Annotated in this window: 49 protein-coding genes; 19 read left to right on the top strand and 30 right to left on the bottom strand. The window is 64.8% G+C overall.

Translation table 11 applies throughout. The features are described 5' to 3' along the window. Window positions 1-2866, top strand: a 2866-nt coding sequence (locus VKZ87_RS12250; protein WP_324221543.1) for a NahK/ErcS family hybrid sensor histidine kinase/response regulator, incomplete at its 5' end; no start/stop codon positions are given. Between the two features lie 15 nt (window positions 2867-2881). Here the strand turns inward: VKZ87_RS12250 and VKZ87_RS12245 are convergent. Further along, window positions 2882-3547 (bottom strand): response regulator transcription factor, encoded by a 666-nt coding sequence (locus VKZ87_RS12245; protein WP_324221542.1) that lies wholly within the window; start codon window positions 3545-3547, stop codon window positions 2882-2884. 101 nt (window positions 3548-3648) lie between these two features. Between VKZ87_RS12245 and bioB the strand changes: the two genes are divergently transcribed. Beyond that, on the top strand, window positions 3649-4686 hold the full coding sequence (gene bioB / locus VKZ87_RS12240) for a biotin synthase BioB (protein WP_324221541.1): 1038 nt from the start codon (window positions 3649-3651) through the stop codon (window positions 4684-4686). On the opposite strand, the gene VKZ87_RS12235 is transcribed toward bioB, so the two are convergent. The 4 genes from VKZ87_RS12235 to VKZ87_RS12220 all read right to left on the bottom strand — a co-directional run bounded on the left by VKZ87_RS12235 (window position 4666) and on the right by VKZ87_RS12220 (window position 7474). Further along, window positions 4666-5043 carry a hypothetical protein gene (locus VKZ87_RS12235; protein ID WP_324221540.1) on the bottom strand — a complete coding sequence of 126 codons (378 nt, stop codon included), beginning with the start codon at window positions 5041-5043 and terminating at the stop codon, window positions 4666-4668. The two genes, bioB and VKZ87_RS12235, sit on opposite strands and share 21 nt — an antisense overlap. A gap of 4 nt (window positions 5044-5047) precedes the next feature. Continuing rightward, window positions 5048-6268: an MFS transporter gene (locus VKZ87_RS12230; protein WP_324221539.1), complete on the bottom strand. Its 1221-nt coding sequence runs from the start codon at window positions 6266-6268 to the stop codon at window positions 5048-5050. Between the two features lie 88 nt (window positions 6269-6356). Continuing rightward, a complete protein-coding gene (locus VKZ87_RS12225) occupies window positions 6357-6554 on the bottom strand; it encodes a YqaE/Pmp3 family membrane protein (RefSeq protein WP_324221538.1) in 198 nt (65 codons plus the stop codon). A gap of 71 nt (window positions 6555-6625) precedes the next feature. After that, window positions 6626-7474 carry a LysR family transcriptional regulator gene (locus tag VKZ87_RS12220; RefSeq protein ID WP_324221537.1) on the bottom strand — a complete coding sequence of 283 codons (849 nt, stop codon included), beginning with the start codon at window positions 7472-7474 and terminating at the stop codon, window positions 6626-6628. 113 nt (window positions 7475-7587) lie between these two features. On the opposite strand from VKZ87_RS12220, the gene VKZ87_RS12215 reads away from it, so the two are divergent. Continuing rightward, on the top strand, window positions 7588-7983 hold the full coding sequence (locus tag VKZ87_RS12215) for a tautomerase family protein (RefSeq protein WP_324221536.1): 396 nt from the start codon (window positions 7588-7590) through the stop codon (window positions 7981-7983). On the opposite strand, the gene VKZ87_RS12210 is transcribed toward VKZ87_RS12215, so the two are convergent. The 3 genes from VKZ87_RS12210 to VKZ87_RS12200 form a co-directional block, all read right to left on the bottom strand. Beyond that, the gene (locus VKZ87_RS12210; RefSeq protein ID WP_324221535.1) at window positions 7964-8632 is read right to left on the bottom strand and encodes a lysoplasmalogenase; all 669 of its coding nucleotides are present in this window, start codon (window positions 8630-8632) and stop codon (window positions 7964-7966) included. The genes VKZ87_RS12215 and VKZ87_RS12210 overlap by 20 nt on opposite strands. Before the next feature lie 28 nt (window positions 8633-8660). Then, window positions 8661-9629, bottom strand: a complete 969-nt coding sequence (gene mdh, locus VKZ87_RS12205; protein WP_324221534.1) for a malate dehydrogenase — start codon at window positions 9627-9629, stop codon at window positions 8661-8663. Between the two features lie 178 nt (window positions 9630-9807). Then, entirely contained in the window at window positions 9808-10569 is a 762-nt protein-coding gene (locus VKZ87_RS12200) for a 3-hydroxyacyl-CoA dehydrogenase (protein ID WP_324221533.1), read from the bottom strand. Between the two features lie 109 nt (window positions 10570-10678). On the opposite strand from VKZ87_RS12200, the gene VKZ87_RS12195 reads away from it, so the two are divergent. Beyond that, on the top strand, window positions 10679-11077 hold the full coding sequence (locus VKZ87_RS12195; protein WP_324221532.1) for a YkvA family protein: 399 nt from the start codon (window positions 10679-10681) through the stop codon (window positions 11075-11077). Window positions 11078-11108: 31 nt separating this feature from the next. Next, window positions 11109-11525, top strand: a complete 417-nt coding sequence (locus VKZ87_RS12190; RefSeq protein ID WP_324221531.1) for a hypothetical protein — start codon at window positions 11109-11111, stop codon at window positions 11523-11525. A 31-nt stretch (window positions 11526-11556) separates the two neighbouring features. Here the strand turns inward: VKZ87_RS12190 and VKZ87_RS12185 are convergent, their stop codons facing one another. From VKZ87_RS12185 to VKZ87_RS12165, 5 genes are all read right to left on the bottom strand, one after another. Beyond that, the gene (locus tag VKZ87_RS12185) at window positions 11557-12135 is read right to left on the bottom strand and encodes a YbaY family lipoprotein (protein ID WP_324221530.1); all 579 of its coding nucleotides are present in this window, start codon (window positions 12133-12135) and stop codon (window positions 11557-11559) included. Window positions 12136-12359: 224 nt separating this feature from the next. After that, window positions 12360-12857: a hypothetical protein gene (locus VKZ87_RS12180; protein WP_324221529.1), complete on the bottom strand. Its 498-nt coding sequence runs from the start codon at window positions 12855-12857 to the stop codon at window positions 12360-12362. Window positions 12858-12865: 8 nt separating this feature from the next. Then, on the bottom strand, window positions 12866-13225 hold the full coding sequence (locus VKZ87_RS12175) for a DUF6152 family protein (RefSeq protein WP_324221528.1): 360 nt from the start codon (window positions 13223-13225) through the stop codon (window positions 12866-12868). Window positions 13226-13342: 117 nt separating this feature from the next. Beyond that, complete coding sequence (locus tag VKZ87_RS12170; protein ID WP_324221527.1) at window positions 13343-13993, bottom strand: CoA transferase subunit B; 651 nt, start codon at window positions 13991-13993, stop codon at window positions 13343-13345. Window positions 13994-14013: 20 nt separating this feature from the next. Beyond that, window positions 14014-14715: a CoA transferase subunit A gene (locus tag VKZ87_RS12165; RefSeq protein ID WP_324221526.1), complete on the bottom strand. Its 702-nt coding sequence runs from the start codon at window positions 14713-14715 to the stop codon at window positions 14014-14016. Window positions 14716-15137: 422 nt separating this feature from the next. On the opposite strand from VKZ87_RS12165, the gene leuA reads away from it, so the two are divergent. The 5 genes from leuA (at window position 15138) to VKZ87_RS12140 (ending at window position 19970) form a co-directional block, all read left to right on the top strand. Continuing rightward, window positions 15138-16850 (top strand): 2-isopropylmalate synthase, encoded by a 1713-nt coding sequence (gene leuA / locus VKZ87_RS12160; protein WP_324221525.1) that lies wholly within the window; start codon window positions 15138-15140, stop codon window positions 16848-16850. A 108-nt stretch (window positions 16851-16958) separates the two neighbouring features. After that, window positions 16959-17495, top strand: a complete 537-nt coding sequence (ubiT, locus tag VKZ87_RS12155) for a ubiquinone anaerobic biosynthesis accessory factor UbiT (RefSeq protein WP_324221524.1) — start codon at window positions 16959-16961, stop codon at window positions 17493-17495. After that, window positions 17492-18490, top strand: a complete 999-nt coding sequence (gene ubiU / locus VKZ87_RS12150; protein WP_324221523.1) for a ubiquinone anaerobic biosynthesis protein UbiU — start codon at window positions 17492-17494, stop codon at window positions 18488-18490. Before ubiT ends, ubiU begins: the two co-directional genes overlap by 4 nt. Next, window positions 18487-19413, top strand: coding sequence for a ubiquinone anaerobic biosynthesis protein UbiV (gene ubiV, locus VKZ87_RS12145; protein WP_324221522.1), 927 nt, complete (start codon window positions 18487-18489; stop codon window positions 19411-19413). The genes ubiU and ubiV overlap by 4 nt, the downstream gene beginning before the upstream one ends. Before the next feature lie 218 nt (window positions 19414-19631). Continuing rightward, window positions 19632-19970: a P-II family nitrogen regulator gene (locus VKZ87_RS12140; protein ID WP_324221521.1), complete on the top strand. Its 339-nt coding sequence runs from the start codon at window positions 19632-19634 to the stop codon at window positions 19968-19970. A 61-nt stretch (window positions 19971-20031) separates the two neighbouring features. On the opposite strand, the gene VKZ87_RS12135 is transcribed toward VKZ87_RS12140, so the two are convergent. From VKZ87_RS12135 to VKZ87_RS12115, 5 genes are all read right to left on the bottom strand, one after another. Next, window positions 20032-20556 (bottom strand): PAS domain-containing protein, encoded by a 525-nt coding sequence (locus VKZ87_RS12135; protein ID WP_324221520.1) that lies wholly within the window; start codon window positions 20554-20556, stop codon window positions 20032-20034. Window positions 20557-20658: 102 nt separating this feature from the next. After that, window positions 20659-21573, bottom strand: a complete 915-nt coding sequence (locus VKZ87_RS12130) for a metal ABC transporter solute-binding protein, Zn/Mn family (RefSeq protein WP_324221519.1) — start codon at window positions 21571-21573, stop codon at window positions 20659-20661. Between the two features lie 3 nt (window positions 21574-21576). Continuing rightward, on the bottom strand, window positions 21577-22449 hold the full coding sequence (locus VKZ87_RS12125) for a metal ABC transporter permease (RefSeq protein ID WP_324221518.1): 873 nt from the start codon (window positions 22447-22449) through the stop codon (window positions 21577-21579). A gap of 31 nt (window positions 22450-22480) precedes the next feature. Then, window positions 22481-23245, bottom strand: a complete 765-nt coding sequence (locus tag VKZ87_RS12120; protein WP_324221517.1) for an ABC transporter ATP-binding protein — start codon at window positions 23243-23245, stop codon at window positions 22481-22483. Then, the gene (locus tag VKZ87_RS12115; protein ID WP_324221516.1) at window positions 23242-23382 is read right to left on the bottom strand and encodes a hypothetical protein; all 141 of its coding nucleotides are present in this window, start codon (window positions 23380-23382) and stop codon (window positions 23242-23244) included. The genes VKZ87_RS12120 and VKZ87_RS12115 overlap by 4 nt, the downstream gene beginning before the upstream one ends. Before the next feature lie 281 nt (window positions 23383-23663). Here VKZ87_RS12115 and VKZ87_RS12110 point away from each other — a divergent pair, with 281 nt between their 5' ends. Both VKZ87_RS12110 and VKZ87_RS12105 read left to right on the top strand, forming a co-directional pair. Beyond that, window positions 23664-25613 carry a penicillin-binding protein 1A gene (locus VKZ87_RS12110; protein ID WP_324221515.1) on the top strand — a complete coding sequence of 650 codons (1950 nt, stop codon included), beginning with the start codon at window positions 23664-23666 and terminating at the stop codon, window positions 25611-25613. A gap of 20 nt (window positions 25614-25633) precedes the next feature. After that, on the top strand, window positions 25634-26662 hold the full coding sequence (locus VKZ87_RS12105; protein WP_324221514.1) for an alpha/beta hydrolase family protein: 1029 nt from the start codon (window positions 25634-25636) through the stop codon (window positions 26660-26662). On the opposite strand, the gene VKZ87_RS12100 is transcribed toward VKZ87_RS12105, so the two are convergent. Next, the gene (locus VKZ87_RS12100; protein ID WP_324221513.1) at window positions 26659-27384 is read right to left on the bottom strand and encodes a SprT family zinc-dependent metalloprotease; all 726 of its coding nucleotides are present in this window, start codon (window positions 27382-27384) and stop codon (window positions 26659-26661) included. The genes VKZ87_RS12105 and VKZ87_RS12100 overlap by 4 nt on opposite strands. A gap of 113 nt (window positions 27385-27497) precedes the next feature. Between VKZ87_RS12100 and ugpB the strand changes: the two genes are divergently transcribed. The 4 genes from ugpB (at window position 27498) to VKZ87_RS12080 (ending at window position 31737) form a co-directional block, all read left to right on the top strand. Further along, window positions 27498-28838: a sn-glycerol-3-phosphate ABC transporter substrate-binding protein UgpB gene (gene ugpB / locus VKZ87_RS12095; protein ID WP_324221512.1), complete on the top strand. Its 1341-nt coding sequence runs from the start codon at window positions 27498-27500 to the stop codon at window positions 28836-28838. 71 nt (window positions 28839-28909) lie between these two features. Then, a complete protein-coding gene (gene ugpA / locus VKZ87_RS12090) occupies window positions 28910-29791 on the top strand; it encodes a sn-glycerol-3-phosphate ABC transporter permease UgpA (RefSeq protein WP_324221511.1) in 882 nt (293 codons plus the stop codon). Continuing rightward, the gene (gene ugpE, locus VKZ87_RS12085; RefSeq protein WP_324221510.1) at window positions 29791-30648 is read left to right on the top strand and encodes a sn-glycerol-3-phosphate ABC transporter permease UgpE; all 858 of its coding nucleotides are present in this window, start codon (window positions 29791-29793) and stop codon (window positions 30646-30648) included. Before ugpA ends, ugpE begins: the two co-directional genes overlap by 1 nt. A 9-nt stretch (window positions 30649-30657) precedes the next feature. Then, window positions 30658-31737, top strand: coding sequence for a sn-glycerol-3-phosphate import ATP-binding protein UgpC (locus VKZ87_RS12080; RefSeq protein WP_324221509.1), 1080 nt, complete (start codon window positions 30658-30660; stop codon window positions 31735-31737). A gap of 6 nt (window positions 31738-31743) precedes the next feature. Here the strand turns inward: VKZ87_RS12080 and VKZ87_RS12075 are convergent, their stop codons facing one another. After that, entirely contained in the window at window positions 31744-32157 is a 414-nt protein-coding gene (locus VKZ87_RS12075; protein WP_324221508.1) for a hypothetical protein, read from the bottom strand. A 113-nt stretch (window positions 32158-32270) separates the two neighbouring features. Between VKZ87_RS12075 and VKZ87_RS12070 the strand changes: the two genes are divergently transcribed. Both VKZ87_RS12070 and VKZ87_RS12065 read left to right on the top strand, forming a co-directional pair. Beyond that, on the top strand, window positions 32271-33248 hold the full coding sequence (locus VKZ87_RS12070; RefSeq protein ID WP_324221507.1) for an NAD-dependent epimerase/dehydratase family protein: 978 nt from the start codon (window positions 32271-32273) through the stop codon (window positions 33246-33248). A 7-nt stretch (window positions 33249-33255) separates the two neighbouring features. After that, window positions 33256-34377 carry a DegT/DnrJ/EryC1/StrS family aminotransferase gene (locus VKZ87_RS12065; protein ID WP_324221506.1) on the top strand — a complete coding sequence of 374 codons (1122 nt, stop codon included), beginning with the start codon at window positions 33256-33258 and terminating at the stop codon, window positions 34375-34377. Between the two features lie 4 nt (window positions 34378-34381). On the opposite strand, the gene VKZ87_RS12060 is transcribed toward VKZ87_RS12065, so the two are convergent. Genes VKZ87_RS12060 through VKZ87_RS12050 form a run of 3 tightly spaced genes read right to left on the bottom strand, consistent with a single transcriptional unit; the run spans window position 34382 to window position 36434 of the window. Further along, on the bottom strand, window positions 34382-34717 hold the full coding sequence (locus tag VKZ87_RS12060; RefSeq protein ID WP_324221505.1) for a DMT family transporter: 336 nt from the start codon (window positions 34715-34717) through the stop codon (window positions 34382-34384). After that, on the bottom strand, window positions 34714-35718 hold the full coding sequence (locus VKZ87_RS12055) for a glycosyltransferase family 2 protein (RefSeq protein ID WP_324221504.1): 1005 nt from the start codon (window positions 35716-35718) through the stop codon (window positions 34714-34716). The genes VKZ87_RS12060 and VKZ87_RS12055 overlap by 4 nt, the downstream gene beginning before the upstream one ends. Continuing rightward, a complete protein-coding gene (locus tag VKZ87_RS12050; protein ID WP_324221503.1) occupies window positions 35700-36434 on the bottom strand; it encodes a class I SAM-dependent methyltransferase in 735 nt (244 codons plus the stop codon). Before VKZ87_RS12050 ends, VKZ87_RS12055 begins: the two co-directional genes overlap by 19 nt. A 77-nt stretch (window positions 36435-36511) precedes the next feature. Between VKZ87_RS12050 and VKZ87_RS12045 the strand changes: the two genes are divergently transcribed. After that, entirely contained in the window at window positions 36512-38089 is a 1578-nt protein-coding gene (locus tag VKZ87_RS12045; protein ID WP_324221502.1) for a hypothetical protein, read from the top strand. Window positions 38090-38095: 6 nt separating this feature from the next. On the opposite strand, the gene VKZ87_RS12040 is transcribed toward VKZ87_RS12045, so the two are convergent. Genes VKZ87_RS12040 through VKZ87_RS12010 form a run of 7 tightly spaced genes read right to left on the bottom strand, consistent with a single transcriptional unit; the run spans window position 38096 to window position 44093 of the window. Next, complete coding sequence (locus VKZ87_RS12040; protein WP_324221501.1) at window positions 38096-38461, bottom strand: iron-sulfur cluster assembly accessory protein; 366 nt, start codon at window positions 38459-38461, stop codon at window positions 38096-38098. A 13-nt stretch (window positions 38462-38474) separates the two neighbouring features. Beyond that, the gene (locus VKZ87_RS12035) at window positions 38475-38801 is read right to left on the bottom strand and encodes an SUF system Fe-S cluster assembly protein (protein WP_414655650.1); all 327 of its coding nucleotides are present in this window, start codon (window positions 38799-38801) and stop codon (window positions 38475-38477) included. Between the two features lie 20 nt (window positions 38802-38821). After that, entirely contained in the window at window positions 38822-40072 is a 1251-nt protein-coding gene (locus VKZ87_RS12030; RefSeq protein ID WP_324221499.1) for a cysteine desulfurase, read from the bottom strand. Continuing rightward, complete coding sequence (gene sufD / locus VKZ87_RS12025; RefSeq protein WP_324221498.1) at window positions 40069-41367, bottom strand: Fe-S cluster assembly protein SufD; 1299 nt, start codon at window positions 41365-41367, stop codon at window positions 40069-40071. The genes VKZ87_RS12030 and sufD overlap by 4 nt, the downstream gene beginning before the upstream one ends. Window positions 41368-41380: 13 nt before the next feature. Then, window positions 41381-42130: a Fe-S cluster assembly ATPase SufC gene (gene sufC / locus VKZ87_RS12020; RefSeq protein WP_324221497.1), complete on the bottom strand. Its 750-nt coding sequence runs from the start codon at window positions 42128-42130 to the stop codon at window positions 41381-41383. A 21-nt stretch (window positions 42131-42151) separates the two neighbouring features. Next, window positions 42152-43609 (bottom strand): Fe-S cluster assembly protein SufB, encoded by a 1458-nt coding sequence (gene sufB, locus VKZ87_RS12015; RefSeq protein WP_324221496.1) that lies wholly within the window; start codon window positions 43607-43609, stop codon window positions 42152-42154. Between the two features lie 22 nt (window positions 43610-43631). Continuing rightward, the gene (locus tag VKZ87_RS12010) at window positions 43632-44093 is read right to left on the bottom strand and encodes an SUF system Fe-S cluster assembly regulator (RefSeq protein ID WP_324221495.1); all 462 of its coding nucleotides are present in this window, start codon (window positions 44091-44093) and stop codon (window positions 43632-43634) included. Window positions 44094-44216: the final 123 nt, after the last annotated feature.

Below are 44216 nucleotides of genomic sequence, written 5' to 3'. Positions count from 1 at the left end.
CATCACGATCCCTCTCAACTCGGACCGCATCGCGCTGTCGGTCTTCGCCTTCATCGGCGGTCTCTCGGCAGCAACCTCCATGGTGATCGTGGCCTGCATGGCGCTGTCCATCATGGTGTCGAACGAGCTGGTCACGCCGTTTCTGCTGCGCTCGCGTGCCGGCGACTCCCGCGAGGTCGGCCAGATCGTGCTGAACGTGCGCCGCGCCGCCGTGGTGCTCATCCTGATCGCCGCCTATTTCTACCACACCTGGATCGCGGGTTACCTGCCGCTCGCCTCGATCGGCATGATCTCGTTCTGCGCCGTGGCGAATTTCGCGCCGCCGCTGCTGATCGGGCTCTACTGGCGCCGCGCCCATCGCCATGGCGTGATCGCCGGCCTGCTGGCCGGTTTCGGCGTGTGGATTTACGCACTGCTGATGCCGTCGATCGAGGGTGCGGCGGCCGGCAGGCCGATGATGGCACCGCTGGCCGCCCTGCTTCCGGCGCCGTTCGACAGTTTCGACACCGTACTGCAGGGCTTTATCGCCAGTATCGTCGTCAACACGGCCCTGCTGGTCGCCATCTCGCTCTTGGCACGCCCGCGCGCCCGCGACATAGAGCAGGCGGTGATCTTCACCTCGGGCGGCGAGGCGCTGCCGGCGGCCGGCTTCGACGAGGAATTCAACGACCCCCGCATCGACGAGCTGCGCGCGCTGGCCGCCCGCTTCATCGGGCCCGACCGCGCCGACCGCGCCTTCGCCGGCCGCCGCATGAGCGCAACCGAAGCGATGGCCTTCACCGAGCATCTGCTGGGCGGCGCGATCGGCGCGGCCTCGGCGCGCATCGTGATGGCCTCCGCCCAGGGCAAGAACCTGCTCAGCCCGCGCGCGGCCCGCGCCATGCTGGGCGAAGCCTCCGAGGCGATACGCCACAACCTCGATCTGCTGCGGACGACGCTCGACCATATCAGCCAGGGTCTCGGCGTGTTCGACAAGGAGCGGCGGCTTGCCGCCTGGAACGACCGCTTTTTCGACCTGCTGGGCCTGCCGGCCAATCTGGCCGAGAACGGCGTGCCGCTGGAAAAGCTCGCTCGCGATACGGCCCCCGACCTGATCCGTTTTCTGTCTTCCAGCGCCGCCGGCTCGCAAATCCACGAGCAGCGCCGGCCGGACGGGCGCGTCATCGAAATCCGCCTCGATCCCATGCCCGATGGCGGCGTGGTGGCGACCTGCACCGATATCAGCGAACGGGTGCGTGCCGCCGAGGCGCTGCGCGAGTCGGAACGCGCCATGCGCGTCTATACCGACAACGTGCCGGTGCTGATTGCCTATGTCGACAAGGACGAGCGCTACCGGTTCACGAACATGCTGTTCCGCCGCGCCCTGGGGCTGGGGCATCACGACGTCGGCGGCAAGACCCTGAAGGAGGTCCTCTCCCCCGAGCGCTATGCCCGCCTCAAACCCCATATCGATGCCGCGCTGTCAGGACAGCGGCAGAGCTTCGATATGGAGTTCTCGCCCAACGACGCGAAGATCGAGGTGGCGCACGGCACCTACATTCCGCATATCGATGAACAGGGCAACGTGCTCGGCTTTTTCCTGCTGTACCAGGACATCACCGAACGTCGCCGCGCCGATGCCGCTTTGCGCGCCGCTTACGAAGGCCTGGAGCGCCGGGTTGCCGAGCGCACGGCCGAGCTGCAGCTGGCGGTCCAGGAGCTGGAGCAGTCACGGGCAGAGGCGGAAGCCGCCAATCTGGGCAAGACGCGCTTTCTGGCCGCCGCCAGCCATGATCTGCTGCAGCCGCTGCATGCCGCTCGGCTGTTTACCGCTGCGCTGGCCGAACGCGAGCCGGATAACGCGCTGGTTTCCAAGATCGACTACGGCCTCGGCGCCGTCGAAGCCCTGCTGGACGCCCTGCTCGATATCTCCAAGCTGGATGCCGGCGCCGTAAAGCCGGAAATCCGTCCGGTCGCGCTCGGACCGCTGCTGGAATCGCTTGCGATTGCCTTTGCGCCGCTCGCGGCCCAGAAGGGCGTGGTCCTGAAGGTCGTGCACACCTCAGCGACGATCAGCACAGACCCGGCATTGCTGCGCCGCGTGCTGCAGAATTTCGTGGCCAATGCGATCCGGTACGCCAGAACCGACCGGCAGGATCGCCGGGTACTGGTCGGCATTCGCCGGCGGGGCAAGATGGTGCGCATCTGCGTTTCGGATAACGGCCCCGGGATTCCCGACGACAAGCGGGAGGTCATCTTCCAGGAATTTGCCCGGCTGGAGCGCGGTGGCGACGCCGCCGAACGCGGCCTGGGCCTTGGTCTGGCGATCGTCGAACGCATCGCGAAGATGCTGGGCAATCCCATCCATCTGGAAACTGCCATCGGACGCGGCTCCACCTTCGCCATTTCCGTGCCGCGCGCCGTGGTCGAGCCGGTCCAGCCGCCCGCGCCTGTGAGCACCACGATAGCCGAGCCGGGATCGCTGAAGGGCGCCTTCATCCTCTGCATCGACAACGAAGTCGGCGTGCGCGAGGCCATGGCAACGCTGCTCGAGGGATGGTCCTGCGAGGTGGCGGCCGTCGACAGTGTCGAAGCGGCCCGCCAGGCCGTGGCGGCGGCCGGCCGCAGCCCCGATGTCATTCTCGCCGACCTGCATCTGGATGAGGGCATGCCGGACGGGCTTGAAGCCATTGCACAGCTGCGGCGCGACTGGGGCCAGAAGCTGCCCGCCATCCTGATCACCGCCGACCGGAGCCATGACATGCGGCAGCGCGCCGCCGCCATGGGCATCGACGTCCTGCACAAGCCGGTGAAGCCAGCCGCCCTGCGCGCGCTGGTCAGCCAGCGGCGGCGCCCTGCCAGCCCGCTGGCCGCAACGGGCGACTGACGCCGGGCCGGAAACTCAGTTGTGAATCGAGAAATGCCGGGCGGCGATGACCGCCTGGGTGCGGCTGCGCACGCCGAGCTTCTTCAGGATCGCCGTGACATGCGCCTTCACGGTCGCTTCGCCGACCGACAGTTCATGGGCGATCTGCTTGTTCAGCTTGCCCTGGCTGAGCAGCTGCAGCACCCGCAGCTGCTGCGGGGTCAGCTCCGAGACGCGGCGGGCGAAATCGTCCGGCATGGTGGATTCTTCGCTGCCGTCCATATCGGGTGGCAGCCAGACTTCGCCATCGAGCACCGACTGCAGCGCGCTGGCAATGGTGTCCAATGCCGCGGATTTCGGCACGAAGGCGGCCGCACCGAATTCGATCGCCCGGCGCATCACGGCCGGTTCGCGCGTGGAAGACACGATGGCGACCGGCACGGCGGGATGGCTGGCCCGCACCGCAGCGAGCCCGGCGAAGCCATCCATGCCGGGCATATCGAGATCGAGGATCAGGAGATCGACCGAGTCACGCTCATCCAGCGCCGCCCGGGCGCCGTCCAGATCGGATGCCCCGACGATGATCACGCCGCTCATGGCCTGCCGCAGGGCCTGCCCCAGGGCTTCGCGCACCAGTGGGTGATCATCCGCGATGATGATTGTCAGTGCCGGTTCTGCGCCAGCCTTGCCCGCTCCCGTCATACCCGCAAAGGTAGCCCAGCGACCCGCCCACCAGCAAGCGATCTGAGGCTGGACATGGCCGGGTTCGGCGGCTAGGCAGGACTGCCATCCAGGAGGCCGTAATGACACAGTCACTCGCTGTAGATATCGATACCCTCAGGACGGCATGCGCCGCAGGCCAGCCCCGCCACGACTGGACCCGCGCGGAAATCGCTGCCCTTTTTGCCCTTCCCTTCAACGATCTTCTGTTCCTGGCGCAGCAGGTACACCGGACGCATTTCGACCCGAATGAAGTGCAGGTGAGTACGCTGCTGAGCATCAAGACCGGCGGATGCCCCGAAGACTGCGCCTACTGCCCGCAGAGCGCCCATTTCGATACAGGCGTGACGGCGGAGAAGCTGATGGATCTGGAGGCAACACTGGCTGCAGCACGCGCCGCCAGGGCGAACGGCGCGAGCCGTTTCTGCATGGGCGCGGCATGGCGCAGCCCGAAGGACCGGGACCTCGACAGGATCTGCGCCATGATCAGCGGCGTGAAGGCGCTTGGGCTGGAAACCTGCGCGACGCTCGGGATGCTGGATGCCGATCAGGCGCGCCGCCTGAGAGAGGCCGGGCTGGACTACTACAATCACAACCTCGACACTTCACCCGAGTATTATGGCGAGATCATTTCGACCCGCACCTACCGGGACCGACTCGATACCCTGGCGAATGTGCGTGATGCCGGGATGAAAGTCTGCTGCGGCGGTATCGTCGGCCTTGGCGAGCAGACGGAGGATCGCATTGGCCTGCTGCACAGTCTGGCCATTCTGCCTGCCCATCCGGAAAGCGTGCCGATCAACATGCTGGTGCAGGTGGAAGGCACGCCACTGCAGGGCACGGAGAAGCCGGATGGGATTGAATTCGTCCGCACGATTGCGGTTGCCCGCATCATCATGCCGGAATCCATGGTCCGGCTGTCGGCCGGCCGCGAGCAGATGAGCGAGGAGCTGCAAGCCCTCTGCTTCCTTGCCGGCGCCAACTCGATTTTCCTCGGCGACAGACTGCTGACGACGAAGAATCCCGACAGGGATCGGGACGCTGCGCTGTTTGCCAAGCTCGGCCTTGAGCCGATGCCCTATGCGACGGCGGAACAGCGTTCAGCCGAAGCGGCGGAGTGAGCGGGTAACCAGTCCGGGCGGAAGGCCGGTGCAGCCGGCCAGGGTGAACAGGCTGAACGGCTCGGCGCGGTAGACGGCAATGGCTCCGCTATCCTGCAGCCGGCCGGCAAAGCCGGGCTGTTCGGAGATCACTTCGATGGCGTTGGGCAGCCAGGTGTCTCGCACCAGCCGCGCCTCGGTGCGGAAGGCTGCCGCCGCAGCCTTCCTGCTGTCCCAGCCGAAAGGATAGACGGCCACAACCCGCCCGCTTTCCTCGCGCGGCAGTTCGGCCCGCGCCAGGGTCAGCGCGAAAACCGCGCCCCAGACCAGCGCGACGGCGCCGGAGAAGCCCAGTGCGAGCCTGTGGCCGCCGCTCATGGCCTCATGCCGGGACGGGCGCCACGCGCGCCAGAGGCCGCTCATCGATCGGCCAGTGCACGATGGCCGCGAAGACGCCGAGGCCGATGGAGATCCACCACACCATGTCGTAGGAGCCGGTGGCGTCGAACAGCCGCCCGCCGAGCCAGACGCCGAGGAAGCCGCCGACCTGGTGACTGAAGAAGACGATGCCGAACAGTGTGGCCATGTAGCGCGGGCCGAAAATCTGCGCCACGAGGCCCGACGTCAGCGGCACGGTGGACAGCCAGAGCAGGCCCATGGCGAAGGCGAAGATCAGCACGCTGATCTCCGTCATCGGCAGCATAACGAAGATGGCAATCACCGCAGCGCGGGCGCCGTAGATGAAGCTGAGCAGGTATTTCTTGCTGTGCCTGCCGCCCAGCACACCGGCGGTATAGGAGCCGATCACGTTGGCCAGACCGACCAATGCCAGAGCCCAGGCGCCGGTGGCCGGATCGAGGCCGCGATCGACGATATAGGCGGGCAGATGGGTCTGGATGAAGGAGACGTGGAAGCCGCAGACGAAGAAGCCGAAGATCAGCAACCAGTAGCTGCGCTGCACACCGGCTTCTCTCAGCGCCTCGCTGAGCGATTGCTGCACGCCGGTTCCTTCCGGCGCCCTGCCAGCCAGCACGGAGGCCAGCGGCACGATGGCGAGGGCGAACAGGCTGAGCAGGATCAAAGCGAAGGCCCAGCCATAGGCGGCGATGAAGGCCTGGCCCAGCGGCACCATGAGGAACTGTCCCATGGAACCGGCCGCCGTGCCGATGCCCAATGCCCAGGAGCGCTTTTCCGGCGGCACCATGCGGGCGATGGCGGCCAGCGCGACGGTAAAGGATGTGCCCGCGAGCCCCAGGCCGATCAGCACGCCATGGGTGACGTTGAGCATCAGCGGCGTGGAGGAATAGGCCGTGAGGGCCACGCCGGCGGCGTAGAGGATGGCGCCGATTGCCAGCACGCGCCCCGAGCCGTAGCGATCGGCCATGGCCCCGGCGAAAGGCTGGCCGAAACCCCAGAGCACGGTCTGGATCGCGATGGCGAAGGCGAAGACCTCACGCCCCCATCCATTGGCCGCACTGATCGGTTCGAGGAACAGCCCGAAGCCGGACCGGACGCCGAAATTCAGCAGGGCAATGGTGCAGCCGGCGATGATGACCAGCAGCGGCGTGCGCCAAGTGAGTGCGGGGGCGGCAGGGGCAGCCATGGGAAGCTCCAGAACGGTCGTTCGATTTGCTGTCCGTCAACTAAGGAAGTGCCGCCCCCACGGCAAGTCCTAAATTGCTACCCTGCAATCAACCGGCCCGCTGCCCGGTCGCCCGCTCGATCTGCTTCTGGGTGTTGTACTGGCTCAGCGCATAAACCGCCCACAGCGCGGCGGGCAGCCAGCCGATCAGGGTGATCTGCAGGATGAGGCAGATAATGCCGGCGATCGGCCGGCCGATGGTGAAGAACAGCAGGAAGGGCAGAAAGATCGCGATGATGAGGCGCACCGTAGTCTCCGTCGTTAGGAATCACACTATAGCGTCAACCGGAAGACCTCTCACCTTCCCCCGAACGAATATTAACCCATTGCGCGAATGGCTGCGCAGACCGTTCTGAGCGATTGCCGCGCTGCCGGATCGGACAGGCTGGCATAGACAACGAGATCGCGCGGCGGCAGTGGAGGCAGGCCGAGCGCCGGTCCGATATCGGTCGTGTCCGGCGGCGCCACCCGCCGGCTGAGTACGGCGATGGCAAGCCCCGCCGAGGCTGCGGCCGCAACGGTACCGATACCCCCGCCGACAAATACCTCCGTCCAGGCAATGCCCGCCTGATCCAGCGCGGCGACTCCCATGGCGCGCACGCCACAGACATCCGACTGCGCGGCCAGCGGCAATGGCTCTCCCGTACGGTGAACGAAATCCCGCGCCGCCATCCAGCCAAACGACTCGGCGCGCAGCACCTCGCCGCCCCGGCGACCGGCCTCATCCGCCAGCACGATCGCGGCGTCGAGTTCGCCTTCGTCCAGCGCGGCGATAAGATCGCGCGAACTGCCGACCCGCATCTCCAGCACCAGACCCGGCTCTGCACGTTTCACGCGCTGCAGCAGCTGCGGCAGCTCTGCGCCGGCGGCATGATCGGTGATTCCTATGGCCAGCCGCCGCCGCTCCTGCGCGAAGGCCTCCAGTGCGCTCGCATGGGCGGCGACCAGTGATCGTGCCCGCTCAAGGAAGAGCTGCCCCGCAACAGTGAGCCGGACCCGCCTTGGCGTGCGCTCGAAGAGCCGTCGGCCAAGCTCGTCCTCAAGCCGTTTGATCCGCAGGCTCACTGCCGACTGGGTCGACGCCATCGCCTCGGCGGCCCGGGTGAAGCTGGCAAGGTCTGCCACGAGCACGAAAGCCTGCACCGCCTCGATATCGAGCGTCTTCATGATCGTTATTCATTTCATATCTAAATCATTGAAATATTATTTCATATGATTTTCAAATGATTAATGCACCCCCATTCTCCATCCCACAGTCCACAAACCGGAGGATGTCTGCCATGCCGCTCTCCCGTATTTCCCTTCGCCGCGGCAAACCTGCCGCCTACCGTCAGGCCATCCTGAATGGCGTCTACGCGGCGATGCGGGAAACCTTCAACGTGCCCGAGGACGACTATTTCATGCTGGTAACGCAGCATGATGCCGAGGATTTCTGGTACAGCCCGACCTATCTCGGGGTGGCACGCAGCGATGATCTCGTCATCATCCAGCTGGCGGTCAGCAATACCCGGACCCTGGCGCAGAAAAGGGCCCTCTATCGCCGGATCACCGAAAGACTGGTCGCCAGTCCTGGGCTGCGGCCCGAGGATGTCTTCATCAATCTGGTCGAAGTGCTGCCCGAGAACTGGTCGATGGGCCACGGCCTGGCCCAGTATGTCAGGGACGAGGCGGCCTGAGCGGGGCGGCATCCTGCCGCCAGCCCAGCGTGATCAGCAACTGGGCCAGCGCGTAGGTGATCCAGATCGCCGGGCCGGCAAACTCGAGCGGCGCCACGAACTTGTCCAGCGCGATCAGCGAGTCCGACAGGATGAAGCTGAGGGCACCAAGGATGACCAGCGGCCTTCCCCGCAAGGCAATGGCGGCAACGCCCATGAGGGTGATGGCGAGGATATAGAGGCATACCGGCAGGGTGAGCGCGCCAAGCCGCGGCACGAGCACCCAGAGCATGAACGCCACGAAGCCGAGCAGCGCCGACACCAGAAGCTGCCTGCCGAGGTCAAGTCCGAACGGGCGCGGCCGGCAGGCGGCAAAATGCCATAGATAAACGAGATGGGCAGCGAGAAAGCTGGCCAGGCCGTGCACGAAAAGCCCGGTGCGGTCGACCGCGAGGAACACATCGCCTGCCGCGGAAAGCAGCAGGGCAAGGCCAATGCGCCCGGCCGTGCGGTCGCTGCCACGCCACAGCCAGAGTGATACGGCGAGTGCCGGACAGAAGGCTCCCTTGATCAGAACATGGGGCCAGAACAGCTGGGCCGTTGCGAGCAGGACCGCGAGCGACAGAAACAGAAGCGGCGCGCCAGCAGAAGCCGGGCGCGCCGCGTCCATCACCGGATCGGTCCTGGCTCTTACCGGCCTACTTGCCGAGCGACGGATCGATCTGCTTGCAGGCCTCGACCAGACCCTTCACGGCGTTGGCCGAATTCTCGAACATCTTCTTCTCTTCGGCATTCAGCTCGATCTCGACGATCTTCTCCACGCCGTTGGCGCCGATCACCACCGGCACGCCGACATACATGCCGTCCTGACCGTACTTACCGCCATCCAGCCAGGCGGCACAGGGCAGCACGCGGCGCTTGTCCTTGAGGTAGCTCTCGGCCATCTCGATGGCGGACGAGGCCGGCGCGTAGAAGGCCGAGCCGGTCTTCAGCAGGGCAACGATCTCGGCGCCGCCATCGCGGGTGCGCTGCACGATCTTGTCGATCCGCTCCTGGGTCGACCAGCCCATCTTGATCAGATCGGGCACCGGAATGCCGGCGACGGTCGAATAGCGGATCAGCGGCACCATGGTGTCGCCATGGCCGCCGAGCACGAAGGCGGTGACGTCGTTGACGGAAACGTTGAATTCCTCGGCCAGGAAGTGGCGGAAGCGCGCGCTGTCGAGCACGCCGGCCATGCCGACCACGCGGTTATGCGGCAGGCCCGAGATCTCGCGCAGCACCCAGACCATCGCGTCGAGCGGATTGGTGATGCAGATGACGAAGGCATTCGGCGCGTGCTGCTTGATACCGGCGCCAACCGCCTGCATGACCTTGATGTTGATGCCGAGCAGGTCATCACGGCTCATGCCCGGCTTGCGCGCCACACCGGCGGTGACGATCACCACATCGGCGCCGGCGATGTCGGCATAATCCTGCGTGCCCTTGAGCCTGACGTCGTAACCCTCGACGGCACCGGCCTGGGCCATGTCGAGCGCCTTGCCCTGCGGCAAGCCTTCCACCACGTCGAAGATGACGATGTCGCCGAGTTCCTTCAGACCGGCGAGCAGGGCCAGCGTGCCACCGATATTGCCGCCGCCGACAAGGGCGATCTTCTTGCGTGCCATGGGAAAACCTCCGGAGATGGCTGAAAGTCAGGGGTGGAAATCGGCCCAAGGGGTAGCGGGAATCGCCCCGGCCGGCAAGGCTCGCCACCCCCTCCGAAGGCATGTGCGGGCCGGATTCCGGCAAAGAAAAGGCCGCCGGATCGCTCCGGCGGCCCCGTTTTTCGAAACGTTCGACGCTTCAGCGCGGCGCCATACGAAGAGCACCATCGAGGCGGATGGTCTCGCCGTTCAGCATCACGTTCTCGCAGATGTGGCGCGCCAGAGCGGCATATTCCTCGGGGCGGCCGAGCCGCGAGGGATAGGGCACCGACTTGCCAAGGCTCTCCTGCGCTTCCGGCGGCAGGGCGAACATCATCGGCGTGCCGAACAGGCCCGGCGCGATGGTGCAGACGCGGATGCCGAACTGCGCGAATTCACGCGCCAGCGGCAGGGTCATGCCATGCACGCCGGCCTTCGAGGCACCGTAGGCAGGCTGACCGATCTGGCCGTCGAAGGCCGCCACGGAAGCGGTATTGATGATGCAGCCGCGTTCCTTGTCGGCCATTTCCGGCTGCTGCTGCATGTGATGCGCCACCAGCCGGATCATGTTGAAGGTGCCGACCAGATTGATCTGCACGACCTTGACGAACTTCTCCAGCGCGACGGGGCCATCCTTGCCCACCGCCTTCATCGGCGTACCGACGCCGGCGCAGTTGACCAGCACGCGCACGGGACCAACCTTGGCGATGGCCTCCTTCACGGCCGCCTCGCCGCCCGGGCCGTCAGCCACGTCGCACTTCACGAAGACGCCGCCGATTTCCTTGGCAACCAGCTCGCCCTGCTCGGCATTCATGTCGAAGACGGCAACCTTCGCGCCCGCCTTGGCCAGTTCACGCGCGGTGGCGGCGCCGAGACCCGAGGCGCCGCCGGTGACAATCGCGCCTACGCCCTGCAACTGCATGGACTTACCCTCCTGATTGTTTGTCCACAAAACGATCCGCGCGGTTCTAGCAGATAGCTTCCGCCCTGACGAGAGCCGCCGCCTTGCAGGAAATGGCGGGAAAACCCATATGAAGCCGGTGACCCAGAACCCCAATCCGCCTGAATTCCAGTTGCCTGCCGACCCTGCCCGGCTTGCCGTCGAGGAAACGCGGCTGAGCCGCCGTTTCTGGCGCAAGCTGAAGCAGACGGTGACCTATCTCCCCTTCGCCGAGACTTTCCTGGCGGCATTCTATGCCGCCATCGACCCGAAGACTCCGGCCAACGCCAAGGCGGTGCTGCTCGGCGCGCTGGGCTATTTCATCGTACCGCTCGACATCGTCCCCGATCTGCTGGGTGCTTTCGGCTATGGCGACGACCTGGCCGTCATCCTCGCCGCGATCAAGGCGGTGGAGAGCAGCATCCGCGAGGAGCATCACGAGAAAGCCCGCGCCTGGCTGGAGGCGGCCCGCGAGCGGAAGCCGGCCTGAATCCCACCCCGGTGTGTGCTATGCTGCCGCCATGCGCGCTGCCGCCCTGTCAGTCCTGCTGATCCCGTTTTCCGCTCTGGCGGAAACGCCGGCACCATCGCTGACCTTCGAGGCCGGCACCATCCTGGCGGACGGCCATGAACTGGCGGAAACCGTGACCCTGCCGGCCACCAGCGGTCCGGTATCGCTGCGGACCCGAGACGGCGCCGTACTGAAATGGCAGGTTGTTGTCGTAAATGGCGAGACGCGGCTGCTGAAGCCCGATGGCCGATGGGCGGCCAAGGCGGAGTATACAACGATCCAGCGCGGTGGCCGCACGATCTGCCAAATCTATCAGACCTACTGGTCGCCTGAATGGGCCCTGCGCGGCGGCGGTACGGTCACACGGCCGGATTTTCGTCCGGCCGATGACCGCGTTTACGCCTTTCGCGAAGTCCCCTGCCCGTAAGTGAATACCCGCCGGATGACGGTACGACCGCTTAGCGGACGGGCTGCACGATGATGCTGCCTGGCGGGGGGCTCGCCGGCACCACTGTCGTGCCGGCAGGCTGCACGACCGTCGTGCCCGATGTCGGCTGGACCACGGTACCGGTGGTGGCGGGCTGCTGCATGATGACGGTGCTGGACGGCACCACCGTGGCACCGGGCACGGTGGCCACGACCTGCTCGAGCTCGATATTGGCGTAGTTCGGCGCGCCTTTGGTGATCACCTGATAGAGCTTGTTGTTACGGAACAGCACGCGGCCGCCCTGCTCAATCCAGGCATTCATCACGTAGGTGCCGTTCGGATTGATCGCCTGCGGGCTGTAAGGGATCGAGTAGCGCAGGACGCCGCTCGAGTTCGGAATGATGCGCTGTTCGGCAACCGGCACCGGCGCTCCCATGCCGCGCGTGACGTCTTCGAGGCGGACCATGATCACGGAATCCGCCGGCAGGATCAGCCGCTCGCGGTAGGAAACCGTACCGTCCACCGCATAAGGCTGCGAGGCACAGGCCGCGACGGCGGCGGCAGCGAAGACCGCGAAAGCACCACTGAGCAGGCTGCGACGGGGGATCATTCTTCTCTCCTTGTGGCGAATGGACTGTCGGCGTGCGGCGGGCCGCACCCGATCGTTGGAATGCCGGATCAGAAATGCGCGAGAATTGCGCCGGTTCCAGCGCGTCACCGCGCGGCAAACAGCGCCGTCGGCACGAGGGCCGCGCATCCTGCGGCAGTGCGAATCCTTCGGCCCTCCCCGCTTCAGTAAAACTAAGTAGCTGAATTACCGGGAAGTTCAGTGTTTCAGAGGTAGGCGATCAGGCGACCGCCGACGATCGCGCCGGTCCACGCCAGCAGTGAAATCACCGCGCCGACACGGGCCAGGCCCGGCGCGGTCACCGATTGGCCCCAATGGTCGATATCGCGCCACGGACCGAGGTGGAACAGCCCAGCATTCAGGAGGCCGGCTGCGATCAGGGCCAGCTTGATCTGAAACGCGGTATTCACCGCGATGCTGGTCGCCTCGGTGGCGAAGAGCAGGAAGCCCATGGGGGCGGCGATGAAGAACCCGACCATGGCGAGCGGCACGTTGTGCCGCGCGAAGACCAGCGCGGGCAGCCGGCGGTTCACGCCGAGAATGCGCAGGTCGAAGCCGACGATGCTGCCCACCAGAATTGCGAAGCCGAGGATATGCAGGATCTCGACCAGCGGATACAGCCATTCCGACTGCCGCATGGCAGCGCCGAGAGCCGACTGCTCCAGCGCTACCAGCCAGGGATGCTCGGACGGTGCGTGCTCCATCCGTATGGCTAGCGCAGCTCGACGGTCTTGCCGTTATGGGTGATGCGCTCGGCGCGCATTTCGTTCGGATGGTTTTTGCTGGCGTACCCCTCCGCCACCACCTTGTCCCCGGCCTTGATCTCGCCGATCGGCTTGCCGCGATTGGCCATGCGGCTGGGCGGCGAGAGAATCACCTGCCAGGTCTTGTCGGATGTCCTGAGCATCAGCTCGGCATGGGGATTGTCCGGGATCACCCTGTCGACGATGCCGTCCAGCGTCAGCGTCTTCGTGGCATCGTAGGAGCCCCAGCCGTGATGGGCGAGAGCGGCGCCCGCGACGGCGCTGGCAACAACGGGCAAAGCAATCAGGACTGCACGACGCTTCAGCATGGCTGCCTCCCGGACTGATTTTGCCATGATGTAGCCTGTCCTTGGCGTCGGGCAAGCAAACAAAAAAAAGGCCCCGGGGAGACAACCGGGGCCCTTTCAAGGATCGGCGCGGAGCGCTCAGGCCGCGCTGGGTGCCACCGTGTAGGTGGCGTCGGTCTTCTGCTTGATTTCCTCCAGAGACACGCCGGGGGCACGCTCGATCAGGGTCATGCCGCCCTTCTTCTTGTCGATGGTGAAGACCGCCAGGTCGGTGATGACCATGTCCACCACGCCGGCTCCGGTCAACGGCAGGTCGCATTTCTTCAGCAGCTTCTTCTCGCCGTCCTTGGAGGTGTGCTCCATGACGACGACGACGCGCTTCACGCCGGCGACAAGGTCCATGGCGCCGCCCATGCCCTTGACCATCTTGCCCGGGATCATCCAGTTGGCCAGATCGCCGTTCTCGGCCACCTGCATGGCACCGAGGATCGACAGGTCGATATGGCCGCCGCGGATCATCGCAAAGGACTGGTCCGAGCCGAAGTAGCTGGAATAGGGCAGTTCGGTGATCGTCTGCTTGCCGGCATTGATCAGGTCCGGATCCTCTTCGCCCTCATAGGGGAAGGGTCCCATGCCGAGCATGCCGTTTTCCGACTGTAGCACCACATCCACGCCTTCGGGGATGAAGTTCGACACCAGCGTGGGAATGCCGATGCCGAGATTGACGTAGTAGCCGTCCTTCAGCTCCTTCGCTGCGCGGGCGGCCATTTCATCGCGGGTCCAAGCCATTTTCGTGTCTCCTTCCCGTCTCAGGCGCGCTTCCGCACGGTGCGGTTCTCGATGATCTTGTTGTACGGCGCGCCGCAGATGATGCGCTGCACGTAGATGCCCGGGGTATGGATCTGGTCCGGGTCGAGCTGTCCGGGTTCGACCAGTTCCTCGACTTCAGCCACCGTGATCTTGCCGGCAGTCGCCATGGCCGGATTGAAGTTCCGCGCCGTCTTGCGATAGACGAGGTTACCCGCCGTGTCGCCCTTCCAGGCCTTCACCAGCGAGAGATCGGCGACCAGGCCGGTCTCCATGATGTAGCGCTCGCCGTTGAAGACCCGCTCCTCCTTGCCCTCGGCAATCAGCGTGCCGACGCCGGTCTTGGTATAGAAGGCCGGGATGCCGGCGCCGCCTGCGCGGATGCGCTCGGCCAGCGTGCCCTGCGGATTGAATTCCAGCTCCAGCTCGCCGGCCAGATACTGCTGGGCGAAAATCTTGTTCTCGCCGACATAGGACGAAATCATCTTCTTGACCTGGCGGGTGGCGAGCAGCTTGCCCAGACCGGCGCCGTCGACACCGGCATTGTTCGATACGCAGGTCAGCCCCTTGACGCCGCTCTCCATCAGCGCGTCGATCAGCTTTTCCGGCAGGCCGCAGAGGCCGAAGCCGCCGCACATCACCATCATGTTGTCGCGTACGATGCCTTCCAGCGCCGCCTTTGCGTTCGGATAGACCTTGTTCATGCCCCTCTTCCCGGCTGCATTTTGGGGCCAAGCCCCTGAAACGCGGGGGACATTAGCCGCGCCTTGGCGTGGCGGCAACACCCGGCTTGACGCAGGGGAGCCGGACTGGCAATTTGTTGGCGATATGAACACGCACCGCCGACTTATTACGCTGCTCCTTAGCTGCCCGACCCTGTAAGCAGGGCGGGTCTTTCAGCGAACGCGTAATTTGTCTCTTTGTCGGCCGGTATCATGTCCTTTTCCTCCAGAACCATCTTCGTATCGCACTCTTTCGCATCGCGCTCTGCCGCCACTCCGCGTCGGGCCAAGCTGCTCCTGACCCTTCGACTTAGCTGCGGCCGCTGAGCCCGGGCCCTCGGCGGCCGTCTGCACGGCCCAACAGTCGATCTTTCCCCCTTTTCTGCCGCGTCAGGAGCGCAGCCATGACCATTCAGACCCCGTCGAAGATGCCGTTTCACAAATACCGGCCGTTCCAGCCGATTCCCCTGCCGGACCGGCGATGGCCGAACCGCACCATCACCAAGGCACCGATCTGGTGCAGCGTGGACTTACGCGATGGTAACCAGGCACTGATCGAGCCGATGGGCCCCGAGCGCAAGCGCCGCATGTTCGACACGCTGGTGCAGATCGGCTTCAAGGAGATCGAGGTCGGCTTTCCGGCCGCCTCCGATACCGATTTCACCTTCGTGCGCGAGATCATCGAGCAGAACGTGATCCCGGAGGACGTGACGATCCAGGTGCTGACCCAGGCGCGGCCGGAACTGATCACCCGCACCTTCGAGGCCCTGAAGGGCGCCCGGCGCGCCATCGTGCATCTCTACAACTCCACCTCCACCCTGCAGCGCCGGGTCGTCTTCGGCCTCGACCAGGCAGGGATCACGAAGATCGCCACCGACGGCGCCAGACTGGTTAAGCAGCTGGCCGATGCCGCGCCGGAAACCGAGTGGGTATTCCAGTATTCGCCCGAGAGCTTCACCGGCACCGAGATCGGCTATGCCGTCGAGATCTGCGAGGCGGTGATGGATGTCTGGCAGCCGACACCCGCGAACAGGATGATCATCAACCTGCCGGCGACGGTGGAGATGAGCACGCCGAACATCTACGCCGACCAGATCGAGTATTTCCTGCGCAAGGTGAAGAACCGCGAGAGTATCATCCTCAGCCTGCATCCCCATAACGACCGCGGCACCGGCGTGGCCGCGGCCGAACTGGGCGTTATGGCCGGCGCGGACCGCGTCGAGGGCACCCTGTTCGGCAACGGAGAGCGCACCGGCAATGTCGACGTGGTGACGCTGGCGATGAACCTGTTCAGCCAGGGCGTCGATCCGGAGCTGGATTTCAGCGACATCACCGCAGTCGCCCGCACGGCGGAGTACTGCAACCAGCTGCCGGTGCACCCCCGCCACCCCTATGTGGGCGAACTGGCCTTCACGGCTTTCTCCGGCTCGCACCAGGACGCGATCAAGAAGGGGATGGCGGCACAGGCCCAGCGCAACGACGGCATATGGGAAGTGCCCTATCTGCCGATCGACCCGGCCGATGTCGGCCGCGCCTACGAACCGGTGATCCGCATCAACAGCCAGTCGGGCAAGGGCGGCATCTCCTATGTGCTCGAGCAGGATTACGGGCTCGAACTGCCGCGCAGGCTGCAGATCGAGTTCAGCCAGGTGATCCAGAAGATCGCCGACGGCACCGGCAAGGAGATCTCGCCGCAGCTGATCTGGGAGTCCTTCGACAACGAATATCTGAAGCAGCCCTCGGGCCGCTTCCGCTTTGCCGGTCACCGTACCCTGCCGGACCCGCATCGCAGCGAGCGGCGCAGTCTGACTGCCACCATCCATGACGGCGACCGGCAGATCGAGATCGAGGGGCGCGGCACCGGACCGATCGATGCCTATATAGACGCGCTTTCCGGCCATGCCGGCGTGACCATCAATCTCGTCGATTACCGCGAACATGCGATCACGCCGCGCGGCGACGACAAGGGCGGCGCGGCCTCCGAAGCGGTTGCCTATGTCGAGCTCAAGCGGCCGGACGGCACGACGCTGTTCGGTGTCGGCCGCGACCGCAACATCTCCGCCGCGTCGCTGAAGGCGGTGACCTCGGCGGTGAATCGATTGGTTGCCGCTGGATAGGTCTGCCAGAGAGGGGAGCGAATCGCTTCCCTCTTTGATGCGCATCAATGAAAAAACGGCGCTGCCGGCTTAAAGCCTGCGCTCTTCGGGGAGAGGAGCGCAGCAGAAATGATTGTTTCCCATGCGGCAGACCGGGCGAGGCGGTGGGTGCTGCCCGGCGCGCAGGCCGTGGCTGACCCGCTGCTGAATGCGCTTTGCAGCCGGATCGCCCGCCGGCACCCCGATGCGCTTGAGCGGTTGAGCGAGATTCGCGGTACGATTGGCCTGGTTGTGCCACGCCTGGAACCCCTGGCGGTCCTGCTGACGCTGCGCCCCCTGCCCGCTGCACCGCATCTTAAACTGACGGAAGTCGGCGGCATCGCTTCGGCCAGTGCGGTGGTTCGGGCGGACCTGCCGGTCCTGCTCAAGCTGCTGCAGGGCCGCATCGATGGCGATGCGCTGTTCTTTTCCCGCGAACTGACCGTCGAGGGTGACATGGAAATCGTCGTCGCGCTTCGCAACGCGATCGACGATGCCCGGATCGATCTGGTTTCCGAGGTTGCGACGCTCTTCGGACCTTTCACATCGCCGGCGGAGCGACTCGCCAGGCACGCCCTGGATGTCGCGCAGAATTTTTATCGCCAGTGGGAAGGCAGCCGGGCATGAGTACGGCGCCTCTGGAACTCGTCTGTCCCGCAGGCACGCCCGCGGCCCTGCGCGATGCCATCGACGCTGGTGCCGACGTGGTCTATGTCGGCTTCCGCGACCAGACCAATGCGCGCAATTTCCCCGGTCTCAATTTCAGCCGCTCCGAACTGCGCGACGGCATCGCTTACGCCCATGAGCGCGGCCGCGAGGTTTTCCTCGCCGTCAACACCTATGCCGCAGCGGGCGACCCGGCGCCGTGGCATCATGCCATCGACGATGCCGCCCGACTCGGCATTGATGCCGTCATTGTCGCCGATATCGGCCTGCTCGATTACGCATCCAAACGGCATCCCGGCCTGCGCCTGCATCTCTCGGTTCAGGCTGCCGCCTCCCATGCCGACGCGATCCGCTTCTATCATGAAGCCTTTGGCGTGCGCCGGGTGGTACTGCCGCGGGTGCTGACGGTGGCGGAAATTGCCAAACTGACGCCGCGGATTCCGGTCGAGACGGAGGTTTTTGCCTTCGGCGGCATGTGCCCCATGGCGGAAGGCCGCTGCTCGCTGTCGTCCTATGTCACCGGCCAGTCGCCCAACCGCCAGGGCGTCTGCTCCCCGGCGAGCCATGTCCGCTACGAGCAGCGCGATGGCGGCATGGTCTCGCGCCTCGGCGGCTCGACCATCAACATATTCGGCGCGGAAGAAAAGGCCGGCTATCCGACCCTCTGCAAGGGCCGGTTCAAGGTCGGCGACTTTGCCGGCTATCTCTTCGAAGAGCCAACCAGCCTCAGCACCGGCGAAATTCTCCAGGATCTCGCTGCGGCGGGTGTGAAGGCGCTGAAGATCGAGGGACGGCAGCGCGGTCGGGCCTATGTCTCTGAAGCCGTGCGGCATTTCCGCCGCCTGGTGGACGGACTTGCCGACGGCCGCCCGACGCCGGACGCCGTCACGGCGCTGCGCCGGCTGGCGGAAGGCCAGCAGGATACCTCAGGCGCCTACCGGAAGGCCTGGCGATGACGGCCGCACCCAGGCTCACTCTCGGACCGGTACTATTCCATTGGCCGGCAGAGCGGCTCGTAGATTTCTACAGCCGCATCGCCGACGAGGCGCCGGTCGACATCGTCTATCTCGGCGAGATCGTCTGTTCCAAGCGGGCGCCGTTCGTCGAGCCCGTGCTGCCCGACATCATCGAACGCCTGCAGCGTGGCGGGAAAACCGTCGTGCTCTCCAGCCGGGCCCTGGTCATGACCGATCGCGAAAGCCGGATGGTGGCGGACCAGATCGCGGCAGCGCGCGCCATGGCCTTGCAGGTCGAGGTCAACGATATCGGCGCGCTGCGCGAACTCGCTCCCGATCCCCACGTGGTGGGCCCTTTCATCAACGTCTACAACGAGAGCACGCTCGCCTGGCTGGCCCGGCAGAACGCCACCCGCATCTGCCTGCCGCCCGAACTGCCCGGCGATGCCATCACGCTGCTTGCCGCCGCCTCACCGGTGCCACTCGAAATCTTCAGCTTCGGCAGGCTGCCGCTGGCGATCTCGGCCCGCTGTTTCCACGCGCGCGCGCATGGCCTGCACAAGGATTCCTGCCGCTATACCTGTGGCAACGATCCGGACGGGCGAACCGTCCATACCCTCGACGGCGAAGCCTTCCTAGCAATCAACGGCACGCAGACGATGTCGCAGACCTGCCTCGACCTGAGCGGGGTCATCTTGGATCTGTTCGCACGCGGGATTGGCCATTTCCGTCTGTCGCCGCAGAATATGGACATGGTTGCGGTGGCCGGCCTGTACCGCCAGTTGATTTACGGCCAGATCGGCCCTGAAGAGGTTCAGGACGGTCTGTCCAGACTGGCAAATGGACTTACCTTCTCGAACGGCTTCATTCATGGCCGTGAAGGCCGCGCGATGATTGCGGCCCGTCTCGGCGATCCGCACTGAGCCTTCTTGCCCACAAATTGGGCGGGAATGCCGGAATTCAGGCAACCCGCAGATCAGCACACGTTCCCCTGCCCTCCGGTGCGGGCTAAAGTGGCCCCCGACTCGGGCCGCGGAAACGGCACGCTTCTTGAAGGGATCGGTGAGCTACTGGGTTGGCGACAACGCGCCGTTCGGGCACCAGTCCTGTACACGGCCAATAACGTCTGAGGAGTGCACGCATGAAACTGGTCATGGCAGTCATCAAGCCGTTCAAGCTGGACGAGGTGCGCGAGGCGCTGACAAGCCTCGGCGTCGAGGGCCTGACCGTCACCGAGGTCAAGGGGTTCGGCCGGCAGAAGGGACATACGGAGATCTATCGCGGGGCGGAATATGCGGTGAGCTTCCTGCCCAAGGTGAAAATCGAGGTGGCGGTGAAATCGGCGCTGGCTGACCGCGTGGTGGAGGCGATCCAGGCTGCTGCCAAAACCGGTCAGATCGGCGATGGCAAGATCTTCGTGCTCGATCTCGAGAGGGCCCTGCGCATCCGTACCGGCGAGACCGACGAAGACGCGCTTTAGGACAGGTCCGACACAGAAACCGGCCGCGGTATCCGCGGCCGGTTTTTCATTTCCGCGCGGTTCAGAGCGAGAAAACAAACTCGCCGTAAGTGACGTTGTTCTGCTTCAGAAGGTCGAGCATCATCGCAATGCCCGCATGCATGCCCTGCTTGCGATCCTCGTGCTGGTTTTCCACGGCCAGAAGCTGCCCGTACAGCGCGTCAGCCTTGTTCACCGCTTCCCGCGTCGGTGCCCGGCGGTTTGAGTGATACCCGCTGATCCTGCCATTCTCGTCATAGCTGGGCGTGACATGGGCGAAGACCCAGTAAAAGTCGCCCGTCTTCGCCATGTTCTTCACATAAGCGAAAATCTCCTCACCATTGGCAATGGTCTCCCACAGGAGCCAGAACACGCAGCGGGGCATGTCGGGATGGCGCAGGATGCTGTGCGGTGCACCGACCAGTTCATTTTCCGAATAGCCCGACACACGCACGAACACGTCATTGGCGTAAAGGATGCGCCCCTTCTCGTCGGTCTTGCTGACGATGATTTCGTCTTCACCAAAGAAGAGTTCCCGGTTCGTCGGAGTGACCCTGTAGAGCGACATCGCGGCAGCCTGAACTGTGGTCGGTGGCACAGGATCACCGAGGCGGGTCGGCGCCGCATTGACCCATATCAAGCCCGTTCCGCCCCCTGGCGGAACCACCCGTCAGTCCAGGCGCATCGCCTCTGCCAGGCGGGTAATATTTAGTCGATACATTCTGATGTAGCTGTCGGCCTCGCCGCCGGGCGGCGACAGCGTATCGGAATACAACCGGCCACCGACTTTCGCCCCGGCATCCTTCGCGACCTGCTCGATCAGCCTCTGGTTCAGTCCGCTTTCCAGAAAAATTGCCCGCACGCGGTTGCGCCTGATCTGGCGCAGGAGCTCGGCAATCCCGCCCGCCGAGGCTTCGGCCTCCGTCGTCATTCCCTGGGCGGTATAAAAAGTGATGCCGTAACGGTCGGCCAGATAGCCGAAGGCGTCATGCTGGGTGATCGCCCTGCGCCGGACCTCCGGTACGGCGGCTAATTGCGCCTCCGCCCAGGCATCGAGCATGCGCAGTTCGTCAATGTATGCCCGGCCACGGGCGCGATAATGCTCCGCATGGGGAGGGTCTGCCGCCGCAAGCCCCTCGGCAATATTCGCGATGTAGGCCGGCATGCGTTGCAGGTCCTGCCAGACATGCGGATCCTCCACCGCGCCGGCATCGTCGTCGTGTCCGCCGCCATGGTCATGGCGATGGCGGGCCATCCTGCGTGGCCGGATGCCCTCGGCGGCAACGACGCGGTGCCCTTTGTAGCCCGATGCCGCGATCAGCCGGTCGAGCCAAGTTTCGAAATTCAGCCCGTTGGAGACCAGCAGATCCGCACCCGCCACGGCGCGGGCGTCGGATGGCGAGGGCTGGAATACATGTGCATCGCCCATGGCCGGAACCAGCGTGCGCACTGCCACGCGCTCGCCGCCGATCTGGCCTACGATATCGGCCAGCACCGAAAAGCTTGCGATGACCTTCAGCTTCTCCTGCGCGCTCGCCGGCTGGCAGAACAGCAGAACGGAGAGGACGATGCCGAGCAGGCGCATGTCTCAGGCCTCGAGATGGCGCCGGCGCTGCCAATGCAGGATGAGGCCGTATTTTCCGAGCACCAGTGAGACCAGATAGGCCCCGCCGGCAAACAGGACGATGGCAGGACCCGAAGGCAGGTCGGCATGGAACGAGAGCAGCAGGCCGCAGTAGCCGGAAAAAGCCGCGATCAGGATCGCCAGGCCGACTGCGGCGACCAGTGACTGCGTCCAGTGGCGTACCGCCGCGGCCGGCAGCATCATCAGACCGACTGCCATCAGGCTGCCCAGCGCCTGAAAGGCCGCGACGAGATTGACCACGACAAGTCCCAGAAAGATGAAGTGATACAGCAGGCCGCTGCCCTGCACGCTGCGCAGGAAATCGGGATCGAAGCCGTCAGCCAGCAGCGGCCGGTAGATCGCGGCAAAGACCAGCAGACTGATACTGGCCACACCGCCCATGAGCAGCAGGGCATCCTCGTTCACCGCCAGTACCGAACCGAACAGGATGTGCATGACATCGACCGCCGAGCCGCGGGTCGAGATCAGGGTCACGCCAAGCGCCAGCGCGATCAGGTAGAAGGCGGCGAAGCTGGCATCCTCGCGCTGGTCGGTGGCGCGCGTCGCCGCGCCTGCCGCGATGGCGACCACCAGCCCGGCGATTACGCCGCCAATGCTGATCGCCGGCAGCGAAAATCCGGCCACGAGGAATCCGATGGCGGCGCCCGGCAGGATGGCGTGGCTCATGGCCTCGCCGAACAGGCTCATGCGGCGCAGCATCAGCACGACGCCGATCGGGGCGCTGCCCAGTGCCAGCGCGATGCTCGCCACCAGCGCGCGGCGCATGAAGGCAAAGTCCGCGAACGGGCCGAACAGGAACTCGACAGCGGCGCTCATATGGGTCCAGTCAATCGCAGTTGGCCGCCGTTCAGGCGGCGTGCCCGGTCTGACAGACGGGGGCGTGCTCGTCCCAGGACTCCGCCATGCGGCGGGCCGCCAGCTGGTTCTCCGGGGTCAGCACCTGCTCCACCCGTCCCCAGGCGATCAGCCGCCGCGCCAGATAGAGCGCATCGGGAAAATGCTGGCGCACCAGCTCGAAGTCATGCAGCACGGCAATCACCGTGCGCTTCTCGCCGTGCCAGCGCCGCAGCAGCGCCAGCAGGTCGCTCACAGTGCGGGCATCAAGTGCGTTGAAAGGCTCGTCCAGCAGGATCACGGGTGCATCCTGCACCAGCACGCGGGCGAACAGGGCGCGCTGCGCCTGGCCGACCGAGAGGCTGCCCAGCGGCCGGTCCTCGAAGCCGGAAAGGCCGACCGCCTCCAGGGCCTCGCGGGCAGCCCGGATTCCCCTCTGGCCGATACCGCCGAAAGCGCCGACCCGCTGCCAGTGACCGAGCAGAACCAGTTCGAGCACGGAGATGGGGTAGGCGCGGTCGAGGCTTGCCTGCTGGGGGAGATAGGCGATGTCGCGGGGTTTCAGTGCCCCGCGCTCGATGGCGCCGTCGGCGGTCGGCAGCTGGCCGACGATGGCCTTGAGCAGGGTCGACTTGCCGGCGCCGTTCGGGCCGACGATCGCGGTCAGCGAACCGGGCTCGAAAGACCCGGAGACATGATGCACCGCTGGATGGCGGTGATAGGCCACGGTGACGTCGTCGAGCCGGATTCCGCCGGCGCGGATAGCCTGCAGGGTCATGGCTCCCCCAGGGCCCAGACGATGGCCGCCCAGAGCAGCGCGATTACCGGCAGCAGCGCGGCGATGCGCAGCCAGAGGCTGGCGGCGAGGACCGCAACCGGCAGGCGGAAGGTGGCATGGGCGTGATGCTCGTGCATGAGCACTCCGAGAAATGAGGTTATTATATAACATAATGCATTCACTCAGCGTCAACCCTCGTCGCCCTAAACAGGACATAATCCGCTGCCACACCGCGGCCCTGCGACGGCGACCGACCGACTCCGGCCTGCCTGCCGGACCGCCAACCGTCTGAGTTAACTGCTTTATGGCCCGATCGCCTCGTTCCTCCCCGCAAAAGCCCGCCGGAAAAAAGAGCTCCGGCCGGGGACGCAAGCCCCGCCGTCGGGGATGGCTGGGACGGCTGGCCCGTTTCGCCCTGGTGGTGGGCATCTGGGGAACCGTTGTCGTCGGCGGGGTGCTGGCTTGGTATGCCTATGACCTGCCGGATTTCGGCGATCTCTACATCATCGAACGACGCAGCTCGATCACCGTGAAGGCGGCCGACGGCATGGTGCTGGCGACCTATGGCGACCTCTACGGCGAACACCAGTCGCTCCGGGTCCTGCCCGACCACCTGCCCAAGGCGCTGCTGGGAACCGAGGACCGCCGCTTCTACCAGCATTTCGGTCTCGACCTGATCGGGCTGGCCCGCGCGGCCTATACCAACCTGCGCGCCGGCCGTGTCGTGCAGGGCGGCTCGACGATTACCCAGCAGCTGGCGAAAAACGTCTTCCTCGAAAGCGACCGCACGCTGAAGCGCAAGGTGCAGGAACTTCTGCTCGCTTTCCGGCTGGAGAGCAACTTCACCAAGGACCAGATCCTGGAGATGTATCTCAACCGGGTCTATTTCGGCGCCGGCGCCTATGGCGTGGAAGCTGCCGCGCAGCGCTATTTCGACAAGCCGGCGGCGAAACTGACCCTGGCGGAGTCGGCGATGCTGGTGGGCCTGCTGAAGGCGCCGTCGCGGCTTGCGCCGACGGGCAACATCAAGTCGGCACAAACCCGCGCCGCCGAGGTGCTGCGCAACATGGTGGAGGCGGGCTATATCACGCCGCAGGCGGCAGACGCCGCCATCGCGCGGCCGGCGCAGCTGGCGCGCTCCCGCGTGCCGCTGCCCAATGCCCGCTACTTCACCGACTGGGCCATCGAGGAGGTCTACCAGTTGGTCGGACGCGATCATCCCGATCTCATCGTCTACACCACGCTCGACTCGCGCCTGCAGGGCAGCGCAGAGCATTCCATCGAAGCGGCCCTCGAACGGAATGGCGAAAAGCTCAACATCGATCAGGCCGCCCTGGTGGCACTGGCGCCGGACGGCGCCGTGCGCGCCATGGTCGGCGGCCGCGACTATCTCGACAGTCCGTTCAACCGTGCCACGCAGGCGCGGCGACAGCCCGGCTCAGCCTTCAAGCCTTTCGTCTACATCGCCGCGCTGGAAAGCGGCATGACGCCTGACGACACCGTGGTGGATGGACCGATCAGCGTCGGAGACTGGCGTCCGCGCAATTTCGACGGTCAGTTCGCCGGTGCGATGTCGCTGCGGGATTCGCTGGCGCGGTCGATCAACACCATTGCCGTGCAGCTCAGCGAACGCCTCGGACGCGACAAGGTGATCGAAGTGGCGCGCCTGCTCGGCATCACCAGCAATCTGAAGCCACATCCCTCGCTTGCGCTGGGCGCCTTCGAGGTCGGCGTGCTCGAACTCACCGCCGCCTATGCCGCCTTTGCCAATGGCGGTTATGCCGTGCAGCCTTATGGCGTGCTGGAGATCCGCGACACGCATAACAATCTGCTCTTCCGGCGCAAGTCCGGCGGCGCCTACGCCCATATGCTTCCGCCCGAGATACTAGGCGACATGAACGGCATGCTGAGCGCCGTCATGGAGCAGGGCACCGGTCGTGCCGCACGCATAGGCCGTCCGGCTGCCGGCAAGACCGGCACGACCTCGGATTACCGCGATGCCTGGTTTGTCGGCTATACCCCCGATCTCATCGCTTCGGTCTGGGTCGGCAACGACGATAACAGCGCCATGAAGAAGGTCACCGGCAGCGGCGTGCCGGCGCAGGCCTGGCGCGCATTCATGATGGACGCCCTCAAGGGCAAGCCGGTCAGAGCATTGCCGGAACCGCCGGCGCGTATGGTTACCCTGCCCTCCCTCTGGGATCGCATCGTCCGACAGTTCGGCGGCGGCTCGGCCGGCGCATCGGCACGCAGCGCCGAACCGCCGCCCCCACCGCAGCCACCCGTGGCACAGATTTCCGAGCCTCCGGTCGCCGGCGGCGGAACACGGATGAATTGGCAAACCGGGCCACAGCCGGTAAACCGGTAGAAATGCGGGGGTTGAGATTCATGCAGGCGCTGTTCGCGCTGATGCTGCTTGCCGGCATCGGCGGGAACGGCCATGCCGCGGAAGAGCAGATCATCAACCAGCAGGTAAGCTTCACCAGCAGCGACGGGACCACACTGGCCGGTACGCTGACGCTGCCCGTCAACATCACCGCCGGAGTGCCTGGCGTCCTGCTGCTGCAGGGCAGCGGGCCGACGGATCGCGACGGTAACCAGTTGCCGCTGCGCACGGATCTGCTGCGCCAGATCGCCGAGGAATTGACCAGCCAGGGCATGGCGACACTGCGCTTCGACAAGCGCGGCATGCATGCCAATGCGGCGGGACGACCGGCGGCGCAAAGTGATTATGCCGCCTTCTTCGGCTGGGATCGTTTCATCGCCGATGCTTTCGCCGCATACACATTTCTGAAAGACCAGGATGTCGTCGACGACCACCGGATCGCATTGCTGGGCCATTCCGAAGGCGGCCTGATTGCCCTGGATCTGGCCAGCCGTCTGAAGGCTGACGAAGCGCCGGCGGCACTGGTCCTGGCCGCGACGCCCGGACGTCCGCTCAATGACGTGCTGCGCGATCAGCTTGAGCGCCTGCTCGGAGAGCAGCGGGCGACACCCGCGCAACGCCGCTTCTTCCTCGCAGCCAACGACCGCATCTCGAAGACGATCCGCGAGACAGGCAAGGTGCCGAACGATGTGCCGCCCGGTCTCGCCGCCCTGTATCCCTTCTATATCGGCCCCTTCTGGCAAGCCGTGATGCAGCTCGATCCGGCGACACTTGCCGGCAATGTCACGATGCCGGTCCTGCTGCTGCAGGGTGATTCCGATCAGCAGATTTCACCCGAGAAAGACGCCCTGGCGCTCAGCCGGGCCCTGGAGAGACGATCCGCTGGCGACCACGCCCTGCTGATGCTGACGCGCACCAGCCACAATCTGAAGCCGCTCCAGAATAACTCGGACCCCGGCATCGAGGGTGATGTCGATCCGGGCCTGCTGCGCCGCCTAAGCGAATGGCTGCTGGAAAAACTAAACCGTTAACCATGCAGGTGCAGTGCGGCACCATGACGGCGCAGCCAGTTGCGGGCAGCGCGTAGCTGGGCCTCACCGCCGAGCAGTTCCGCGCAGAGCGTCCAGAATGCCTGGCTGTGGTCCATGTGACGCAGATGCGCCACTTCATGAGCGACGAGATACCGGCCTACGGACGGGGGAGCGAGCAGGAGCCGCCAGGAAAAAGACAGGTTGCCGTGGGCTGAGCAGCTGCCCCAGCGACTCTGCGTATCGCGCACGGTGATGCGCCGTACTGTCACGCCGATTTGTGCCGCCATTTCGCGGGCCGCCGCTCCGAATTCCTCGCGCGCCCGGCGCTTCAGCCAGTCGCGCAGCCGCCGGGGCAGATGCTCGCGTTGTCCGGTGACGTGGATTTCCCGCCCTTCCGTCCAGACACCCCCGCGGGCTTCCGGACGGTGGCGGATTTTGTGCGGCGCACCATAGAGCGGCAGTATTGCGCCGTCTTCCCAGACCTGCAGGGCCGGCCGCTCACTCTGACGGGCCATGATCCAGCCCGCCTGCTCTGTGACAAACTGCTGTCCGGACTTCAGACTCGCACGGACCGGCAGCACAAGGACGACCGCGCCGTCGCGCGGCCTGACACGCAGCAACATACGCCGCGCGCGCGAATCGCGCTTTACCTGAAACGGGAAGGATTGGCCGTCGACCGTTAAGCTGTCGGCGGCGATTTCGACCGGATAAGACTTGGTCAAGGCCGCGTCCCTGTCATATAACTGTAACACGACTGACCCGCGAGTGTCGTCGAACCAAACATAAAAAAGCCTCTCCCGACTCGGGTGGATTTTTTAGCATCGGAGACAGCAATATGAAATCGACAGGGAAACTTGCCCGTGCGGCGTTCGCGCTGCTTGCTGGCACGGCCATCGTCGCCGGCGCCGGCGGAGCCGTGGCGCAGGAACGCATCGAAATCCATTGGTGGCACGCAATGGGCGGTGCCCGTGGCGAGCTGCTGAACGAACTCGTTGCCGGCTTCAACAAGGGCCAGGACAAATACACCGTCATCGCCACCAACAAGGGTAACTATCCCGAAGCGATGACTGCCGCGATGGCCGCGTTCCGCGCCGGCAAGGCCCCGCACATCCTGCAGGTCTTCGAGGTCGGCACCGGCACGATGATGGCCTCGCGCGCCGCGATCAAGCCGGTCCACCAGCTGATGCAGGAGAACGGCTACAAGTTCGACCCCGGTTCCTACATCTCCTCGGTGACGGGTTACTACAGCACGTCGGACGGCAAGATGCTGTCCTATCCGTTCAACTCCTCGACGCCGGTGATGTATTACAACAAGGACGCCTTCGAGAAGGCCGGCCTTGATCCGAACAATCCGCCGAAAACCTGGCAGGAATTCGAGCCGGCGCTGAAGAAGCTGAAAGCTTCGGGCAGCACCTGCCCCTTCATCTCCAACTGGCAGACCTGGGTGCAGCTGGAGAATTTCTCGGCACTGCATAACGTTCCGTTCGCCACCAAGTCGAACGGCATGGATGGCCTTGACGCCGAACTGAAGTTCAACAGCCCGCTCCATGTCCGCCACATCACCAACCTCGCCAACTGGGCGAAGGAAGGCCTGATGGCCTATGGCGGCCGCAAGAACGAGTCGACCTCGAAGTTCGTCTCGGGCGAATGCGCTATCCTGATGGAGAGCTCGGCCGGCTACGCCTCGTTCGCCAAGAACAAGTTCAAGTGGGGCATCGCCATGCTGCCCTATTACTCCGACGTGAAGGGTGCGCCGCAGAACTCGATCATCGGCGGTGCCTCGCTCTGGGTCATGGCTCGCCACAAGCCGATCGAGTACAAGGGCGTTGCCCAGTTCTTCGACTACCTGGCGGCGACCGAGAACCAGGTCTTCTGGCACACCAAGAGCGGCTACCTGCCGATCACCCCGATGGCCTATGAAACCACGAAGAACCAGGGTTTCTACGCCGCCAATCCGGGTACCGACACCTCGGTGCGCCAGATGATGCTGAACCCTCCGACGAACAATTCGAAGGGTCTCCGGCTCGGCAATTTCGTCCAGATCCGCGACGTGATGGACGAGGAGCTCGAGGCGGTCTGGGCGGGCAAGAAGTCGCCCAAGGAAGCGCTGGATACCGCGGTGGAACGCGGCAACCGTCTGCTCCGCCAGTTCGAACGCGACAACAAGCGTTCGTGACGGCTTGAGGCAAATCTGAGGGAAGCCCGCGCCTTGACTTTGTAAGGCGCGGGCTTTTTCTATGGCCCGCAATGGAAAAACGAGTCGTCTTTCAGAACAAGTTCCTGCCCTACATGCTGGTCGCGCCGCAGATCGCGATCACCATCATTTTCTTTTTCTGGCCGGCCAGCCAGGCAATCGTGCAGTCGGTGCTCCGCGAGGACGCCTTCGGCATCACCAGCCATTTCGTGGGGCTCGACAATTTCGTCGCACTGCTTGAGGACGAGTATTACCTCAATTCCTTCCGGGTGACCGCGCTGTTCAGCTTCCTGGTCACGACCATCGGCCTGAGCCTTTCGCTGCTCCTGGCGGTCACCGCCGACCGCCTGATCCGCGGCACTACGCTTTACAAGACCCTGCTGATCTGGCCCTACGCGGTGGCCCCCGCCGTGGCGGGCGCCCTGTGGGGCTTTGTTTTTCTGCCCGGCCCCGGCATTCTGGCCTACCTGCTGAAGCAGATGGGCATCGACTGGAATTTCCATCTCAACGGCGGGCAGGCGATGCTGGTCGTCGTCATCGCCGCCACCTGGAAACAGATCTCCTACAATTTCCTGTTCTTCCTCGCCGGTCTGCAGTCGATCCCGAAATCGCTGGTCGAAGCGGCCGCCATTGACGGCGCCGGCCCGATACGGCGCTTCTGGACAATCGTCCTGCCGCTGCTGTCGCCGACGCTGTTCTTCCTGATCGTCGTCAACGTCGTTTACGCCTTCTTCGAGACCTTCGGCGTCATCCACTCGCTGACCCGCGGCGGGCCGGCCAAGGCAACCGAAATCCTCGTCTACAAGGTCTGGTACGACGGCTTCGAAGCGCAGGACCTGGGTGGCTCGTCGGCCCAGTCGGTCATCCTCATGGTCATCGTCATAGCCCTGACGGTCGTCCAGTTCCGCTACATCGAGCGTAAGGTCCATTACTGATGATCGAGCGCCGCCCCGTCGCCGATGCCGTCGGCCACCTGTTGCTGATCGTGACGATCATCATCGTCGCCTTCCCGATCTATCTCGCGATCATTGCCGCGTCCCATACCATCCAGGGCATCTCCCAGGTGCCGATGCCGCTGCTGCCCGGCGCGGAGTTCTTCACCAACGTCGCCCGCGCCCTGATGGAGGGACCGCAGATCGTCGGCGTCGGCCGCGGCACCTCGGCGCTGACGCTGATGTCGAACAGCCTGATCATGGCGATGGCGATCGCGGTCGGCAAAATCATCATCTCGCTGCTCTCGGCCTTTGCGATCGTCTATTTCCGCTTCCCGCTGAAGAATTTCTTCTTCTGGATGATCTTCATCACGCTGATGCTGCCGGTCGAGGTGCGCATCATCCCGACCTACAAGGTCGTGGCCGATCTCGGCATGCTCGACACCTATACCGGCCTGGTGCTGCCGCTGATCGCATCAGCCACCGCCACCTTCCTGTTCCGCCAGTTCTTCATGACGGTGCCGGACGAGTTGGTCGAGGCGGCCCGGATCGACGGCGCCGGCCCGATGCGTTTCTTCTGGGACGTGCTGGTGCCCCTGAGCCGCACCAGCATCGCCGCTATGTTCGTGATCCAATTCATCTACGGCTGGAACCAGTATCTCTGGCCGCTGCTGATCGCTGCGGCGCCGGAATACCAGACCATCGTGCTGGCCATCGGCCGCCTCATGCGCGCGCCCGATGCCTACGAAGAATGGCCGCTGATCATGGGAATGGCGTTTCTTGCGCTGCTGCCGCCGGTGCTCGTCGTCGTGCTGATGCAGCGCTGGTTCGTCAAAGGTCTTGTTGAAACGGAAAAGTGAGCGCCCGACATGGCGAAGGTGACGCTGAAAGGCGTGAAGAAGAGCTACGGCCAGGTCAAGGCCATTCACGGCATCGACATGGAGATCCGCGATGGCGAGTTCATCGTCATCGTCGGCCCGTCAGGCTGTGGCAAGTCGACCCTGCTGCGCATGATTGCCGGCCTGGAAGTCATCACCGAAGGCACGATCTCGATCGGCGACCGTGTGGTGAACGACATCGAGCCGGCCGATCGGGATATCGCGATGGTGTTCCAGAATTACGCGCTCTATCCGCATATGAGCGTGTACCAGAACATGTCCTACGGCCTGCGCATCCGCGGCATGAGCAAGGATGACATCGAGAAGCGCGTGCAGCGCGCCGCCGAGATTCTCCAGCTCCAGCCCTATCTGCAGCGCAAGCCCCGCGAGCTGTCCGGCGGCCAACGCCAGCGCGTCGCCATGGGCCGCGCCATCGTGCGCGAACCCAGCGTCTTCCTGTTCGACGAGCCGCTTAGCAATCTCGATGCCAAGCTGCGCGTCCAGATGCGCCTGGAGATCAAGCGCCTGCACCAGCAGCTCGGCGTCACCTCGATCTATGTCACCCACGACCAGGTCGAGGCGATGACCCTGGCGGATCGTCTGGTGGTGATGAATCTCGGCCGGGCCGATCAGATCGGCGCACCGCACGAGGTCTACAGCCGCCCGGCCACTACCTATGTCGGCGGCTTCATCGGTTCGCCGGCGATGAATTTCCTGAACTGCCGCGTCGCCGGCTCAGCCGGCTCTGCTCAGGCGGTGCTGGCTGACGGCACCGCCCTGCCCCTGCCTGCCGGCTGGAACGTGCCCGAGGGCGAGTACCAGCTCGGCATCCGACCCGAACACCTGCAGCTGGCCCGCGAGGGCGAGCAGCCGCATGTGGTCCTGGAAGTCGATGTCGCCGAGGAGCTGGGCGCCGACACGCTGCTGCATGGCCGCATCGCCGGCGAGGAGCTGGTCGCCCGCGTGCCGAGCAACGCCGGCTACCACGACGCCTCGCATCCCGGCCTCGTGGTGGACATGGCTTCGGCGCATCTCTTCGACCGTGAAAGCGGCCTGCGCATCGCCGTCTGAGCGCGATCAGTACAGGCCGATCTCGCCGGTGTAGCCTTCATCCCGGCGCAGGTTCGGGCGTGCCTCCGAGGCGGCGCGGCTCAGCCCGCTGCAGCTGTAAGTCGCGCGGATCGGGGCCGTCAGCGAGCAGGCATACAGGTCGCTCCGGTTGTAAACCAGTTGCGGATCGCTGCAGTTTTCCCGCACCAGCGCCCTCACCTTCTCGGCGTCATGCAGCAGCTTGTTGTAGCACACCGAGAGATAGGGCCGCCCCGTCTGCGGGTCCTTCAGCGGCACCCGGACGGGGATTTCCATCTTGCCGGAATCATCGGGCAGCCAGCGCCCCAGATAGTAGGGTTCCCCGCCGAGGCTGCCGCAGGCAGTCAGCAGCGGCAAGGCCAGCAGGGATGCGCCATGGCGGATGAAGGCACCGATTCTCATGCCGCCACTCTGCCCTGCGCGATGAGGACCGGCAAGGCCGACCGCTGACACAGCCGGCTCCGGCGGGCATAATCCGCCCGTCTGCACCCGGCACGAGCCCAATTGAGGACAGGATGGAATGGCGTAACGTCCCGGTGGTCATCACCGGCGGGATGGGTTTCATCGGATCCAACCTGGCCCTGCGGCTGGCCGGACTGGGCGCCGCAGTCACCGTGATCGACTGCATGCTCAGCCGCTACGGTGCCAACCGGCACAATCTTCACGGCACCAGAGGTGACATCCGGGTGGTCGAGGCCGATATGGGGACCGAGGAATCCGTGGCTCCCGCGGTGGAGGCCGCTTCGGTGATCTTCAATCTCGCCGGCCAGACTTCGCACATGGATTCCATGCAGGAGCCGCTCGAGGACCTGCGCATCAACCAGCTGTCCAACCTCTCGCTCCTGGAACTGATCCGCCGCAGCAATCCCGGCGCCCGCGTCATCTTCAGCTCGACACGACAGTTCTACGGTCCGCCACGCTATCTGCCGGTCGACGAGGCGCACCCTATCGCGGCACCCGACATCAACGGCATCCACAAATACGCCGCGGAATCCTACCACCTTCTCTTCGCCCGCGTGTACGGACTGCGCACCACAGCCCTCCGCCTCACCAATGTCTTCGGACCGCGCATGCGTATCCGCGATGCCAAACAGACTTTTTTGGGCATCTGGATCCGCCATGTCATCGAGAACACCCGCTTCGAGGTCTGGGGCGGCGAGCAGAAGCGCGACTTCACTTATGTCGAGGACCTGGTCGATGCCCTGCTGGCGGCCGCCGAATGCGATGCCACGATCGGGCAGGCCTACAATATCGGCGGGTGCCCGCCGATCACCCTGCGCGAACTGGCCGAACTGCTGGTCCGGACGGCCGGCACCGGTGGTTTCGATATCCGGGAATTTCCTGCCGAGCGAAAGAAGATCGATATCGGGGATTATGTCGCCGATGACAGCGCCTTCCGGAAGCTGACCGGCTGGCAGGCAAAAACGGGCCTCGCTGACGGCTTGGCCAGAACCGTTGCCTTCTATCGCGCCCATGCGGCGCACTACATCTGAGCCGAGAATGATCCCGCAGACCAACCCCAAAGCGGCCTATCTGGCCCAGCGCGACGAGATCGATGCGGCGATCCGCCGCGTCCTCGACAGCGGCTGGTATATCCAGGGCGAGGAAGTGGCCGCCTTCGAGCGCGAATTCGCGGCCTTCGCCGGCGCGCGCCACGGAATCGCGGTCGCCAGCGGCACCGATGCGCTGATCGTCGCCCTGCGTGCGCTGGGCGTCGGATCAGGGGATTCCGTGATCACGGTCTCCCATACGGCGGTTGCCACCGTTGCCGCCATCGAGCTCACCGGCGCCACGCCCGTCCTCGTGGATGTCGATGGCTGCTGGACCATGGACCCGGCGCAGCTCGACGCCCTGCTGAAGCAGTGGCCGGCCGGAACGCCGCGGCCGAAGGCGATCATCCCCGTCCACCTTTACGGCCAGCCGGCGGCCATGCCGGAGATCATGGCCATTGCCGACCGGCATGGCCTGGCGGTTCTGGAAGACAATTCGCAGGCTCATGGCGCAAGGCTGGACGGCAAGATGGTGGGGCGCTGGGGGCGGATTGCCGCCTACAGCCTCTATCCGACGAAGAATCTCGGCGCCATCGGCGATGGCGGGGTGATTACCACCGACGACGAAGATCTTGCCCGTGCCATGCGGGAGATCCGCGAATACGGCTGGCGCGAGCGTTATGTCAGCGCCATTGCCGGCATGAACAGCCGGCTGGACCCGCTGCAGGCCGCCATCCTGCGGGTGAAGCTGACGCGGCTGGACGCTGACATCGCACGCCGGCAGGCGATTGCCGTGCGCTACACCACGGGGCTGTCCGGCATTGATGGATTGCGGCTGCCCAAGATCCGCGTCGGGGCCAGTCCGGTCTGGCACCAGTACGTGATCGATGCCGGCGATCGCCGCGATGCCTTGCAGACCGGACTGAAGGACCGCGGCGTCGCCACCCTGGTACATTATCCGGTGCCGGTTCACCTCCAGCCGGCTTATAAGGGGCGCGTCACGCTTGCCTCGGGTGGACTGCCGCATACCGAGCGGGCGGCAGGAAGCGTGCTCAGTCTGCCGATGTTCCCGCAGCTGGAAGACGCCCAAGTGAATGCGGTGATCGCGGCGGTGCGGCAGGCCTGGGGCTGAAGCTTCAGGCCGAACGCGAGATCAGCACGACGCCGGCACAGACCAGCGCAATGCCGGCGATTTTCGGGAGCGTAAGGGCCTCACCGTAGAGCCAGTAGGCGAGCAGCGCCACCAGCACATAGGACAGCGACACGCTCGGAAAGGCCACCGAGACCGGGATCCTGCGCAGGGCGAGCATGTAGAAGAAGGCGGCGCCGACATAGAGCGCCAGCCCGATGATCGAATACGGCGACAGGAACTGCTGCAGCAGGGTTTCGCCGCTCGCGCCGGATTTCAGCAGCATCTGCCCCACCACGCCGAGGAGGATGCCGGCGGCCAGGGCCACATAGAACCAGGTCATGGATTGCCTCCGGGCATCCGTGCGCGTTCGTTCCGTTCCACGTCGCGGACGACGAATTGCGGCTTCTTGTTCACCGTCAGGAACAGGCGGCCGAGATACTCGCCGACCAGTCCCAGCATGATCAGCTGCACGCCCGCCAGCAGCAGCACCGCTGCCATCACCGAGGCATAGCCGGGCGGCGTGCCCCCGCTCACGGCTTCGATCAGGATGACCAGGAAAGCCAGCAGACCCAGCGCGGCCATCACGAAACCGGTGAGCGTGCCGATGCGCAGCGGCATCACCGAGAAGTTCAGGAACATCGACATGAACAGCCGCACCAGACGGCGGAACGTGTAGTTGCTGCGCCCCTCGGCCCGCGGCAGATGTTCGACCTGCAGGCGGCCGATCCTCTGCGTCACCTGCATGATCAGGCCGTCGACGTAGGGAAACGGCCCGGTATGGGCTAGCACCTGCCGTGCGGTGAAGGCGCTCATGCAGCGGAAGCTGGAGAGATAAAGCCCCTTCGGCTTGTCCAGCAGGAAATCGGCGCACCAGTTGGTGAAACGGCTGCCCAGATTGCGCCAGGCCGCATGCTGCTTGTCGGCGTAATAGGTGTAGACGACGTCGTAATCGTTATCGCGGGCATGGCGCCAGAGCCGCACCACCTCCTCCGGCGGGTTCTGCAGATCGTCGTCCATGTTGATGATATAGGCGCCGCGCGCATGGGCCAGGCCGGCCATCACCGCGTTGTGCTCGCCGAAATTCCGGGCGAGATTCACCACGGTCAGCGCCACCTCGTTGCGGCGACAGAGCTCGCGGCAGACCTCCAGCGAATTGTCCGGACTGCAATCGTTGACGAGCACGATCTCAAGCCCGCCCGGCACTTCCAGCCGGCTCAGGGCTTCGACAAGTACAGGCACGCTCGTCGCGCCATTGTAGACCGGCACGACGACGGACAGCGCGAAAGCCGGCGCCGGTGGCGTGTCGATCATCCCCGCTGCGCTCACGGCTTGCTGGCCCATACCCAGACCGATCCTCCGAAGGGTAGCCCGGCGCCGCGACCGAACAGGCGCCGCTCGACTGCAGTAACGGAAAAAAACAGACGATCCTGCCAGGCCGGAAAGGGGCGTACGTCGCTGCCTGCCTGGCCCCGCCCGGCCAACAGCCGGTGCAGCAGCATTAACGGAAACGGCAGGCTGTTCCAATAGCCGGTTCTGACACCGGTGAAGCCGGCGGCCGCGAGCATGTCCCGGGCGCCGCCGGCCGTATACCGCCTGACATTGTGAACATGCTCGTCATGGGCCGAAGCCATCCACTGATACGCCGGCAGGTTGAGCAGCAGCCGGCCTCCGGGTCGCAGGCAGCGGCGAAACTCAGCCAGCGCTGCGGTCTCCCGTACGCCGGCATGACAAAGCACATCGGCGCTGACGATCGCCTGAAAGCTGCCATCCCCGTAGGGCATGGCATTGACCGATCCGACGGTAACGGGCAGGCCCGTTTTCGCCTGCGCCAGCCTGGCGGCTTCGGCATCGTATTCGAGCCCGGCCAGCACTAGGTCGGGACGCGCCCGGGACAATCGGGCCAGCAGCCCGCCGGTACCGCACCCCGCATCGAGTACGGGGGCGCCGGAGGACAGATTGCAGCGGTTCAGCCGGTCGATCAGTCCGGCATGGAGCGCTCGATACCACCACATGGTATCCTCCAGCGTCGCCATCCGGTGGTATTCGACCCGCTCCATGGACCCGGCCCGTTCCAGTGTGAAGGGAATGGTTTACCAACTCCGCCCTAGCATCCGCCAGTCTGGAAATGCCCATCATGAGTCAGCCCCCGCCTACCCCTGATACCGTCCGGCCGGCCGGGCGCGACTGGCCGCGCCTGCTGCACTGGCTGGTCATGGCGGTCTGCATGGCGTGGATCGCAGGCTATTTCCTGCCGCCGATTAACCATGACACGGCCGTGCTGCTCTACATCGCCAAGGTCTGGCTGAACGGTGGCCAGCTTTATGTCGATGCCATCGACATCAACCTGCCTCTGGTTTTCGTCCTGCACCTGCTGCCGGAATCGATTGCGGCGGTGACGGGTATTCCCGGCACCACCGTGCTGATTGCCCTTCTCGGCATCGCCATAGCCGGATCCTTCCTGACCTGCCGCTGGGTCCTCGCCGCAAGCCTCGACCCCGCCCATGCCACCGCGGACGCCCTGCTGCCGCTGCTGCTGCTCTTTCTGCTGGTCGTCTATCCCAATGCGATGTTCGCCCAGCGCGAACACATCATGCTGGTGCTGACGATGCCCTACCTGCTGGTCGCCAGCGGCCGGGCGGACGGCGAGGATCTGACCACCCGGCTGAAAATCGTGACGGGCGTGATGGCCGGCTTCGGTTTCGCCATGAAGCCCTATTTCCTGGCCATCCCGCTGTTCGTCGAGCTCTACGTGCTGTCCCAGCGTGGTCTGCGGCGCAGCCTCGCCGACCCCGCACCCTGGTCGGTGCTGGGCGTCTGCGTTGCCCACGCGCTTTTCGCGGTGATCGTCACGCCGGAATATTTCACGGTGGTGCTGCCGCTCGCCCGCGCCTTCTACAGCGAGGTGAGTCAGTATCCCTGGACCGATCTAGTACTCAGCGACAACCTCGGCCCGCCGACGATCATCCTGCCCCTGCTTGGCGTCGCCGTTCTGGCCGTACGGTCGCATCTCGCACGCGTCATTTTCCTGGCCGCGCTGGGCGGCCTTTTCTCGGCCTATGCCCAGCGCAAGGGCTGGCCCTACCACGCGCTGCCGGCGCAGGCGCTTACCCTGCTGCTGGCCGGCGTGATCATCGCCCATGTCATGGATCATGTCGTCTGGCCGCGCCGCGGCGACAACCGGCCCGCGAAGCTGTTCGCCGCCGCGCTGATGCTGCTGGTGTTCTACCAGGAAGGCCTGCATTCCAGGCCCTTCGCCAAACAGCTGGAATACCAGGGGTCGGAACTGCAGAACCTGATGCAGATCGTGCGGCAGGAGAAACGCGACGATCGCGTGCTGATCCTCTCGCCCGGCATCTACCCGCATTTTCCGATGGTCAACTACCTCGGCCTGGAAATGACCATGCGGTTCGAGAGCATGTGGCTGCTGCAGGGGGCCTATGCCGATTGCGAGGACATGGCGCCGCTGTACAACCCGGTCGAAACCATGGAACGAGCCGAAGCCTTCGTCTTCCGCAGCGTGGCGGAGGATTTCTACCGGAGGAAGCCGTCGCTGCTGATCGTCGACAATGTCGCCGGGATCCCGCGCTGCCAGGGCGAAACCTTCGACTATCTGGACTATTTCTCGCGCAATCCCCTCTTCGCCAAGCGGCTGGAGGATTACGACAAGGTCATCGATGTCGGGCGTTACTCGATCTATCGCCGGCGCGACTGAGGCGCTCTAGACGTGGAAGCTCTCGCCGCAGCCGCAGCGGCCCTTTTCGTTCGGGTTGCGGAAGACGAAGCCTGACTGCAGCTTGTCTTCCACCCAGTCGATTTCGGTGCCGAAAATGAACATCTGAGCCTTGGGCTCGATCAGGACGGTGACGCCTTTATCCTCGACGGCCTCGTCGAACTTGCCCTTCTCCTCGGCATACTGGATGTCGTAGGCGAGGCCCGAGCAGCCCTTGGTCTTGATTCCGATCCGCAGGCCGATCACCGGCTTGTCGGACTTGGCCATCAGTTCGCGCACGCGTGCGGCGGCCGCTTCGGTCAGGGTGACCGGCTTGAAAACCGGTCGCGGCGCCGCGGTTTCAGTTACAGCCATCGCCTGCAAATCCTCACATCAACCCCAGCTCAAGCCGGGCTGTCTCCGACATGTGCTCCGGCGACCAGGGTGGATCCCATACCACATCAACCGTGACCTCGCCGACCCCATCGATCAGCTTGGTCTTGTACTCAACCTCAGCCGGCAGAGACTGGGCCGCCGGGCAATTGGCCGAGGTCAGCGTCATCTCGATCTTGACGTCGCCGGCCTCGTTCACGTCCACAGTGTATATAAGGCCTAATTCGTAAATGTTAACCGGTATTTCCGGGTCGAAAACCGTGCGCAGCGCCTCGACCACCTGGTCACGCAGCTCATCCGGGCTCGGGGCCGCCTTGGCCATTTCCTCGCTGGAAGCAGACATCAGCCGAAGATCTCCCTCACCCTCTGCAGCCCGGCGCACAGCGCATCGACCTCCGCCCGGGTATTGTACAGTCCGAAGGACACCCGCACTGTGGCGGGAACGCCGAAGCGGTCCATCACCGGATGGGCGCAATGCTGGCCTACCCGCACCGCAATGCCCTCGCGGTCCAGAATAGTGCCGATATCATGCGGGTGAATACCGCCCAGCACAAAAGAGATGACGCCGGCCTTGCCCTCCGCCTCGCCGATAATCCGCAGCGAATTGATGCTCTTCAGCCGCTCCGTCGCATAGGCGAGCAGATCGTGCTCATGGGCGGCGATGGCGTCGATCCCGATGCCTTCCACATACTCGATGGCCGCTCTCAGGCCCGCCGCCTCGACAAAGGCGGGGGTGCCGGCCTCGAATTTGTGCGGAATGTCGTTGAACTCGGTCTTGTCGAAGGTCACCGACAGGATCATGTCGCCGCCGCCCTGCCAGGGCGGCATGGCCTCCAGCAGCTCGGCCTTCGCATAAAGCACGCCGATCCCGGTCGGCCCATACAGCTTGTGCCCGGTGAAGACATAGAAATCGGCGTCCAGCGTCTTCACATCGACCGGCATATGCTGCACGGCCTGGCTACCGTCGATCAGCACCTTCGCGCCGCGCTCATGGGCCACGCGGATGATATCGGCGACCGGCAGCACGGTACCCAGCGTGTTCGAGACATGCGCCATGGCGACCAGCTTCGTCCTCGGGCCCGCCAGTCTGAGGAACTCCTCCCAGTCCAGCGCGCCGCTATCATCGATCGGCGCCACCTTCAGGACGATGCCATGGCGATCGCGCAGAAGCTGCCAGGGAACGAGATTGGCATGGTGCTCGAGATGCGAGATCAGGACCTCATCGCCGGGTTTCAGGAAATGGGTGCCCCAGCTGTAGGCCACCAGGTTGATCGCTTCAGTCGCATTGCGGGTAAAGACGATCTCGCGGCCGTCGGGTGTGCCAATGAAGCGGGCGACCGCCTCGCGGGCTTTCTCGAATTCGTCCGTGGCCGCCTGGCTCAGGTGGTAGATGCCGCGATGCACGTTGGCATAGGTTTTCTCGTACATCCGCGTCATGGCGTCGATCACGGCCCGCGGCTTCTGGGCGCTGGCACCGCTGTCCAGGAAGACCAGCGGCTTGCCGTGGACCTTCTCGGCCAGGATCGGAAAATCGGCGCGGATGCGCTCGACATCGAAGCCCACGGCAGGCTTGATTGCGGGAACGGCACTCATGCAGCATCTCCCTTCAGCCGATCCTCGACGAAGGCATCGGCGAAGTCGCGCAGCGCGCCTTCGGGCAGGGCCTCGACGATTTCATAGGCAAAACCGCTGAGCAGCAGGCGCCGGGCCTCGTCCTGCCCGAGGCCGCGCGCCCGCATGTAGAACAGCTGCTGCGAATCGAGATCGCCGATCGAGGCACCGTGGCTGCATTTCACGTCGTCGGCCAGGATCTCGAGTTCCGGCTTGGTGTCGATCTGCGCCCGGTCGGCCAGCAGCAGGGTGCGGCTGAGCTGCTGCGCATCGGTTTTCTGTGCGTGCGGGGCAACCCGGATGCCGCCCTGGAACACGGCATGGCCGCGATCATCGACGACATGCTTGAACAGCTGGTTGCTGTTGCAGTGGGGCTGCGCATGGTGCAGCCGCAGGGTATGATCGATATGGGCCGTGCCGCGGGCCAGAACCAGCCCCCGCAGATCGACCTCCGCCCTGCTGCCGGCAAACTCCACATGCAGCTCGTGCCGCGCCACCGCGCCACCCGTCTGCAGCGAAACATGCTGGTAGCGAGCCCCTTCGCCGACCGACACGCGCCCGAGCGCCGCATGGAAGCTCTTTGCATTCTCGTCCTGGATCCGCAGGTGGGTCAGGCGTGCGCCGACCCGCAGACGAATGCCGGCAAAGATGTTGTTCCAGCCGCTTTCCGCGAAGCCGCCGTCGCGATAGCTCTCGACCAGAACGGCCTCGGCCCCGTGGCCCAGATGCAGGGCATGGCGCAGGTTGACCAGGCCGGGCGCGCCGAAAGCGACGATCTCGACCGGCCTGTCCAGCACCACGCCATCGGCAATGCGCAGCACCAGGCCGTCGCTCGCCAGGGCAGCATTCAGCGAACCCAGCACCGTGTCGCGGGCCTCGACGACGTCGCCGAGCGCATCGGCGACGTCCTGGCTCTGCGACAGCGCTTCGATCACCACGCCGTCCGGCAGGCCGGCAAGCTTCGAAACTGCCGGATCCAGCCGGCCATTCACGAAAACCAGCCGGTAGGTTTCGATGCCCAGCGAAACCGCCTGCAGAAGCGCGGCATCGATCCCGCCCTCATTGGCGGGAATGCCCCAGGACTGCTTCTCCAGACCGGTAAGGCTGGTGAATTTCCACGATTCGATCCTGTGATCGGGCAGCCCGTGGCGCCGGAAGGCATCCAGCGCCATCTGCCGCCGCGACGTGACTTCGACCTGCCGTCCGCCGGGCAGGCTGTCGGCGACGGCCTGGTAGCTGGCCGTCACGCTGTCGATGAGGGGCGTTGCAATGGACATGAAGCGGGCTCCGTCAGGCCGCATCCGCGACGATGTCGGCATAGCCCTTGGCCTCGAGCTCGTGCGCCAGGTCCTTGCCGCCCGATTTGACGATGCGGCCGCCGGCCAGCACATGAACGAAATCGGGGACGATGTATTCGAGCAGCCGCTGGTAATGGGTGATGACCAGCGCCGAACGCTCCGGACTGCGCAGCGCATTGACACCTTCGGCCACGATGCGGAGCGCGTCGATATCAAGGCCGGAATCGGTTTCGTCCAGGATTGCCATGACCGGCTCCAGCATCGCCATCTGGAACACCTCGTTGCGCTTCTTCTCGCCCCCGGAGAAGCCCTGGTTGACGGCGCGCTGCAGGAACTTCTCGTCCATCTGCAGCTCCTTCATCTTCGCCTTCGCCGTCTTCAGGAAAGTCATGGCGTCCATGTCGGCGAGGCCCCGGTGCTTGCGCACGGCATTCACCGCCGACCGCAGGAAGGTCGCGTTTGCCACGCCCGGAATCTCGACGGGATACTGGAAGGCCAGGAAGATGCCCTCGCGGGCGCGCTCCTCCGGCTCCAACCCGAGCAGGCTCCGGCCCTTGAACAGGATGTCTCCCTCGGTGACCTCATAACCCTCGCGGCCGGCCAGCACATAGGACAGCGTCGACTTGCCCGAGCCGTTCGGGCCCATGATGGCATGCACCTCGCCGGCTTTGATCGTCAGGTCGATCCCGTTCAGGATCTTCTTGCCGTCGACGGTGGCATGCAGGTTCTTGATCTCAAGCATGGGGATCTTCCTCAAGAGTGATCAGCCGACCGAGCCTTCAAGGCTCACGCCCAGCAGCTTCTGGGCCTCGACGGCAAATTCCATGGGCAGCTTCTGCAGCACCTCCTTGCAGAAGCCGTTGACAATGGTGGAAACGGCATCCTCGCCCGACAGGCCACGCGAGCGGCAGTAGAACAGCTGGTCGTCGGAAATGCGCGACGTGGTCGCCTCGTGCTCCACCTTGGCCGAGCGGTTCTTCACCTCGATGTAGGGAACCGTATGGCCACCGCAGCGATCGCCGATGAGCAGGCTGTCGCACTGCGAGTAGTTGCGCGCGCCCTTGGCGTTCGGCATCACCCGCACCAGACCGCGATAGGTGTTCTGCGCCCTGCCGGCCGAAATGCCCTTCGAAATGATGGTCGACTTCGTGTTCTTGCCCAGATGGATCATCTTGGTGCCGGTATCGGCCTGCTGCGCATTGTTCGCCACCGCCACCGAGTAGAACTCGCCGACGCTGTCGTCGCCCTGCAGGATCACGCTGGGATACTTCCAGGTGATCGCCGAGCCGGTCTCGACCTGCGTCCACGAGATTTTGGAACGGGCGCCACGGCAGGCGCCACGCTTGGTGACGAAATTGTAGATGCCGCCGCGGCCTTCCTTGTCGCCGGGATACCAGTTCTGCACGGTGGCATAACGGATCTCGGCATCCTCCATCGCGACCAGTTCGACGACTGCGGCATGCAGCTGGTTCTCGTCGCGCATCGGTGCGGTGCAGCCTTCGAGATAGGAGACGTAGGCGCCCTTGTCGCAGATGATCAGTGTCCGCTCGAACTGGCCGGTATTGGCCTCGTTGATGCGGAAATAGGTGCTGAGCTCCATCGGGCAGCGCACGCCCGGCGGAATATAGACGAAGGAGCCATCGGAGAAGACCGCCGAATTCAGCGTCGCATAGAAATTGTCGGTGATCGGGACGACCGAGCCGATATACTTCTGCACCAGATCGGAATGCTCGCGCACCGCCTCCGACATCGAGCAGAAAATGATGCCGAGGCCCCTGAGTTTTTCCTTGAAGGTGGTCGCCACCGAAACGCTGTCGAACACCGCGTCCACCGCGACACCGGCCAGAGCCGCGCGTTCCTTCAGCGGAATGCCCAGCTTCTCGTAGGTCTTCAGCAGCTCCGGATCGACCTCATCCATGCTCTTCAGCGCCTTCTTCTTCGGCGCGGCGTAGTAGTGGATGTCCTGGAAGTCGATCTTCGGGTAGTGCACCCTCGCCCAGGTCGGCTCGCCCTTCTCGGCCATCTTCAGCCATGCGCGATAGGCCTTCAGCCGCCAGTCGAGCATCCACTGCGGCTCGCCCTTCTTGGCCGAGATGAAGCGGATCGTATCCTCGTTCAGCCCCTTGGGCAGAATCTCGGATTCGATGTTGGTGACGAAGCCGTATTTGTATTCGCCGCCGAGATTGCGGACGGTTTCGATGGTTTCGGCATTGGCAGCCATGGGGCGACTGTCCTTCTCGAACTCAGGCGCTGGAAACGGAGACATCCGCCCGGGGCGGAAATCCGGTGATGAAATCGTAGGGCCGGGCCAGCTCGGCGAGCATCACGCCTTCCAGCGCGCTGCGGATGGCGGTGTTGATCCGGTTGATGCCCCGGCGCGAGACACAGAGATTCTCGTGGTTGCAGGCACTCGGCGCATGGGTGCCGGAGCACTGGGTCAGGGCGATCGGGCCGTCCAGCGCGGTGATGATCGCGGCCACGGAGATTTCCTCCGGCGGCGCCGCCAGGCGATAGCCGCCCTTGGCGCCCCGCTGGGAGGTCAGCAGACCCGCCCTGGCCAGCTTGGCCATGATCTTGGCGACCGTGGGTCCGGGCAGGCCGGTGGCGGACGCGGCATCCGTGGCGTTATGCACCGCGGCCGGTTCGGCAGCCACGTGGGCCATAACCATGACCCCGTAATCGGCCAGACGACTCAGACGCAACATATTGCAAACCCTTCGCAAATTCCGGCTGCCGGGCCGGAGCCCGGACTACGCCGGCAAATAAGACCAATCTGGTCCGGTTTGCAAGTTGATTTCCGAAATCCGGAAATCAAGAGGCCGATATTT

Source organism: Ferrovibrio sp., from assembly GCF_035304305.1.
GTDB lineage: Bacteria > Pseudomonadota > Alphaproteobacteria > Ferrovibrionales > Ferrovibrionaceae > Ferrovibrio.
Note: the sequence above shows the minus strand (reverse complement) of the source record. Positions and strands in the feature narration are given on the sequence as shown.

What these genes read in the sequence shown, in the direction of transcription:
- VKZ87_RS12245 (WP_324221542.1), bottom strand. Translation starts at nt 3,547, where the DNA reads ATGACGGGAGCGGGCAAGGCTGGCGCAGAACCGGCACTGACAATCATC.
- bioB (WP_324221541.1), top strand. Translation starts at nt 3,649, where the DNA reads ATGACACAGTCACTCGCTGTAGATATCGATACCCTCAGGACGGCATGC.
- VKZ87_RS12235 (WP_324221540.1), bottom strand. Translation starts at nt 5,043, where the DNA reads ATGAGCGGCGGCCACAGGCTCGCACTGGGCTTCTCCGGCGCCGTCGCG.
- VKZ87_RS12230 (WP_324221539.1), bottom strand. Translation starts at nt 6,268, where the DNA reads ATGGCTGCCCCTGCCGCCCCCGCACTCACTTGGCGCACGCCGCTGCTG.
- VKZ87_RS12220 (WP_324221537.1), bottom strand. Translation starts at nt 7,474, where the DNA reads ATGAAGACGCTCGATATCGAGGCGGTGCAGGCTTTCGTGCTCGTGGCA.
- VKZ87_RS12215 (WP_324221536.1), top strand. Translation starts at nt 7,588, where the DNA reads ATGCCGCTCTCCCGTATTTCCCTTCGCCGCGGCAAACCTGCCGCCTAC.
- VKZ87_RS12210 (WP_324221535.1), bottom strand. Translation starts at nt 8,632, where the DNA reads ATGGACGCGGCGCGCCCGGCTTCTGCTGGCGCGCCGCTTCTGTTTCTG.
- mdh (WP_324221534.1), bottom strand. Translation starts at nt 9,629, where the DNA reads ATGGCACGCAAGAAGATCGCCCTTGTCGGCGGCGGCAATATCGGTGGC.
- VKZ87_RS12200 (WP_324221533.1), bottom strand. Translation starts at nt 10,569, where the DNA reads ATGCAGTTGCAGGGCGTAGGCGCGATTGTCACCGGCGGCGCCTCGGGT.
- VKZ87_RS12195 (WP_324221532.1), top strand. Translation starts at nt 10,679, where the DNA reads ATGAAGCCGGTGACCCAGAACCCCAATCCGCCTGAATTCCAGTTGCCT.
- VKZ87_RS12190 (WP_324221531.1), top strand. Translation starts at nt 11,109, where the DNA reads ATGCGCGCTGCCGCCCTGTCAGTCCTGCTGATCCCGTTTTCCGCTCTG.
- VKZ87_RS12185 (WP_324221530.1), bottom strand. Translation starts at nt 12,135, where the DNA reads ATGATCCCCCGTCGCAGCCTGCTCAGTGGTGCTTTCGCGGTCTTCGCT.
- VKZ87_RS12180 (WP_324221529.1), bottom strand. Translation starts at nt 12,857, where the DNA reads ATGGAGCACGCACCGTCCGAGCATCCCTGGCTGGTAGCGCTGGAGCAG.
- VKZ87_RS12175 (WP_324221528.1), bottom strand. Translation starts at nt 13,225, where the DNA reads ATGCTGAAGCGTCGTGCAGTCCTGATTGCTTTGCCCGTTGTTGCCAGC.
- VKZ87_RS12170 (WP_324221527.1), bottom strand. Translation starts at nt 13,993, where the DNA reads ATGGCTTGGACCCGCGATGAAATGGCCGCCCGCGCAGCGAAGGAGCTG.
- VKZ87_RS12165 (WP_324221526.1), bottom strand. Translation starts at nt 14,715, where the DNA reads ATGAACAAGGTCTATCCGAACGCAAAGGCGGCGCTGGAAGGCATCGTA.
- leuA (WP_324221525.1), top strand. Translation starts at nt 15,138, where the DNA reads ATGACCATTCAGACCCCGTCGAAGATGCCGTTTCACAAATACCGGCCG.
- ubiT (WP_324221524.1), top strand. Translation starts at nt 16,959, where the DNA reads ATGATTGTTTCCCATGCGGCAGACCGGGCGAGGCGGTGGGTGCTGCCC.
- ubiU (WP_324221523.1), top strand. Translation starts at nt 17,492, where the DNA reads ATGAGTACGGCGCCTCTGGAACTCGTCTGTCCCGCAGGCACGCCCGCG.
- ubiV (WP_324221522.1), top strand. Translation starts at nt 18,487, where the DNA reads ATGACGGCCGCACCCAGGCTCACTCTCGGACCGGTACTATTCCATTGG.
- VKZ87_RS12140 (WP_324221521.1), top strand. Translation starts at nt 19,632, where the DNA reads ATGAAACTGGTCATGGCAGTCATCAAGCCGTTCAAGCTGGACGAGGTG.
- VKZ87_RS12135 (WP_324221520.1), bottom strand. Translation starts at nt 20,556, where the DNA reads ATGTCGCTCTACAGGGTCACTCCGACGAACCGGGAACTCTTCTTTGGT.
- VKZ87_RS12130 (WP_324221519.1), bottom strand. Translation starts at nt 21,573, where the DNA reads ATGCGCCTGCTCGGCATCGTCCTCTCCGTTCTGCTGTTCTGCCAGCCG.
- VKZ87_RS12125 (WP_324221518.1), bottom strand. Translation starts at nt 22,449, where the DNA reads ATGAGCGCCGCTGTCGAGTTCCTGTTCGGCCCGTTCGCGGACTTTGCC.
- VKZ87_RS12120 (WP_324221517.1), bottom strand. Translation starts at nt 23,245, where the DNA reads ATGACCCTGCAGGCTATCCGCGCCGGCGGAATCCGGCTCGACGACGTC.
- VKZ87_RS12115 (WP_324221516.1), bottom strand. Translation starts at nt 23,382, where the DNA reads ATGCACGAGCATCACGCCCATGCCACCTTCCGCCTGCCGGTTGCGGTC.
- VKZ87_RS12105 (WP_324221514.1), top strand. Translation starts at nt 25,634, where the DNA reads ATGCAGGCGCTGTTCGCGCTGATGCTGCTTGCCGGCATCGGCGGGAAC.
- ugpB (WP_324221512.1), top strand. Translation starts at nt 27,498, where the DNA reads ATGAAATCGACAGGGAAACTTGCCCGTGCGGCGTTCGCGCTGCTTGCT.
- ugpA (WP_324221511.1), top strand. Translation starts at nt 28,910, where the DNA reads ATGGAAAAACGAGTCGTCTTTCAGAACAAGTTCCTGCCCTACATGCTG.
- ugpE (WP_324221510.1), top strand. Translation starts at nt 29,791, where the DNA reads ATGATCGAGCGCCGCCCCGTCGCCGATGCCGTCGGCCACCTGTTGCTG.
- VKZ87_RS12080 (WP_324221509.1), top strand. Translation starts at nt 30,658, where the DNA reads ATGGCGAAGGTGACGCTGAAAGGCGTGAAGAAGAGCTACGGCCAGGTC.
- VKZ87_RS12075 (WP_324221508.1), bottom strand. Translation starts at nt 32,157, where the DNA reads ATGAGAATCGGTGCCTTCATCCGCCATGGCGCATCCCTGCTGGCCTTG.
- VKZ87_RS12070 (WP_324221507.1), top strand. Translation starts at nt 32,271, where the DNA reads ATGGAATGGCGTAACGTCCCGGTGGTCATCACCGGCGGGATGGGTTTC.
- VKZ87_RS12065 (WP_324221506.1), top strand. Translation starts at nt 33,256, where the DNA reads ATGATCCCGCAGACCAACCCCAAAGCGGCCTATCTGGCCCAGCGCGAC.
- VKZ87_RS12060 (WP_324221505.1), bottom strand. Translation starts at nt 34,717, where the DNA reads ATGACCTGGTTCTATGTGGCCCTGGCCGCCGGCATCCTCCTCGGCGTG.
- VKZ87_RS12055 (WP_324221504.1), bottom strand. Translation starts at nt 35,718, where the DNA reads ATGGGCCAGCAAGCCGTGAGCGCAGCGGGGATGATCGACACGCCACCG.
- VKZ87_RS12050 (WP_324221503.1), bottom strand. Translation starts at nt 36,434, where the DNA reads ATGGAGCGGGTCGAATACCACCGGATGGCGACGCTGGAGGATACCATG.
- VKZ87_RS12045 (WP_324221502.1), top strand. Translation starts at nt 36,512, where the DNA reads ATGAGTCAGCCCCCGCCTACCCCTGATACCGTCCGGCCGGCCGGGCGC.
- VKZ87_RS12040 (WP_324221501.1), bottom strand. Translation starts at nt 38,461, where the DNA reads ATGGCTGTAACTGAAACCGCGGCGCCGCGACCGGTTTTCAAGCCGGTC.
- VKZ87_RS12035 (WP_414655650.1), bottom strand. Translation starts at nt 38,801, where the DNA reads ATGGCCAAGGCGGCCCCGAGCCCGGATGAGCTGCGTGACCAGGTGGTC.
- VKZ87_RS12030 (WP_324221499.1), bottom strand. Translation starts at nt 40,072, where the DNA reads ATGAGTGCCGTTCCCGCAATCAAGCCTGCCGTGGGCTTCGATGTCGAG.
- sufD (WP_324221498.1), bottom strand. Translation starts at nt 41,367, where the DNA reads ATGTCCATTGCAACGCCCCTCATCGACAGCGTGACGGCCAGCTACCAG.
- sufC (WP_324221497.1), bottom strand. Translation starts at nt 42,130, where the DNA reads ATGCTTGAGATCAAGAACCTGCATGCCACCGTCGACGGCAAGAAGATC.
- sufB (WP_324221496.1), bottom strand. Translation starts at nt 43,609, where the DNA reads ATGGCTGCCAATGCCGAAACCATCGAAACCGTCCGCAATCTCGGCGGC.
- VKZ87_RS12010 (WP_324221495.1), bottom strand. Translation starts at nt 44,093, where the DNA reads ATGTTGCGTCTGAGTCGTCTGGCCGATTACGGGGTCATGGTTATGGCC.